Raw genomic sequence first — 42,064 nt, 5'->3', positions numbered from 1 at the left:
AGGCCGTGGCAGTGCTGGACGCGTTCCACGTTGTCCGACTGGGCGCGAAAGCGCTGGACGAGTGTCGGCAGCGCGTGCAGCAGGAAACTCTGGGCAATCGGGGCAGGAAGGACGATCCGCTCTACCGGATCCGGGCGCTGCTGCGGCACGGCCAAGAGCTGCTCAGTGACCGGCAGAAGGCGAAGCTCACCGCATGCCTGGCCGTGGGCGACCCGCACGCCGAAGTCGAAGTCGCCTGGCTCTGCTACCAGCAGCTGCGCTCGGCCTACCATCAAGAGCGTCTCGCTGACGGGCGCGTCGTCGCGGCGCGCGTGTTGGAGAGCTTTCACACCTGCCCGATTCCCGAGATCGCCCGACTCGGCCGAACGCTGCGGGCGTGGCGACAGCAGTTCTTGGCCTACTTCGACACCGGCGGGGTGAGCAACGGCGGCACCGAGGCGATCAACCTGATCATCGAAAAGACCCGAAGGTTGGCGCACGGGTTCCGCAACTTCGACAACTACCGGCTGCGGATCCTGCTCGCCGCCGGCGGCCACAAGCCCTGGCGAACAGCCCCTACCCCCGCTTCATGACGAAGAGCCCGTTAATTCGGTCGCCAAGACCCGTAGTTTGCACGGAGTGCGGTGGCTGCAAATGGCAAAGACCTCCGAGTGCGTGGGCTGCTTCCTCGCTCACGACCACCCGGAGGTCAATGCAGTTTCAAGCGTCACTTGCCCCGTGCCAATCAAGTCCTATGGTCTATCCATGCGAATAAAGAATGGAGAGGCCTTTGGCGCTCTAGTTGCGCGATACTGCTATAGGCCGTAGCAGCTGGTCGTCTTGCTCAGGACGTTCGCATCAAGGCTGGCTGCCGCCCCGAAGTAGCCACTGTTCATGCCGGAATAGCTGCGGTGGTTGCCACTAGACGACCAGGTGGTACCCCAACTGTAGGCAGCCCCGTTGGCTGTCCCAGTGTAATTATGTTGAATTCCCCCTGAGCCGGTGCTCCAGGATTGGCCAGTAACGTACCTGTTGGCGCAGTTCGTGTTGAGCGCATTGGCGGCGATGGGCGCGCTCAGAAGACTAAGTGCGATCCCGGATGCAGCTGCAATCGCCAGGAAGCGCTTTTTGAAAGACATAATTGCTCCTTTTGTAGAGAGGTGCCCCACTGATTGAGGTCTTCGTGCACTAGAACGTATAGTGGGTTCATGCAAGACTTTTCAAGAACGATCGCAATGAGAAGACGAGTGGTCGCAACATTGGCGGCGGGCGCGGTGCTATGCGTTAGCTCGTGCACTAGCCAAGTGCCCGGGCCGGACCTCCCGGAGATCTCGACTGAGCGTGCTGAAGAGCTCATAGAAGCATCGCGGGATGGGCAATGGCGGCTCGTCACAAGCAGATTTCCCGACGCCAAGAGGCCGGATGTTGCGGTGGTCCGGCAAGTGGATCAGTCTGAGTGGGCGAATGCGGTGGTCGCTTGTATGCACGACGCTGGCTATACGGGGACCTCGGTTCTTGAGGACGGAGGAATCGATTGGGGCTTGATTCCGCAAGGACAGGGTGAATCTCAGGCTGTTGCCCTATACGAATGTATCGCGAGTTATCCTCTTGAGCCACGCTTCCTGGAATCGTGGAATGAATCTCAACTTAGGTACTTGTATGCCTACGTGTCAGGCGAGTTGCGGCGATGCCTTGAGGCGGAGGGCATTAGCGTAGCGCCGGCACCATCTGAACAGGCCTTCGTCGACTCTGGGGGCACTTGGTCGCCCTACATCGACGTGGAGGTCCCGCGGGATCGGTGGTACGAATTGAACGATCTGTGTCCGCAATTTCCTGACGGACTCTACGGTTGACGACCCCTAGACGGAATTGGTACATCGTCCCTTCGCCGCCCTCGTGCGTCGTAGGTGAAGATGATGCAAGTGGAGATCCGTTACGGCACTCGCAGTTCTCGGATTGGGTCGCGGCGTGCGGCGACGATGGCGGGGAGGAGTGCGGCGATGACGGCGACGGTGACGGCGAGTATTGCGACCGCGCCGGCGAAGTCGGTGCCGGGTAGTGGGTCGCCGGTGGCGGCGAGGGTTGCGAGGGCGGCGCCGGTGCCGAGGGCGGCGCCGACGATCGCGACCATTGTCATTTGCAGCAGTACGAGGGTGACGATGAGGGTGCGGGATGCGCCGAGCGCGCGGCGGCGTCCGTAGTCTTTGCGGCGCAACATGGTGAATCCGTAGAGGATCGCGGCAACGAGCAGGGCGCTGATGCCGAAGATGACGAGCACGAGTTCGCGGCCGAAGGTGCCGAGCTGGCCTTCGATGATGGCGCGCAGTTGTGCGATGCCTTCACTGGTCGCGAGCGACACGGTGGTGGGGTCGTCGACGGCGAGTACCGATCCCGTGGCGGAGGCGACCGCGCCGACGAGGTCGGGGGTGTCGGCGATGACGACGAGCACGCTGACGGGGCCGACGCGGTCGTCGGGTTGCGGGGCGACGACGAGGGGTTCGAGGAAGGCGAGGTAGTCGGGCACGGCAAGCTCGGCGACGACGCTGTAGTCGCGTCCGTCGTTGGTGGCGACGCCGCCGGTTCCGTCAAGCAACCCCAGTTCGTCGAGGGCGGTGGGTGACGCCCACGCGGGTGAGATGTGTTCGGGGGCGTGGCGTGCATCCACGAGGCCGTCGCCCCACAGGGTGCGCACCGGAACGGGCGCGCCGCCGGCGAAGGCGGTCGCGCGCGTGTCGGTGGCGGGCCCGAAGGCGAGGGCGGCCTCGATGCCGTCGACGTTGGCGAGCCGGTCGAGGACGGTCGAGTCGAGGCCCGAGGCGGTTTCGGCACGCACGACGATCGAGCGGGTTCCGGTGGAGTCGATGGTGGACAGCACGGCGTCTTCGGCGCCGACGGTGCGGCCGGTGGTGAGCAGCACGCTTGCGCACATGGCCGCGACGATGACGACCGACACGAGCGAGGCGACCGGTTGCGCCCAGGCGCTGGCCGCCGCTTCACGCAGGATCGCGCCGACGACGCGCAACCGCGCCCTCACAGTTCGACCGTCCGGTCGCACTGGGCGACGATGCTCGGGTCGTGGGTGACGATCACGACGGCGGCACCGGCGGCGGCGTGCTCACGGAAGGCGCCCATGACCACCCGTGACGAGTCGGGGTCGAGGTTTCCGGTCGGTTCGTCGGCCAGCAGAATCTGCGGCGCGTGCAGCAGCGCCCGGCACAGGGCGATGCGTTGCGCCTGCCCGCCCGACACTTGGCCGGGCTTCGCGGCGGCGCGCAGCTGCACGCCGAAGCGTTCCATGAGGGCGGATGCGCGCATCCGGGCTTCGCGCGGATCGTCGCCTCGATACAGCGCCGTCTCGCACACGTTGTCGAGCACGGTGCGCGTCGCATCCAGTGCTGCGTCTTGGAAGACGAAGCCGAACCGGCCAGCGCGCAGGCGTGCCCGCTCACGGTCGGGCAGGGCCTGCGCGGGCACGCCGTCGACAAGGATGTGGCCGGCGGAGGGCTTCAGCATGAGCCCGAGCAGGTAGAGCAGTGTCGACTTTCCGCGACCGGACGGCCCCGTGATGGCGACCACCTCGCCGGCATCGAAGCGCTGAGACCAGCCATCGAGCAGGGGTGCCGCACGGTCGTAGCCGAAGGTGACGTCGTCGGCGGCGAGCAGCGTGCCGTGCGCGTCGTGTCTCGCCGGTCGGGGCAGCGTGCCGACGTCACTCACGCCGAACCCCTACTCACTGCCGGCCGGAACGCGCACGCGCAGGCCGACACCGACGGCCGGGTCGCTCGACTCGATGACGGCGACCCCGCGGGCACTCGCCCGCACCTCGACCGGGTAGGTGCCGCCGGCCTCGTCGACGACGACGGTGCCCGCGTTCGCCGTCGCGCGCAACGCCGCGGTCGGCACGGTGAGCCCGGCAACCGACTCGACGGTGATGATCTGCGAGCGCAGCAGGCTCTGCTCGGTGACCGGCAGCTCGCCGCACGCGTCGGCGCAGATCGACGCGCCGTCGTCACCTTCGAGCGACACGACGATGCCGCCGAACTCGTCGGCGGCCTGACTGGTGGCGAACGCCGTCCACTCGGCACCGGACGGGCTGGAGATCAGCACGCGGGTTCCCGCGGGCATCTGCGCGGCCTGCGTGTCGGTCACCGGGATGCTGAACTGCGGCGCCAACGGAAGCACCGACACGAGGCGCTCACCCCCCGACAGGGTCGACCCTGGCTGCAGCGCGTCGGCGTCGAACGTGACTCGTGTCGGAAGGGCGGGAACGACGATCACGTCGCCGGCTTCCACAGTTCCCGTCGCGGTGAGACCGAGACTGCGCTGCCACTGGCGGACCGCCTCCGCCGTTGCCGCTCCGTAGCGGCCGTCGGGTTCACCGGTGAGGAACCCGGCACCCTGCAGGAACTGTTGCAGCTGCTCAACGTCAGACCCCACCGCTGAGGGGCCGAGCGCGCGGAACGACGGTGTCGACCCTTCGATGATCACCACCGGTCGCAGCCCGACCTCGAACAACACCGCGCCTGCGTCGACCTCGTCACCCTGCGCGACCGCCACCGAGGTGATCACGCCGCTTGCCTGATTCACCCCGAGCGGTTCCGACGTCCACTGCGCAACCGAGTTCAGCGCGAGGCTCGACCCCACCTCACCCTCGACAATCTCAACCGTCGTGAAGGGGCGAGCGTCGAGAACCTCCTCGGGCGGGGAAAAGGCAGTGGCCACGGCCCACCCCACACCGGCACCCAGCGCAAGCACAAGCACGGCGCCGAAAGCGATGCCGCTGATACGGGCACCCCGCGACCGTCGCGGCGACGGCGGAGATTCGGGGCGGGGCGACGGCTCTGGCATTCGCTCAGGTTAGCCGAGGAAGGACCACCGCGGTGGTGGGCACGCTTGCAGTACTGACTCCATCTCGGCTGGCGGAAGCCCGGCGATCACCGTCCCGAAGGGTTGGTACGGGGGGTCGGTCCTGCTGCTCCACGAGTCGATGTACTGCTGCACCGATGGTGGCTCTTCGGGGCTGTAGCCAAGCTCGAGTAGACATTCGTACTGGGCGACCTCGAGGGTGTAAAGCTCGGCGAGTTGATCGTCGTCGTAGTCTTCAACGCCCCACCCGGTCTCCTCGCTGCACTGATCCGCGGCGGCGTGCCATTGCTCGCCGAGTTCGGGGCTCATCTCAGGGCTCGAAATGCCCCCAAAATTGTCGACTTCCGCTTCGAATCCGAGTTCCTCCATGCACCGAACCGTTTCGACTCGAAGGTCGGTGCGCGTAACCGGCGTGACTTCTGGGGCCGGGGTGGCGGCGCATCCCGCCATCAGCGCAAGCGATGCTGCCGCGCCGGCGACGCAAAACATCCGGAACCACGGAACGCTGCGGTGACCTAAATGCACGTTGCCGTCGGAGTCGAGTAGAAAAAGCCACTGCTTCCGTTCGTGACCAACCAGTTGGCGCGTTGGTAGGGAGAGTTTCGCGTTGCCAATCCACCAGGGAACCGGAACATCGAGCTCTGCGCGGTGTCGTAGTTCGTCCAGGTCCCATTCCCCGGGGCGCTCGAATTGATGGTGAGCGACGGAGTCCGTGTTCCTGTGCACAAGCGAGTGCCCGAGGCAGTGGCGGCGGCCGCCGGTATTGCCATCGTCACGACAAGCGCTGCAGCAAATACGATAGACACGCTAGCGTGAGTTTTCTTTATTCTAAACATGATGCCTCCTTGCATCCTCCGGTTGACCGAAAGGTATACCCGACACCGACGCACGGTCAATGATCGGCCTCGCCCTAGCGTCTGTCCCAGGTCCGTGAGTGATGTCCTCGTCGTCCCGGACCAGCCAGCGGAGACGCTGTCGTCGGCGCAGTAGATAACTCCCTGCCTGTCAGCCGGTGTAGGTCCATCGCGGTGGAGGACAGAGCTTGATCATCGCCACGTATGCACCTTGGCCCATCCCTTGGGTCACGGTCGCGAAGGCCTGGTATGGAGGCTCCGTGCGGCTGCTCCATGAATATATGACGGCGCCAAAAGCGATGCCGCTGATACGGGCACCCCGCGACCGTCGCGGTGACGGCGGAGACTCGGGACGGGGCGACGGCCCTGGCATTCGCTCAGGTTAGCCGAAGGTGCGCGCGTTGAAACGACACGCACGGCGAGGTTTTGCGACGAGGGCCAGGATCGGTGATTGACGCCAACGCCCGTTCATAGGGGACACGCGAAAACCGCTTCCGCCACGTCGCCGTCCGCAATCAACTCGTACGGGTCCCACGGCTGAGAGTGAGGGTCCTCCATCAGCGTCGTGATGTAAGCGCTTCGCGAAGGCGCGGACGGCGTCTCATAGCCAAGATCGGTCAGACAGCTGACCACGCGACTCGTGTTCTCGAAGTTAAACGCCGCAAGTTCGTCCGTCATGGTCACGTCGTTGTATCCAAGTTCAATAGCGCACACTTCATAGGCGACCTGATATGCGGCCTCCTGACCAACCGGGATCCCAGCTTCGACGCCCCACCCGCCGCCATCGGAGACTTGCACGTCCCAACCCGATTCCTCCAGACACCGCGCGATCTCCGTCGCGGCCTTGAACATGCGTTCGTTGCCTTCGATATTCGTGACATCGGCGTCGGTGCTGTTCGCGATTGGAGGGTCGTCAGAATCGAGCTGATTGCACGCACTGAGCACAAGAATTCCGGCGAGGAGTGTGATGCAGGTAAGGGGGACGCGCCCTCCGAAGCGATGGGCTTGAAAGAGCTTTCTCATCTACAGGACCTTTGTTGACAGCTTTCGCGCCCGAATCACTCGGACACATTGATCGAAGACTCCGTCGCCCGCGTCACGCTCGTCGCGCGCACTCAGTGGTCTCACGATTCGCTATATCGGACACAAAGTCAAGACAGGCTCGTCTACAGTGCCTTTATGCGGCTTGCTAGAGCGATCGGTCACATAGCGGTTGCCGCTGTGGTGTGCGCGTTTATCACTGCCTGCGAGTCGGTGGTGATGAATGAGCGGGATCCGGATGAAGCCAGCCCCGCCGAGGTTGTCGACGAGCGGTCAAGGATCGCCGATGAGATTAACCCGGACCTCATCCGATACGTCGAGCCGGACGGATGGGGTTTAGCACAAGTGCAGTGTCTCGATGACGCTGGTTTTCCGGGCGCGCATGCATCTTCTGATGGCGGAGTGTCGTACCCCGAGATGCCAGCCGAGCAGGCTTCAGCGTTTTCTTCCGCGCAAGACCTGTGCACGAGGCAATACCCGGTCGATCCACGGTTTCGAGCCCCGTTCACCCAGTCCCAGTTGACCGCCTTACACGCTTACTACGAAGAGGTCTTAGTCCCTTGTCTCGAGCGAGAGGGGCACTTGATCGGCAACGTGCCCTCACTGCAGCCGTTCGTCGAGAACTACTTCACTTCGGGATGGTCTCCGTATTCCTTCGTTGCGGTTACGGATGACGGCGTCTGGATGCAGTTGCAGGAAACTTGCCCTCAGTGGCCGGGCGACCTTTTCAATCCGACCTCGACCGATTGAGCGCTTCCCACCACGCGAACAGCGGTATCTATCTTGAAGGCCATCGCGGCATGCGATCACGACCAACGCGGTCTTTTGCCTGTCAGCCGGTGTAGGTCCAGCGCGGTGGAGGGCAGAGCTTGATCATGCTCATGTATGCACCTTGGCCCATCCCTCGGGCCACGGTCGCGAAGGCCTGATATGGAGGCTCCGTGCGGCTGCTCCATGAATCTATGTAGGCCTGCACCGATGGGGGCGGTTCGGGCGTGAATCCCTCGGCGACCAGGCACTCGTAGTGCTCGACCTCCAACTCATAGAGCGTCGCGAGCTGCTCGTCGTCATAGTTCTCGATACCCCAGCCCGTCTCTTCACGACAGGCGTTGACCGCCTCGGCCCAGCCTTCCCCGCTCTGGCCTGGAGGAAGTTCGGGCCCGTTGAGCCCTCCCATTCCATCAGGAAACACCTCGTAGCCCCTTTCTTCCATGCGGTGAGCCCGGAGATCGACTCGACGGTGATGATCTGCGAGCGCAGCAGGCTCTGCTCGGTGACCGGCAGCTCGCCGCACGCGTCGGCGCAGACCGACGCGCCGTCGGCACCTTCGAGCGACACGACGATGCTGCCGAACTCGTCGGCTGCCTGACTGGTTGCGAACGCCGTCCACTCAGCGCCGGACGGGCTCGAAATCAGTACCCGGGTTCCGGCAGGAATTTGCGTGGCCTGCGTTTCCTTCACGGGGATGCTGAATTGCGGTGCGACAGGAAGCACCGATATCAGGCGCTCTCCTCCCGTCAGTGTCGAACCAGGTTGCACGACCTCGGCATCGAAGGTGATGCGTGTCGGCAGAGCTGGCACGACGATCACATCGCCCGTCTCGACGGTCCCTGTTGCAGTGAGGCCGAGGCTGCGTTGCCACTGGCGGACCGCCTCCGCTGTTGCCGGACCGAGCGGGCGGAATCACGGAGTGGGCTCTTCGATGATGACGACGGGCCGGAGCGCGACCTCAAACAACACCGCGCCGGCGTCGACCTCATCGCCCTGCGTGAGCGACACCGACGTGATGACCCCTGCCGCCTGATTCACGCCGAGCGGCTGAGACGTCCACTGGGCAACCGAGTTCAAGGCGAGCGACGACCCCACTTCGCCCTCGACGATCTCGACGGTCGTGAAGGGACGAGCGTCGAGAACCTCCTCGGGCGGGGAAAATGCCGTGGCAACTGCCCAGCCAACGCCAGCACCGAGTGCCAACACGAGAACTACGCCGAGGGCGATGCCGCTGACGCGGGCGCCCCGCGAGCGTCGCGGTGAAGGTGAAGCTTTGGCGGGGGGTGACGGCTCTGGCATTCGCTCAGGTTAGCCGGTGTGGAGCGACTGGCGGACGAGTATCCAGAACCTGTCGAAGTCGCCACTGCAGCCCGCCTCGCGAGGACGGGCCTGGCGTCGGAATTCTCGCTCGGGGTCGGGGCTCGGCATGCCGCGCCCGTAGGGGCAAATCAAGGCCGCAAGAGACGCGGCAAAAGTAGCGACAAGCCAAGTGGAGTGCCCGTAGGAGCGAGCCGGCTCCTAGGCGAAATTTGGAGATCAACTCGGCTAGTAGTTCCTCGAGGCGGACGGCGCCACGCTCGTGCAAGGTCGCCGGTTGCTCGCACGATAGCTCGGCGGACCCGAACCGTTACCAACTTCATACTTGAGAAAACTTATTGACAGACGGTTCTGCTTCTCGTACCGTGAGCCCATGAGCAAGGGCGCCTCGAAAACCAGCACTAGTCCTGTCAAGACGCGTTTTGCGGTCATGGCCCTCATTGCGCCTCTTGTGTTGCTCACCCTCGGGTGTTCTGAGATGGACGCCACAGAGCCAGCGCCGGTCGCTACCTCTGAGCGACACGGTGCCGAACTTCGGGCTGCCTGCCTGACCGAGCGCGGATGGGATGTCGTCGTTGCGCCGGACAACGCTGTCGCGGCGGAAATCCCTGCAGATCAAATGGATGTCTATGTTCGAGACTCTGAGGAATGCGGCGAGGGCTTGGCCCCGGACCGCCAGTCATTCACGACAGAACAATGGGGCGAATGGTACGCGCTGGCTATCGAAGCCGCGGACTGTCTTGCTGATGAAGGCTTCGCTGTAGACGACCGTCCGTCTCTGCAGGCCTTCACTGATGCGAATGGCGACTGGAGTCCCCATATCGCTCTCTTTGAGGCCGGGCTCATTAGCAGCAGCCAGATCGAAAACCTCCGCGAGACCTGCCCGCAACCCATCTACTACGGATAGCGAAACTACAAAGTCATCAATAAGGCGACAGCCAATCAATCTGAAAGGGAAACGAACGTGAATAAGAAACCGATGCGCAACGCCGCCTGGTCGTTGGGGTCAGCCTGTGCGCTGATTGCCGCAACAGCAACGCCTGCCAGCGCGGCGACGTTACAGCTTGGAAGCATCACATGCGGACAGGCATGGGGGCCCTACGCCCACATCGCTTCTAACTCGAGCGGATCTCAAATAATCCACACCCATCGCAAAAATGCATTGACATTTCAGACATTCACCTACCAAAACATCACGAGGCAAATGCGCTACACCCCTGCAAAATACACTTTCGAGAACAGTTCGACAATCTACGTCTCAAGCGATTCGAACGTCCGTAGCTATTCACTGTCTTGCGATACGTGACCGCGATTCGGCCACTTCCGCGCGTTATGTTTCGGGCCCGGGACGTGAAGCTCACAATGCTTGACGATTGAGAACGTGCGCTGATTCAATCTTGTGAGACAGAGTTGGCGCGCGAGGTCGGCGACCTAACCAGAGCCTCGGCGACCCGGAGCATCCCCGATAGACTCAGGAGTCATCCCCGTCTATTGAAAGGGACCAGCCATGCCTGCCGCTGTCATCATCGGCGCCCAGTGGGGCGATGAAGGAAAGGGCAAGGCCACCGACCTGCTCGCCGGGCGCATCGACTATGTCGTCAAGTTCAACGGCGGCAACAACGCCGGCCACACCGTCGTCATCGGCGACGAGAAGTACGCGCTGCACCTGCTGCCGAGCGGCATCCTCACCGACGGGGTCACCCCGGTCATCGCGAACGGCGTCGTCATCGACATCGAGGTGCTCTTCGGCGAGCTCGAGGCGCTGAGCGCCCGCGGCGTCGACGTCAGCAAGCTCCTCATCAGCGCGAACGCGCACGTCATTACGCACTACCACCGCACCCTCGACAAGGTGACCGAGCGCTTCCTCGGCAAGCGCCAAATCGGCACGACGGGGCGGGGCATCGGCCCGACGTACGCCGACAAGATCAACCGGGTGGGCATCCGCATTCAGGACCTGTTCGACGAGAACATCCTTCGTCAGAAGGTCGAGGCGGCCCTCGACCAGAAGAACCACCTGCTCGTGAAGGTGTTCAACCGCCGCGCGATCACCGTCGACGAGATCGTCGACGACCTGCTGTCGTACGCCGAACGCCTGCGCCCCATGGTCGCCGACACGGCGCTCGTACTGCACGAGGCGCTCGAGCGCGGCGAGACGGTTCTGTTCGAGGGTGGTCAGGCCACCATGCTGGATGTTGACCACGGCACGTATCCGTTCGTCACCTCCTCGAACGCCACCTCGGGCGGCGCCGCCACCGGCGCCGGCATCGGCCCGAACCGCATCGACCGCGTCATCGGCATCGTCAAGGCGTACACGACCCGCGTCGGCGCCGGCCCCTTCCCGACCGAGCTGTTCGACGAGTCGGGCGAGTTCCTGCGGAAGACCGGCTTCGAGTTCGGCACGACGACCGGCCGCCCGCGCCGCTGCGGCTGGTACGACGCCCCCATCGCCCGCTACACGGCCCGCATCAACGGCGTCACCGACTTCGTCATGACGAAGCTCGACGTGCTGACCGGTCTCGAGCGCATCCCCGTCTGCGTCGCCTACGACGTCGACGGCGAGCGCTTCGACGAGCTGCCGGTGTCGCAGAGCGACTTCCACCACGCGACGCCGATCTACGAAGAGTTCCCCGGCTGGTCGGAAGACATCACCGGCGCGCGGACGTTCCAGGACCTGCCCGAGAACGCGCAGAAGTATGTGCTCGCCATCGAGGCGATGAGCGGCGCGCGCATCTCCGCCATCGGCGTCGGCCCGGGCCGCGACGCCATCGTCGTGCGGCACGACCTGCTCGACTAACGTGAGGGTTCGGCGGTTCGCGCGCGGTAGTGCACCCGAGCCCGGCGCATCCACCGGTTGAGCGGCAGCTCCTTCGGGTAGTGCTTCGCCAGCGAATACACGCCGCGCCACACGCGGTAGGCCATCGAACGCTTGGAGTCCATCGGGCGAGCCGAGACCGGGATCGTGAGTCGATCATCCCGAATGACGACCGCCTGCGGCGGAAGATGGATGCTCAGATCCATGTCATCGTGCACCGTCGCGTCGTGGCGGCACACCTCGCCGCTGATGCGCTCCCACGCCCAGCGTCGGATCGCCATCGCCGAACCGAACACCGGCTCGTGGGCGAGGGCGAGCTTCACGAGCGCGAAGTAGGGGTCGAGGTAGGCGCGGCTCGCGTGCGGGCGCTGGTCGCCGTCCTCCGTCTCGAGCACGCCAGAGCCCGTGACCGCGACCGCTTCGGGATGCTCGGCGAACACCCCGACGACGTTCTCGATCCAGCGCTCGTGCGGCACGCTGTCGGCGTCGAGTCGTGCAATGAAGCGGCCCGAGGCGGCGTCGTAGCCGGTCGCGCTCGAGATCGGGATGCCCACCTCGGTCTGCGTGATCACGCGCGCGCCCGCCTGATGGGCGACCACGGCGGTCGAATCGGAGCTGTCGTTGTCGACGACGATCACCTCGCGCGGGCTGACCGTCTGCGCGGCGAGCGCATCCAGACAGCGGGAGAGGAACTCGGCGTCGTCGCGCACCGGAATCACGATGGACAGATCGGCGATCGGGCGGTCGGAGCCGCCGCGCGCCACCTCGGTCGGACCCGTGTCGGCCGCGGACGGCAGGGCGGAATCGGAATACATGGTCACCGAGCAGAGTGCACCCGAGGGGGTCGTGTCAACCCCCCTCGCCCGGCCCGTGCCGGGGCATAGGGTCGCCCCCATGACCATCACCGCGGGCGCACGCCCCCAGCACGACCAGGGCGCGCCGGCCGCGCCCGACACCCACGACGACGCCGGCCTGAGCGCCGCGGAAACACCTGCCAATGCTGTCGTAACGCGCCAGCCCATGCGCCTCCCCCTGCCGCGCGGCCCCGTCAGCGCCGCCCTCTTCGCCGTGATCGGCTCACCCGTCGGCGCCCCGCCGATCGTCTCCGACCTTCCCGAGCAGATCGACCGCGCCGTCGGCGCCAGCGGCGACATCCTCGTCGACGGTGACCTGCAGTTGAGCCTCTTCGTGCTCTACGAGCTGCACTACGGCGGTATCGCCGGCGTCGACGAGCGGTGGGAGTGGGACCCCGCGCTGCTCGCCTGCCGGGCCAGCATCGAGGTCGGCTTCGAGGCGGCGCTGCGCGAGCGCGTTTACGTGCCGACCCTGCCCTCCGGGCGTGACGCCGAGACCATCGCCCAAACGCTGTTCGCCCTCACCGCCGAAGGCGACGAACCGGGGCTCAGCCACTACGTGCGCACGGAGGCGACCCACGAGCAGGTGCGCGAACTGCTCATCGCCCGCTCCATCTACACGCTGAAGGAGGCCGACCCGCACAGCTGGGCGATCCCGCGGTTGAGCGGACGCGCCAAGTCGGCGCTCGTCGAAGTGCAGTCCGACGAGTACGGCGCGGGCCGCGCCGACCGCATGCACGCCGTGCTGTACGCGCGGGCCATGCGCGGTGCCGGGCTGGAGACGCAGTACGGGCACTACCTCGACCAGGTGGATGCGCGCATCCTCACCTCCGTCAACACGATGAGCCTGTTCGGCCTGCACCGGCGCCTGCGCGGTGCGATCGCCGGCCACCTCGCCGCGTTCGAGATGACCTCGTCGCTGCCGAACCAGCGCATCGCCGCCGGGCTGCGACGGCTCGGCTACGGCGATGACGTCGTCGACTACTTCGACGAGCACGTCGAAGCCGACGCGGTGCACGAGCAGATCGCCGGGCGCGACCTCGCCGGCGGCCTCGTGGAGGCCGAGCCCGAGCTCGCGGCCGACGTGCTGTTCGGCGCCGCCGCGTGCCTCGCCGTCGACGGCTGGGCATCCGAGCACATGCTCGCGGCGTGGCAGGAAGGGCGCAGCGGTCTGCGGCCGGCGCCGCGCATCCACCGCGCGACGATCAGCGTGCCGAAGCGGCGCATCCCGTCGACGCGGCGGAAGACGAGCCGGGGTGAGTGAGCGCCGGCGCATCGAACGAGCCGAGTACCTGCTGCCCCTGCGGCGGTGGCAGCGGGGCGGGCTCGGCGATCTGCCCGCGTACCTCGCGACGATCGCCCAGTGGATGCCCGTGACCGTCATCGACGGATCTCCCGACCCCATCGCCCGCCAGCACGCCGCGCAGCTGCCGGACGGCGTCCGCCACATCGTGCTGCGCGACCAGCCGGGCGCCAACGGCAAAGCCAACGGCGTGCACGCGGGGATGGTGCTCGCCGAGCGCGACTGGGTCGTCGTCGCCGACGACGACGTGCGCTGGAGCTACGAGAGCCTCCGCCGCGCCGTCGCCGCCGCGCGCGACGCGCACCTCGTCGCGCCGCAGAACGTGCTCACCCCGCAGCCGTGGCACGCCCAATGGGACACCGCGCGCAGCCTCATCAACCGCGCCTGCGGCGTCGACGCGGCGGGCACCGCCGTGCTCGACCGGCGCCGGTACCTCGCCATGGGCGGCTACGACCGCGACTGCCTGTTCGAGAACATGGAACTCGCCCGCACCGTCGAGGCGAGCGGCGGACGGGTTGTGCACCTCACCGACCTGATTGTCGAGCGCCGGCCGCCGACCGTGCGGCACTTCTGGTCGCAGCGGGTGCGGCAGGCCTACGACTCGTGGGCGCAACCGGCGCGCTTCGCCGCTGAACTCGCGCTACTGCCCGGCGCCCTCGCCGCCGTGCGCAGCGGCCGGCCCTGGATGCTCGTGGCCGCCGGCGCCGCGTTCGTCGCGCTCGCCGAGACGGGTCGCCGCCGCGGCGGGGCCGCCCGCGCCTTCCCCGCCAGCGCGGCGCTGTGGGCTCCCGTGTGGGTGGCCGAACGCTCCCTCACCTCGTGGATCGCCCTCGGCCTGCGCCTGCGCGGCGGAGTTGTCTACAACGGCCGACGCATCGCGCGCGCCGCGCACTCGACCGCGGCGCTGCGGCGCCGACGCCGTGACGCGGAGCTCGCCGCATGAGCGACGAACCCGTCGAGGTCTTCGCCTGCCCCAACGGTCCCTTCCTCGTGCGGGGCGACATCACCATCGACGTCGGCGACGCGGAAAACCCCGGCGGGGGTGCGCAGCGTGACCAGCGACGCGTCGTGGCGCTGTGTCGGTGTGGGGCGTCGAGCATCCGCCCGTACTGCGACGGGACACACAAGGTGATCGGCTTCCGGACAGTGCCGCCCGCGCGGTAGAGACGATTAGGCTCGGCGTATGGACGACGCCGCCCGCACAGAGCTCGCCTCGCTGCGCAAAAGCATCGACAACATCGACGCTGCCCTCGTGCACCTGCTCGCCGAACGGTTCAAGTGCACGCAGTCGGTCGGGCGCCTCAAGGCGGCGACCGGCATGGCTCCGAGCGACCCGGAACGCGAGCGCGTGCAGATCGCCCGGCTGCGGGCGCTCGCCGAGGAGGCCGAACTCGACCCGGCCTTCGCCGAGAAGTTCCTGACGTTCATCGTCGCCGAGGTGATCCACCACCACGAGCAGATCGCCGGGCAGACGCCGCACGCCGAGTAGGCGCGTACCCGTTCTCAATAACTGTGGGTCGTCGGTCGCTGAGTCGAGAGCGGTGCCGGCGCGCTGCGGGGGCGCGCGTGACGTTTCTCAGGAGTAGAGGGTGCGACGTGGCCCGGCTGCCGCGAACTTTGGGCGCCGCAGGGCCTCAACTCCTGAGAAATGTCACGGGCCCCGTCACGGCTCCGGGCGCCGTCCCAGTCACAGCCCCGGTCACTGCCGGGTCACGGCTCCAGTGCGAGCCACCGCCGCGGGCGCGGGTTTCGGACGTCGCGCCCGCGCGCGTACCCGAGCGGTGCGGGGAGGGCGGCCGACGGCGGTAAGGTCGGCTCGTGAGCGACGAACGAGCGGCCGGCGAAGGCGACCGCGACGAGGCCGAGCGGCTTCCGGCACCGGCGACTGCGGCCGGCGCGCTGGGGTCGGCCGAGCCCGCCGAGTCGGCGCAGCCGGCGGGCGAGGGGCGAGCATCCGGGGAGCTGCGCATCGCGCTGCAGTTCACGGCCGCGGGCGTGGTGTGGGGCGCCAGCTTCCTGTTCATCGCGGTCGGACTCGAGGGGCTGAGCCCCGCCCAGATCGCGACCGGCCGCACCGTGTTCGGTGCGCTCACCTTGGGGATCATCGTGCTGATCACGCGCGAGAAGCTGCCCCGCGAGTGGCGCATCTGGGCCCACATGACGGTCGTCGCGCTGACACTGTGCGTGTTCCCGTACCTGCTGTTCGCGTGGGCGCAGCAGTCGGTGTCGAGCGGGCTCGCGAGCGTGTATAACGCGACGACCCCGCTCATGACCGCGCTGATGGCGGGTCTCGTGATTCGGGTGGAGCGGCTCACCCGCGAGCAGCTGCTCGGCCTCGTCGTCGGCCTCGCCGGCGTGCTCGTCATCATCGCGCCGTGGGCGGGCATCGACCTGCGCGGCGGCCTCGTGCCGCAGCTGGCCCTGCTCGGCGCGACCGCCTGCTACGGCTTCAGCCTGGCCTACCTGCGCCGGTTCTTGCAGGGCACGGGGCTGAGCGGCGTCATGCTCGCGCTGCTCAACGTCGGCATTGCCGCTGTCATCATGCTCGCGCTTACTCCGATCATCGGCACCGACCCGATCACCCTCGACATCTGGATCGTCGGCAGCATTGTGCTGCTCGGCGTCTTCGGCACCGGCCTCGCCTACGCCTGGAACCAGAACGTCGTGCGCGCGTGGGGCGCCACCCGCGCGGCGACGGTCACCTACATGTCGCCCGTCGTCGGTGTCGCACTCGGCATTCTCGTGCTAGGCGAGGTGCTCGTCTGGAACGAGCCAGTCGGCGCGGCGCTGATCTTCTTCGGCATTCTGCTGGCGCAGCGCCGGCTGCGACTGCCGCGTCGACGCCGCTGAATTGAGGATGCGCGGGGCGCGTACCCGACGGCGGCGTGACGTATTGCAGGAAACCAGACAGGCCTGCCCCGGAAAAACAGGGTTGGTGGCGGACGCGAAACCCTCGTTTCCTGCACTACGTCACGGCGCACCCGTGTGAAGTGCGGCGGGCGCGCGCCTACTGCGGTTTCGGGCGGCGGCGCTCGGGCAGGTGCAGCCGCGCGAGGATGCGGTCGACGTCGACGGGCGGGCTGCCCCCGCCGTAGCGCGAGACCAGCACCGTGACGAGTACCGCGAGCGGGATCGTCCAGGCGGCAGGGGCAGCGAGGGCGGCCTGCAGCCAGGCGGCCCAGTCGGCGGCGAGCGGGGCCGCGTCGACGAGCGCGCCGCCCGCCCCGGGCACCCGCAGCACCCCGAGCCCCACCGCGACGGCGCACGCGATCGCGCCCGTCAGCATCCCGGCGAGGGCTCCGCGGGCGGTGAGCCCCCGCCACCAGACGCCGAGCACGAGCAGCGGGCTGAGCGTCGAGGCGGTGAACGCGAACACGAGCCCGACGCTGCCGGCGAGCCCGGCCGGCTCGATCATCAGCACGACCAGCAACGGCACAAGCGTCGAGGCGAGCGCCGCCACCCGGAACCCGCGCACGGTGCCGCCGGCGACCTCCTGACTGATGACGCCGGCGAGCGAGACCACGAGCCCTGACGAGGTCGACAGAAAAGCGCCGAACGCTCCGGCGACGATGAGCGCGCCCAGCAGGTCACCGGCGAGTCCGTCGACGAGCCGCCCGGGCAGCAGCAGCGCGACGGAATCGGCGGTGCCGGGGGTCGCGAGATCCGGGGCGAAGGCGCGCCCCAGCATCCCGATCGTGGTCGGAAACACGTAGAACGTGACCAGCAGCACGACCGTGATGAGGGTGGTGCGGCGGGCGGCGACGCCGTCGGGGTTCGTCGTGAACCGCACGAGCACGTGGGGCAGGCCGAGGGTTCCGAGCAGCAGTGCGATCGCGAGCGAGGCGGTCGCGTACGGGTTCACTGCGGCGGGGCCAAGCGCGGCGGGGAAGGCGGTCGCGGCGGCGGCTCCGAGGTCGCGGCCGCCCACGACGACGAGCATCACGATCGCGGGCAGCGCGACCGCCGTCAGCTTCAGCCAGAACTGGAACGCCTGCACGAAGGTGATCGAGCGCATGCCTCCGGCGGCGACGATCACGCCGACGATGACGGCCACCGCGACAGACCCGGCCCACGGCGGCAGGCCTGTCGCGATCGACACCGTGAGGGCCGCGCCCTGCAGCTGCGGCACGATGTAGAACCAGCCGATCACGATGACGAGCACGCTCGTCGCGCGGCGCACCGACCGCGAACGCAGGCGCGCCCCCGTGAAGTCGGGCACTGTGTACGCGCCCGAGCGGCGCAGCGGGGCGGCGACGAACAGCAGCAGCATCAGGTAGCCGGCCGCGTATCCGATCGGAAACCACAACCCGCCCGCGCCCTGCAGCAGAATCAGCCCGGCGACCCCGAGCACGCTCGCCGCCGACAGGTACTCGCCGCCGATCGCCGAGGCGTTCAGCCACGGGGGCACCGTGCGCGAGGCGACGTAGAAGTCGCGCGTCGTGCGCGACAGCCGCACCGCGAGCGCCCCAACGAGCACGGTCGTGAGGGTCACGATGATGATCCCGGCGTATCCGAAGGATGCGGGGGTCGCGTCGCTCACGGACGTCGCCGCCGCGGCGCCCAGCGCGCCCAGCGCGCCCAGCGCGCTCGCGTCGCTCACGCGTCGTCCTCGTCGCGTTCGGCGAGGGCGCGGTACTGGTCTTCGGCGCGATTCGCGGCCGTCACGGCGAGCGCGGCGATCGCGACGAGCGGCGGATACGCCCCGAACGCGAGTACGAGCCAGCCCACCGGAACCCCGGCAATCGTCTCGTCGTTGAGCGCGGGCAGGGCGGCGACGAACGCGACGGCCGCGAGCGCGGCGGCGAAGCCGAGGGCGCAGACGATCGCGACGCGTAGCTGGCTGCGAATCAGGCTCGCGACCAGGACGCGCTCAGCGCTCGCGGGTGTGCCGCCGGTGAGGGGCCCGGCCGCGCTGGGTGCGAGCGGCTCTCCGGCGCGGGGGGCCGTGACGCGCACGCGCGCCGGCCGCGGCGGTGTCGCCGGGTTCGCCGACGCGGGCGTCGCACCGGGAGCGCCGGGCGCAGGCGCGGCGCCGGAAGCACGGTCGTCGCTCACCCGCGCCGCACCCTCATGTCGTCGAGCCGCTCGCGCAGCCCCGGCAGCGCCCGCCGACTCACCGGCAGCGCGGTGGCGCCCACCGTCACGGTCGACCCGGCCCCCGCCAACTGCAGCCGCGTGACGTGCGCGAGCGCGACGAGGTACGAGCGGTGCACGCGCACGAATCCGGCGCTCGCCCAGCGCTCCTCGAGCTCGCCGAGCGGCACCCGCACGAGAAAGCCGCCCTCGGCGGTGTGCAGTCGCACGTAGTCGCCCTGCGCCTCCGCGTACTGAATCGCGTCGCGGCGCACCATGCGCGTCGTCGTTCCGAGCGTCACGGCGATGACATCGTCGGCCGGATGCGCGGCGCCGGCTCCGAGATCGGCGCTCGCCGCCGTCGGGGTCGCGCCCCGCGCATCCGTCGCGTGCGCCTCGCCCGCGCCGGGATCGGTGCGCGACCCGGCACGCGAATCGGCGACCGCGTCGACGAGGCGCCCGATCGCGCGGGCGAGGCGCTCGGTGCGAACCGGCTTCAGCACGTAGTCGACGGCCTCGAGGTCGAAGGCGTCGACGGCGCTCTCGTCATCGGCGGTGACGAAGACGACGGGCGGGCGCCGCTCGAAGCGGGTGAGGGCGCGGGCGAGGTCGAGGCCTGACAGCCCGGGCATGTGAATGTCGAGCACGGCGGCGTCGATGCCGTCGTCATCGCTCAGAATGCGCAACGCCTGCGAGCCCGTCGTCGCCGGCACGAGCTCGGCGACGCGGGGGTCGGCGCCGAGTAGCGCGAGCAGCTCGTCGAGGGCCGGGCGCTCGTCGTCGGCGACGAGCAGGCGGAGGGGGCGCGGGGGGTGAGCGGCGCCGGTTGTCCCGGTCGAACCAGCCCCGCCAGTGCCCGGAGCATCGCCGCTCATCGCCGCACCCCCTGCACGTCGTTCTCGGGCTGCGAACGCGGCACCCGCATGACGATCAGTGTGCCCGCGCCCACCTGCGTCTCGACGACGAGGCCGCAGTCGTCGCCGTAGACCTGGCGCAGCCGCGCATCCACGTTGCGCAGCCCCACGTGGTCGACGGTGGGGCGGCCGGCGAGCGCGGCCCTGAGCGACTCGGGGTCGGTGCCGACCCCGTCGTCGTCGATGCGCACCACCGTGAAGGCGCCCTCGGCGTCGGCCGTGATGGTGATCGTGCCGCCGCCCTCCTGCGGCTCGAGGCCGTGCCGCACCGCGTTCTCGACGAGCGGCTGCAGGCTCAGAAACGGGATCACCGTCGGCAGCACCTCGGGCGCGATGCGCAGCTGCACGGCGAGGCGCTCGCCGAAGCGGGCCCGCTCGAGCTGCAGGTACGAGTCGATCGACTGCAGCTCGTCGGCGAGCGTCGTGAAGTCGCCCGCCCGGCGGAACGAGTACCGCGTGAAGTCGGCGAACTCGAGCACCAGCTCGCGGGCGCGCGCCGGTTCGGTCGTGATCGTCGAGGCGATCGCCGTCAACGCGTTGTAGATGAAGTGGGGGCTGATCTGTGCTCGTAATGCGCGCACCTCGGCCTCGGCGAGGGCGGCGCGGCTGGCGTCCAATTCGGCGAGCTCAAGCTGTGCGGCCACCCAACTGGCGGCCTCCTCGGCCGCCCGCACGAGCGGCGGGCGCACGGGGCTCGCGAAGGCCACGAGCGACCCGGCGACGGAACCCGGCCCCTCGCGACCGGGGAGGCGGATGGGGGCGGCCACCGCATCCCGCCGGTCGATCGAGGCGTCGGCGGTCAGCAGCTGCGTCGCGCCGGCGTCGGCGGCGGCGCGGGCGAGGCGCTCGGCCGCGGCCTGAAGGGGCGCCGGGCCGTCGAGCGCGACCACGCCGTGCGGGTCGGCGAGCGCGAGGGCGTCAGCGTCGAGCAGCTGCCGTAGCGCCTTCGCCGCCCGTGTGGGGTCTCCGGCCGCGAGGCCACCGCGCAGGTGCCCGGCCGCGCGCGATGCGAGGTGCAGGGTCTCGTAGGTGGCCCGCTCGGCCGGCGTAGCGAGTGCCCGGCCGCCGCGAATCGCGCGCCAACCCGCGGCGAGCAGCACGACGCCGAGCGCCCCGAGCAGCGCGCCGCCGAGGAAGGCGATCAACGCTGACGGGCTCATGAACTACGACGATAGGCGACGACGAACGGTCGCGGTCGCCGTTTATCGCACGGTCGCTACCGCTCGTCGACAGGATGCGCGCGGTCGCTTCCGACAGACCGGTCCACTGCCCGACAGTGAATGATCACGAGACGGTGACGACGAGGTCGCCGTCGTGGCAGATGGGAGACTCCATGGGCAGTGCCGCCCCGGACGACCGACCCGACGTCGCCTCCGACGCCGAACCCGACATTGAGGCGCTGCGCGCCGTGCAGAACTCGCCGCGCTTTCGCGCGCTGAAGCGCCGGCACCGGCTGTTCGTGCTGCCCGCGACGGGGCTCTGCCTCGCCTGGTACCTGGCCTACGTGCTGACGGCGGGCTATGCGCCGCAGGTGTTCGCGACGCCGGTGGCCGGCTCGATGAACCTCGGCATGGTGTGGGGCCTCGCGCAGGTCGCCACGACCTTCGCCGTCACGATGCTCTACGTCTGGTACGCCAACAAGTACCTCGACCCGGCGGCGGCCGAGATCCGCGCCGAGCTCGAGCCCGTGCTCGCCGGGGCTGGCGCCGCAACCGGCGCTGGCGCTGGCGGAGCGAACGGAACACGCGCATGAGCGCCGCGATCCTCGTTCAGGCGAGCACCGCATCCAGCTCGCCTGGTGACCCGCTGCTCAACATCGCCATCTTCGGGGCGTTCGTCGCGGTGACGATGGTCATCGTCTTCCGCGCGAGCCGCAACAACAAGACGGCGAGCGACTACTACGCGGCCGGCCGCTCGTTCACGGGCGGCCAGAACGGCTCGGCGATTGCGGGCGACTACCTGTCGGCCGCGTCGTTCCTCGGCATCGTCGGCGCGATCGCGATCAACGGCTACGACGGGTTCCTCTACTCGATCGGATTCCTCGTCGCGTGGGTTGTGGCCCTGCTCGTCGTCGCAGAACTCTTGCGCAACACCGGCAAGTTCACGATGGGCGACGTGTTGGCCTTCCGCCTGCGGCAACGCCCCGTGCGCATCGCCGCCGCCATCTCGACGCTCGTCGTCAGCTTCTTCTACCTGCTCGCGCAGATGGCCGGAGCTGGCGGCCTCGTGTCGCTGCTGCTCGGCATCGAAGAGCGGGTCGGCCAGTCGGTCGTCATCGCCGTCGTCGGCGCGCTGATGATCCTGTACGTGCTTGTCGGCGGCATGAAGGGCACCACCTGGGTGCAGATCATCAAGGCCGTCATGCTCATCGCCGGTGCCGGAGTCATGACCGTCTGGGTGCTCGCCATCAACGAGTTCAGCTTCACCGGCCTGCTGGATGCGGCGGTCGCCACGACCGGCAACCCCGCGATTCTCGAGCCCGGCCTGCAGTACGGGCTGAACGACGTGACGCGCCTCGACTTCCTGTCGCTGGGGCTCGCGCTCGTGCTCGGCACGGCCGCCCTGCCGCACGTGCTCATGCGCTTCTACACGGTTCCGACCGCGAAGGAGGCCCGCAAGAGCGTCGTCTGGGCGATCTGGCTGATCGGCATCTTCTACGTCTTCACCCTCGTGCTCGGCTACGGCGCCGCCGCCCTCATCGGGCCGGAAGCGATTGCCGCCGCTCCGGGTGGCGCGAACTCGGCCGCCCCGCTGCTCGCTTTCGAGCTCGGCGGGCCGGTGCTGCTCGGCATCATCGCGGCGGTCGCGTTCGCGACGATCCTCGCGGTCGTCGCCGGCCTCACGATCACCGCGGCCGCGTCGTTCTCCCACGACGTGTACGCCTCGGTCATCAAGAAGGGCAAGGCGTCGCCGCAGCAGGAGGTGAAGGTCGCCCGCATCACGGTGGTCGTCATCGGCCTCGTCGCAATAGTCGGCGGCATCGGCGCGAACGGTCAGAACGTCGCGTTCCTCGTGGCGCTCGCCTTCGCGGTGGCCGCCTCGGCGAACCTGCCGACGATCGTCTACTCGCTGTTCTGGAAGGGCTTCACCACCCGCGGCGCCCTCTGGAGCATGTACGGCGGGCTCACCACCGCGATCGTCCTGATCGCCCTGTCGCCCGTCGTGTCGGGTGGCGAGCGGTCGATGATCCCGGGCGCCGACTTCGCGATCTTCCCGCTGTCGAACCCCGGCATCGTGTCGATCCCGCTGGCGTTCCTGCTCGGCTGGCTCGGCAGCGTGCTCGAGCGTCGCCGCGAGTCGAGCGACAAGCAGACCGAGATGGAGGTGCGCTCCCTCACCGGAGTCGGCGCCGAGAAGGCGACGGACCACTAGCGCCGTCACCTCTCTCCACACTTCCGGGGTGGGCGGGCATGCCTGGGCCTGCCCTCCCCGGAAAACAGTTCGGGCCCCGCGCGGTGGTAGCGGGGCCCGTTCTCTGTGTTCGGGGTGTGTCGGCGCTTCGGCCGCTGTCGCTGCCGTTGCCGCTGCCGCTGTCACTGCCGCTGTCGCTGCCGCTGCCTCGGCCTCGCCGCCCACGGAGCCCTTCTGCGGCGGGCTGCGGTACGTAGTGCAGGAAAACAGGCGGGTGGGGCCTGCGATTCTGCGGAGATTCCGGGCTACGCAGTTCTGGATTCCTGCAATACGTCACGTGTTCGTGCGGCAGTGGTGCTGGTGTCCGCCACACCGACAGCGCGAGCCGGGCTGCGGCGCGCCGCAGCCAACTCGCCGGTCTGCGCCGCGGACTGTCGGTCTGGCAGACATTGACGGTGCCGGGCGGACGTGGCGCGTGTGGCGGTTGGCGCATGTGCGGGGCGCGTCAGGCAGGACGCCGCGGCCCGCGCTCCGCGGCACCCCGCGCCCCCTACGACGGCACGCGGCGGTGGAACACCTCGATGACGATGTTGCCGACGATCGACGCGCCGATGGCGACGGCGATGAGGCGAGCGTCCGGCATCTCGAACTGCAGGAACTCGACGAACCACGGCACGAAGAGAACGACGGCGAGGCCGGCGTACGAGCCCGCGATGATGAGCGACGTGAGCCAGGTGAAGGGGCGGGCGAGCGTCACGAGCACCCACAGCGCGGTGAGCGTGAGCGTGATGGTCGCCGCCGTCTGAATCTGCGCGAGCGAGTAGTCGCCCGTGAACCGCGCCCAGGCGACGACCGAGATCAGCACGACGCCGACGGTGAGGCCCTTCGGCACGCAGAACCTCGCCGCCCTCGTGAGGAATCCCGGCCGGTACACGCGGGTGTTGGTCAGCAGGGCGAACACGATCGCGGGCAGGCCGATCGTCAGCCCGTCGGTGATCGAGAACTGTCGGGGCAGCAGCGGGAACTCCCACAGCAGCACGCCGAACACGATTGCGAACATGACCGCGTAGGTGGTCTTCGACAGGAACAGCTTCGCCAGCCGCTCGACGTTCGCGATCACCTGGCGGCCCTCCGCCAGGATCTTCGGCAGGCGCGAGAACTGCCCGTCGAGCAGCACGAGGCGGGCGACGGCGCGGGTCGCCGGCGCGCCGGATCCCATCGCGATGCCCATGTCGGCGTACTTGAGTGCGAGGGCGTCGTTGACGCCGTCCCCCGTCATGGCGACGGTGCGCCCGAGGCGCTGCAACGACAGCACCATCTGCTTCTTCTGCTCGGGAACCACCCGCCCGAACACGCGGGTGTCGGCCATGATGGCATCGAGGGCGTCAGGGTCGTCGGGAAGTTTGCGCGCATCCATCGCTTCGCCGTCGAACGCGACGCCCGCCTCCCGCGCGACGGCGGCGACGGTGCGCGGGTCGTCGCCCGAGATGACGCAGAGGTCGACGCCCTGCTCGGCGAAGAAGCGCAGGGTGTCGGGGGCGTCGGCGCGCACCTTCTCGCGGAACGACACGATCGCGACCGGCGTGAGCCCGGCCGGCAGCTCCGGCTGCACGCCGTCGTCGACGGGGGCGAGGGGATGCTCGGTGCGCGCCAGAATCAGCACCCGCCGCCCCGCTTCGGCGAGCGCCGTCGTGCGCCCGAGCGTCTCGGCGCTGAGCGGCTCGCGCACCGAGTCGGCGAGCACGATGTCGGGGGCGCCGACCACCCACGTGCCGGCGGCGCGCGGGTCGTCGAGCTGCAGGGCGCTCCACTTTCGCTGCGACGAGAAGTCGATCGTCGCGACGGGGGCGGGGGCGTCGTCGCCGGGGTACGGCTCGCGGAGGGCGGCGGCCGTGGCGTTCGCCTGCGGGTCGGCGCCGACCGCGGCGAGCACGAGGCGCCAGTCGGAACCCGTGGTGGCGAGCGCGGGGTCGGCGGCGGCGAGCGCGCGGCCCACCGGCTCGACGGCGTCGAGCACGAGCTGCCCCTCGGTGAGGGTGCCGGTCTTGTCGAGGCACAGGATGTCGACGCGGGCGAGCCCTTCGACCGCCGCGAGCTCCTGCACGAGCACTTGGCGTTGCGACAGCTTCACGGCGCCGACGGCGAGCGAGACGCTCGTCATGAACACGAGGCCCTGCGGGATCATCGCGATGAGTCCGGCGATCGCGCCGACGCTGGCCTCGCGCCACGCGCCCGTCGCGATGGCGCTCTCCCACCCGCCGAGCGCCTGCATCTGCCCGTTGATGGCGATGAGGCCGACGGGGATGAGCAGCCAGCTGATCCACTTAATGACCCGGGCGAGCGCCTGCCGCAGCTCAGAGTTGACGAGGCTGAACTGCTTCGCCTCGGCCGTGATCTTCGCCGCGTACGAGTCGGCGCCGACGCGGATCACCCGGGCGAGCCCCCGCCCGCCGACGATGGTCGAGCCGCTCAGCAGTTCGCGGTCGACGGGGGCGTTGATCGCGTCGGCCTCGCCGGTGAGCAGCGACTCGTCGACCTCGAGCCCCTGCGCCTCGATGACGACGGCGTCGGCGGCGACCTGGTCGCCCGCGCCGAGCACGAGCACGTCGTCCATGACGATCCGGGCGAGCGGCACCTGGGTGGGCGTTCCGTCGCGCAGGACGCGCGCATCCGGTGCATTGAGAACGGCGAGGCGGCTCAGGGTGAGTTTCGCGCGGAACTCCTGGCCGACCCCGATGAGCACGTTGGCGATGACGAAGACGCCGAACAGGGCGTCCTGCCAGTAACCGAGGACGAGCAGCAGGATGAAGCAGCCGCCCACCACCCCGTTGAAGAGGGTGAAGAGGTTGGCCTGCAGGATGCGCCAGAACGACCGACCGGTGCTCGACGGCATCGCGTTGCCGAGGCCCGCGGCGAAGCGCTCACGCGCCTCGGATTCGGTCAGGCCGACGAGGGTGGTCGAGCAGGGAGGCGCACTCACAGCCGTGACTCTATCGGCGCAGCACGTCGCCCAGCATGAACCGCAGGCGATGCCAAAGAATGCGGGGGTTAACCCCCGACGACGGCGCCGAACCGGGCCGGCAGCGTGTCGCGGTGGGCGTGGTGCAGCTCGCCGTGGCTGAGGGTGAAGCCGTCGTCACTGTGCGAGATGGGCAAAGTGCACTTTTTTTGGCACCGCGAAGTGTGCAGCTATCACAACCCTCCCTTTTGCCCCGCAGTTACGGTTTCCCCCACACGCAAAGGAGCGAGCATGGGTACACATCGAGTGTCAATGGATATCGGCGGAACATTCACCGACGTAGTGGCGTACAACACTTCCACCGGCGAGATACAGGCGACGAAGGCATCGACCACACCGGGTGAATTGAGTGTGGGAGTTCTCCAGGGCCTTGAGGCGCTCGTACCCGAGCTTGACGAGATCGAGTTTCTCGTCCACGGCACGACGCAAGGGCTCAATGCATTTCTCGAGCGACGCGGGGTGCGAGTTCTGCTGCTCGCGACCGCAGGCGCCGAGGACACTTACCTCATCGCTCGCGGGCCGAGACTGGATCTCTACGACGCGCAGTACCGCAAACCACAGCCCCTACTCGAGCGCAAAGACATCATCGGCATCAACGGCCGACTGGGTAGCCAGGGCGAAGAAGTGCGACCGCTTGATGAGGTCGCCATTCGTCAGGCAGCTCGCCGGGCAGAGTCAGAAGGGTATGGGGCCGTCGCGGTGGCCTTCTTGTTCTCATACAAGAACCCGGATCACGAGCTTCGAGCCGCGCAGATACTCCGCGAAGAGTTAGGGGACGACTTCACCATCTCCTTATCGCACCAGTCGGCGAAGGAATGGCGCGAGTACGAGCGCACCTCGTCCGCCGTGGTCGAGGCGTACACGGGACCGGTCGTTCGCAACTACTTGTTGGCTCTCGAGGAGCAGCTGGAGCAGCGGGGTGTTCAGGCACCCCTGCACATCATGCAGTCGTCTGGAGGAGTGCTGACCGCTCGCTCTGCTCGTGAGCGTCCATTGCAGACCCTTCTCTCGGGGCCAGTCGGTGGTGCGATGGGTGACGTCGAACTTGCGCGCGTCTCTGACCGCAAGAGCCTGATCGGCGTCGACATGGGCGGAACCTCGTTCGACGTTTCGCTCGTGGTCGACGGCCAGCCCGACGTGTCGACCGAGGCAGAGCTAGAAGGCCTGCCGATGCTCATGAGCGTCGTCAACATTCACACCGTGGGCGCTGGTGGCGGTTCGGTGGCGTGGTTGGAGGCTGGCGGACTTCGCGTCGGGCCTCGATCAGCGGGCGCGAAGCCGGGGCCTGCGTGCTACGGGCGAGGCGGAAGCGAACCGACCGTCACCGACGCGAACCTTGTGCTCGGTCGAGTCGACGCTGCCTGGTTCGCCGGTGGCGCGATGACATTGGACCGTGAGGCCGCGGTGGCGGCGCTCAAGAGCGTTGGAGAGCCACTGGGTCTCGATGAGATCGCCATCGCCGAAGGCATCTGTAATGTCGCCAATGCCCAAATGGCGCAGGCCATTCGTACGATCACGATCTCGCGCGGCATCGAGCCTCGCGACTTCAGCCTCGTCGCCTTCGGAGGCGCGGGCCCGATGCACGCGGTATTCCTGGCACAGGAGCTGGGGATTCCCGAGACGGTGGTCCCGCGATTCCCCGGCGCTTTCTCAGCCTGGGGGATGCTCCAGACTGACATTCGACGCGACTTCGCCGAGCCCTACTTCTCCGTCGATGCTGATCTTGACCTCGACGATCTTGTTCGAGTCTTGACGGAAATGCGCTCGGTCGCTCTCGACTCACTCTCGTCGGAGGGGATCCCGGAAGAGCACCGGTCGGCCAGCTCGTCCATCGACGTTCGGTATCAAGGTCAAGAGTTCACGCTGCATGTTCCTCTCGAGTCGGTTGCCGAAGTTCAGCAACCGAACTTCCTCGAGGATTTTGCGCGTCGTTTCGCCGACATGTACCAAGACCGGTATGGGCACTCCACCTTCGGAGCTTCGATCGAGATCACGACACTTCGCACGCGGGCTGTGGGCAGCCTGGGGCAACTCAAGACCCATCAGCTCGCGGAGGCGACAAGCGCCGAGTTCGAGCATGACGTTGAGCCGGTGGTCTTCGACGGCGAGTCCCGGCCGACCATCGTTGTGCGCAGGTCGAACCTCGCGCGCGGCCATGACTTCGAGGGCCCGGCCGTCATCGTCGAGGAGACGGCGACAACGGTCGTTCCCCCGGGGTATCGAGTCACCATCGACGAACTCGGCTCGCTCATCATCCGCCAGCACGAGAAGGAGCAATGATCATGACCACTCCCACGATGGAAGCACTCGATCCGGTCACGGTCGAGATCATCAGGAACGCGCTGACGAGTGCAGCGGATGACATGAATGCGACGCTTATTCGATCGGCGTATTCGCCCATCATCTATGAGGGTGGCGACTGCGTCGTAGCCATTCTCGACACCCAACACCGCGTGCTTGGACAATCGGCAGGGCTACCCCTGTTCCTCGGCAACTTGGAGTACTGCTCCATTGCGGTCGAGCAGCAGTTCGGCGTCGAGGTGTGGAAAGAGGGTGACATCTGGGTTCTGAATGACTCTTACCTGGGCGGAACCCACCTCAATGACGTCACGATCTTTGCGCCAATCTTTACGGGAGGCACGCTGGTCGGTTTTGCCGCGACGCGCGCCCACTGGATGGACATGGGCTCGAAAGACGTCGGAGGATCGATGGATTCTGTCGACATCTTCCAAGAAGGCTTCAGGATGGGCCCGGTGAAGCTCATCGAGGGCGGCGCCGAAACTTCGGTCATCGATCTCATCAAGACGAACGTTCGATTCCCGTACCAAACGATCGGCGACATGAATGCAATGATCGCCGCGCTCCGAATGGGCATGAACCGCATGACCGAGCTCGTCGGCCGTTACGGAATCGACGTGCTCCAGGCTGCGAGCGAGGAGATCTTCCGTCAGACGGAGGTGCTGGAGCGCGAGGCTGTCGCGGCGATCCCCGACGGGATCTACGAGGCCGAGGGCGTTCTCGACAACGACGGGATCGACCTGGATCGCCCGGTGCCGATCAAACTGCGCATCACAGTGGTCGGCGACAGCATCGACTTCGACGTCACCGAGTCAGCAGATCAGACACGCGGGCCGGTCAACTGTGGCGTCGCCCAGGCCATCTCAGGGCTGCGCGTCGGCTACAAGTTGTTGATCAGCCCCCACGCGAACTCCAACGGCGGCTCCTTCCGCCCCATGACCACGCAGGTGCGCAGCGGTTCCGTGCTCGGAGCCGTGGCACCCGCCGCCTGCCAGTGGTACTTCTCGCACCTGGGCTTGCTGATCGACCTGGTTTCTCGGGCGCTGGCCCCCGCACTGCCCGACCGGGTGGCCGCGGCGAGTCACGGTGACTCGATGATCATCACCGTCGCAGGCTTCGACCCCCGCGTCGGGCGCAACTTCGTCTCGATCGAGGCGACCCTCGGTGGCTGGGGTGCCTGGGAGGGCTCGGACGGCGAATCCGCCCTGATCAACAATGTCAACGGGTCTCTGCGGGACCTACCGATTGAGATGATGGAGACGCGGTTCCCTCTCAGGATCACCGACTATTCGATTCGGCCTGACTCGGGTGGCCCTGGTCGGTGGCGCGGTGGCAACGGCGTCGTGCGCGAGTACGAATTCTTGTCAGACTGCGTCGTCGGACTCTGGTTCGAGCGATCGATCACTCCCGCATGGGGTCTTTTCGGAGGGTCCGACTCCACCGGCCCCGAGGTGATCATCAACCCGGGTCGCGCTGATGAAGTGCGCACGCTCAAGGCCAACGCTCGACCGATGAAGGCGGGCGATGTCGTGCGTCTCGCTGTCGGTGGCGGCGGCGGGTACGGCGACCCCCAGCAGCGAGACCCTCAGGCAGTAGTCCACGACATCGCCAACGGATACATCACTCCCGAGTTCGCTGCACTGCACTACCCGCACCCTCCCATCACCCAAGAGAAGGACTAGATCATGAAGACACGATTCGCATCACTAGCAGCCGGGGCCCTCGGGGCTGCACTGTTCCTTACCGGGTGTTCCGGGGCCGGAGAGCCGGCTGCCCCAGAGCCGGCGGCCCCCGAGTCGCCGAGTTCCGAGCAGGAGGCGCTCTCGGTCGGCTTCTTCGGGTTTGCCGCCATCAACGGGTTCGCACAGGGCACGTTCGTCGGCGTCGAGCAGGCTGCCGCCGAGAACAACGCGACGGCAACCTTCGTCGACGGAGCGTTCGACGGCCAGGCGCAGGTTCAGCAGGTTCGTGACGCGATCACGTCGCGCCAGTTTGATGTGATCGTCATCCAAGCCAATGACAATGTGGCGCTGCAGGCCCCACTTCAAGAAGCGGCAGACGCTGGCATCACAGTCGTGGTGGAGTTCTCAGTGGTTGGTCCCGACTTCACGACAATCGAGCCGCAGGTCGACGGCGCCATCAGCGTCGTGGAGCTGCCGACTGACAACGGCGTCGCGCTGGCTGAGCTGGGAATCGAAGCGTGCGCGACGGTCGAGGCGAAGCCGTGCCAGGTCGCCTATCTCGAGGGCTTCCGCTCGCTTCCGCTCGACAACGCTCGCACCGAAGCGGTCAAGGCAACGCTCGCCACCGATGACACGATCGAGCTTGTCGCCAGTGTGGAAGGCGGTTACGCGGCCGATAGCGGTCGTGCGGCCTTCCAGAACGTGCTGCAAGCGAACCCTGACGTTGATGTGGTGATCGGTGCCTCTGCGGCCATCGTCGGAGCTGCGGACGTGGCTGGAGATTCGGACGTGCTCTTCATCGGCAACGGCGCGTCGCAGGCAAATGTCGAGTCGGTTCGCAACGGTGACTGGTTCGCGGTCTTCGTGCAGGATGTCGTGGCGAACGGCAAGAAAGCGACCGAACTCGGTCTGGCGCTCGCTCGTGGTGAAGAGGTTGAGATGGCCATCGACGGGATGACGCTCGCCCCGAATAACGGCAGGGGAACCAAGGCTGCACTCGATGAGGTCGACTTCGTGGCCGGTTACACCGACTAGGTACGCTCAGGGAGCCGCCCGCAAGGGCGGCTCCCTCTGGTCGTCGAGGAGATTCCTATGTCGCACACAGAGCTCATCGCTCAACACGGCTCACCATCGGCACCGCAGATCGAGGTACGCGGGGTCTCGAAGGTTTACGGGCCGACTACTGTGCTGGACGACGTAAATCTCACGATTTCCCCCGGAGAGATTCACGCCATTCTCGGCGAGAACGGTGCTGGCAAGAGCACTCTGCTGAAGGTCATCGGTGGCGCCATTACGGCGACCTCGGGCTCGCTTCTTCTCGACGGCGAGCCGGTAACTCTGGGCTCGCCGCGCGACGCCATCCGCCACGGCATCACCCTCATCAGTCAAGAGTTAGCGGTGATTCCTCAGCGCTCGGTGATGGAGAACGTGATGCTCGGGCGCTGGTCACATCGGGCGGGGTTCGCGCATCTGGCCGCCGATCGGGTTCGATTTGACGACTTGCTCGACCGCACGGGGTTCACGCTCGATCCGGATGCCACCGTCGGCGAACTCCCTCTCGGGATTCAGCAGCAGGTGGAGATTCTCAAGGCACTCGCTCGGGGCGCCCGGGTGCTGTGCATGGATGAGCCGACGGCCGCGCTGAACGACGTCGAGAAGGAACTGTTGCTGCGGGTCGTCAGAGAAATCGCCGACCGCGGCACGACGATCATCATCGTCTCGCACTTCCTCGAAGAGGTGCTCGGTTTGGCTGACCGGGTGACGGTGCTTCGCGACGGAAAGCTCATCGAGACGAACGAGGCTTCTGCGTATACGCCCGCCTCAATCGTCTCCCTCATGGTCGGACGCGAGGTCGACCCCATCGATCAGCCTCCCGCAGAGGTGTCGCCACTCGCGCAGACCGTAGTCGACGTGGAGAGGCTCGAAACGCGCCATGTCCACGACATCTCATTCGCGCTTCGCGAGGGCGAGATCGTGGGTCTTGCCGGTCTTGTGGGGAGCGGCCGAAGCGATGTGTTGCTCGGCCTCCTCGGCGCCGAACCGCGTCGTGCGGGCACGATTCGCATTCGGGGTGCTGAGGTGAAAGAGAATTCCGTGTCGTCAGCGATCGCGAGCGGGATGGCTCTGGTTCCCGAGTCACGCAAGGATCAAGCGTTGTTGCTCGGTCGCTCCGTGACCGAGAACGTTGCTCTGGGCACGTTGGCCCAGAGGTCTTTTGGCGGCTGGGTGCGACGGCGGGTGGAGAGGGCTGAGGTCAGCAGGGTTTCTGCTGACGTCGACCTTCGGGGTGTCGGCCCCGACACCCTCACCGTCGACCTTTCCGGCGGAAACCAGCAGAAGGCTCTCTTCGCTCGGTGGCTGCTCCACCCGCCGGCGCTCCTCATGGTGGACGAGCCGACCAGGGGTGTCGACGTCGCTGCCAAGGCGCGCATCCACAGCCTTATTCGAGACTTGGCCGCGCGTGGTACTGCGGTTCTCGTGGTCAGCTCTGAACTCGATGAGGTGATCCGCCTCTCGCATCGAGTGCTCGTGATGCGGCATGGCCGCATCGTCGACGAGTTCGACCGCTCGGCACGACCCTCTGACATTCTCACCTCCGCCTTCACGAAATGAGCCTCGGATGACCACTCTGATCACTCCCACTAACGAAAGCTCAAGTGGGCCATGGGGCGTGAAGCGACTCCAGGCGAAGTTCCGCGACTTTGGCATTGTTTTCGGCTTGCTCGCGATCGTTCTGGGGCTCTCGGTGAGCACTACCACCTTCCTCACCCCGGGAAACCTGATCAATCTCGTCGACCAAGCGACCGTGGTCGGACTCCTCGCCGTCGGCGCCACGTTGTGCATTATCAGCGGGGTGTTCGACTTGTCAGCGACCGCGACGTTAGCTGTCTCGGCGATCACCGGTATCTGGATCTCGCAGACATTCGGTTTCGCGGCCGGGTTCATCGGTGCGATCGTGGCCGGAGTTCTTCTGGGCACGATTACAGGACTCATCATCGTCTCCACGAAGATCAACTCGTTCATTGGTACCTTGGCGATCAGCATCATCTATCGCGGGCTCGCCATCGTGCTGACGGCCGGTGCCATCGTGTCGCCCCCCGCCGAGATCGCCGAATCCTTTCGCTTTTTCGCTGAGCGTGGGCCGTTCGGCCTGACCTGGGCATCGATCTTGTTCGGCGTCACCGTCGTCGTACTCGGGCTGATGCTGTCCCAAACCACCTATGGGCGCCGAATCTATGCTGTGGGCGGCAACGCCGAGGCGGCGAGACTGAGCGGAATCCGTACCGGTGCCGTCCGGGTCGGAGTGTTCGCGATCAGCGGAGCGTGCTCGGCGCTCGCCGGGCTTGTGCTGATCTCGCGAGCTGGCTCGGCGCAACCCGGGATGGCTACTGGCCTGGAACTCACGGCGATCGCGGCGGTCGTCATCGGCGGTACCAGCATCATGGGCGGCCAGGGCGCGGTGTGGCGGGCCTTCGTCGGGGTGATGATCCTGACGGTTATCGCGAACGGGTTTAATTTGCTCCAGTGGGACACGACCTATCAGCAGGTTGTCACGGGGGCTTTGATTCTGATTGCTATCGCGGCCGATAGCCTCTTCTTCAAGAAGCGAAACTCTTGAGCTAGGCGCTCGCACTATGTCGCGATCATCGATGACCCTGCAGGCCGTGGTCTGACGTGCGCGCGGGAATCCGACTCGAGAAAGACCGGAGCTCCGTGGTTGCGGTCGACGCCGACGGAGAGATTGTCGGAGAGTATTCGCATTCCATCGGTCAGGAAGATCCCTTTCCCGAATTGTTCGACTGGATCGCGCATCGCTCGAACGTTGGGGTCCGCTCGGTCACCGTCGATGTCGGAGGGTTGCTTTCGATGGAGCGGGAGCGGCAGGTCGTCGCCGTCAGAATTAGACCTCGTCCGGCCGCCGATCCGCTCCATGAACTGCCGGTGCCTCCTGATCTGCGCGATAGTCGACTTACGGTGATCGATGTGACGGGCGGACACGACATGCGTGGCCGACGCCTCATGGACCTCGAAGTGGCGTCACTGACCGCAGCGCTGCGCGGCATTTCATCGGATACCGAGCTCGTGGCCTCGGTGACGGCAGTCGGGTCCGTGGCGAATCCGGAGCACGAGCAGCAGGCCGCTGACGCCCTACTGTCTGCGTTTCCCTTCGCTCGGGTGACGCTCTCGAATGAATTCTTCTCCAACTCATTTCGTGATCGCGACTACACCGCCGCCATGAATGCCTGTCTCATGTCTTCGGGAGATCAGTTGGCGGCACAGATTGAGCAGGCTGCGAGGGTCCAGCTTCCGGGAGTGCCTGTCTATTTCGCTGTCAGCGACGGCGGGCGCGTTCCTATTCGTCGCCTGGGGGCAACTCCCGTCAACGCTCTGCACGCTGGTGCGGCACTCGGCTTGATGGGCGCGCGACACCTTGCCGCCGTTGATGAGGGCGAGATTGTCATCACGGATGACGCGGGCGCTCAGGTCGGTCGTGTTCACGCGGGCGTCCCGGCGACTCACACGGTCATTCGACGTGGCCGTGAGCCCGCTCTCGCCTGCAACGCGGCGCGCATCGACCCGTACTCGCCTTCGCTCCTCGGGGAACCAGAGCGACCCGCGGCGGTCGTCGATGCTCGGTCGCATGACGCCGTGTCGATGCGGGGCGATCTCGAATCGACAGTGCGTGCACGCGTCGACCTGACCGCGCTCGGAGCAGCCGTCGCTCCGCTCAGCGCGTGGGCCGACTTCCTGGGGCATGCGTCGTCCTCAGACGAACTTGACAGCTGGTTGCGAGCAACACAGGAAGATCTCCGGTCACAGGTGGTCCACTGGGGCGCGGCCCCGGAGTCGACACGGGTTGTTGAGTCAACTGCATACACCTTGGCCTACGGCAGTCGGCACGTCGTTCGTATTCGGGTTCGGGTGATCGGGGATTGGGTGGAAACCACTGCTCGAGCGGGGGCGACGATATGAGGGTGCTGTCACCAGAAGATGTCGACCGCGTAGCGTTGGGCGCGCAGTTTCTCGCGTGCTCGATCGATCCGACCACGATGTTGATGTACAGCGACATGACCCGCATGGCGATGACGTCTCACACGCTGACACTCGCGTCTCTGGACGACCTCGCACCCGACGACCTCGTCGTCGCCGTCGGACTCGTCTCGCAGGGTTTGCTGATGGCTGAGATGCCGCCGTGTGGCGATGAAATGCTGGGTTGTCTTGCGGCGGTCGAGCGCGCGGTCGGTCGTCGAGCCGCCGCGATCTTTCCCCTTGCCGCCGCGAACCTAAACGCGATCGTCCCCATGCTGACGGCATTGCAGGCCGGCCTTCCGGTTGTGGATGCTGATCCCATGGGGCGTGTCTTCCCGTTGATCAGCCAGACAACCCTGAACGCCGCGGGAGTGAATATCGGACCGGTGGCGTTGATGGGCGCCAACGGAGAGCGAATCCTCATTGAGGTGGGTAACGCGCGCCGCGCGGAAGCTCTCGTGCGGGCAGCGACGGAGGAGCTAGGCGGGTGGGCGGCCTCAGCCATGTACCCGTGTACGGTTTCTCAGCTGCGCGACCACGGTGTCATAGAGTCGGTCTCTCGCATGATCACTCTTGGCCACATCCTCGAGAGTGTTGAACCGCTTGCCACGAAATATCGAAAGCTTTCCGATGCGTTGGGCACGTCACGTGTCGCGCGTGCACAAGTGGCGTACGTGGAGAGTTCCTTTGGACCGTCTGACGTGGCTCTTCCCGCCCAGCCGTCAAGCTTGACTCTCTCTGACGACGGCAACGGTCGGATCGTTCGCATCGAGATCCAAAACGAAATTCTCATGGTGCTTGTTGATGGTGCCGTCGCTGCCGCCGTGCCCGACATTGTTACCCTGATCGACCCGGAAAAGGCGTCGGTCGTCAGCCTTGACGACGTTCGTGTAGGCGATGTTCTGGACGTCTTGAAAACACCCGCTGATCCGAAATGGTACGAGCCGGAGGGCCTCGCGCTCGTCGGGCCGGCCGCTTTCGGGCTCAGTCTTGCGGAGACGCAGCCGTGACGGCGCCGCGCAGTCCGAGAAAGCTCGATGTCACCGCGGCCATCGAGCGGGGAGCGCTATCGCGAACCGTCGCCATTCACCGTTCAGCAGAGAATCCGACGATCGACTCCATAGCTCTGATCTCGAGGCCAGATCAAGCGCGCAGAGTTTCTCCGCGAACGGCCGTCATCGTTGCTTCTGGTGCGGAAACGAGTGGCTGGCTGGTCTCGTCTGTCTTGCGCCTCGCGTGGGAGCGGCGAGCAAGTCTTGTGGTCGCCGCCGGACAACACTCGGAGTCGGTTGTGCTTCTTGCGCGACGACTCGACATCACGCTCCTGAGCACAGTGGACGACCCCACCAAGTTGGCACTCGCACTCGCTGCTGACATCGGTGCCGCCAACGCCGCGATCGAGTCGCAACTCATTGCTCTGTTGCGAACCGTCGGTGAGCAAACCAAGGTTGATGAGATTCTCCGCGTCGCGGCCGCGGAGTTGCGGCTTCATCTTGAGCTGCGATTCGGAGACATCAGTGTCGCGGCTGTCGGTGAGCGCGAAACCGACAGTCTCACCATGGTCGGGCCGTTCACCATCAGTGATTCCGCAACCGGAGCAGTCACTCTCTGGGCGGCAGCAGGGAAGAACGAAGACTTCGTCACCACGGCACTGACCCTCATCGTGCCCTTGATTCGAGCAGCATGGTTCGAGTCTGGTGCGTTGGAAATGGTGGATGGGCTTTCGGCCGTTGCCGCCATCGACGAAGCGGCAATGCCCGACAATGCGGCGCTGCAGACGGTGATGCCTCGTCTCGGATGGCGGGATGGTGAAGCGCACGCAGTCGTGTTCCTTGCCCCGCCGGAGAGCCGCCGAACACGGACGCTGTCGAATGTCGTCCGGTTGCTGTGGCGGAGAGCTGCGATGAGCGGGTCACTTGTGGACACTGCCGATGGGTGGATCTCGGTCGTCCCCCTCGGCGAGGACGACGACACGGCACGCGTCTCCCGCGAACTGGGAGGGGCACTCGCGACCAGTCTGGGCGAGCTGGGAATCGGTATCGGCCTGTCGCGGGCGCATGACTCGCCCGGCAACCTGCAGGAGCAAGTTGTCGAGGCTCGAATAGCATCCCGAACCGCGTGGGCGGCTGGCGTCGGTAGCGTCGGGTCGTTCGAGGAGCTCACCTTGCAAGCAATTGACTACCTGTTCGACCCGAACGACGCGATCACCGTCGCCCGGCTCGTGGTGCCCGAGTTCTGCAACGCGAGTGATCGAGATCGCCTGGTGACGAGCGTGCGCGCCTTTCTGGATGAGGGTTCGGTTGTGGCCGCGGCCGCGCGCCTCTCGCTGCATCGCAACACCATGACCGCTCGGCTCGACCGGGCGCGTGCGCTCGGGCTTCCCGTCGGTGACCCCCACCAGTCGTTTTCTGTCGAGGCCATTATCCGTGCCTTTCTCCCCCGTGACCACGTCGGCGGCGATACCGCATCTCCGACACGCAAGACTTCGAAAGGGTTGTCATGACATCGCTCACTCTGGCCGAAGCGCACCAGCGCGCAATGGAGAACCCTGGCGTGATCCTCTTTACCGGCTCTGTCATCGCGGACGGGGCGTCCAGCATGGCGCGGATCTATTCCAGTGACGAGGCGGTATATCCCGTCGGCGGACGCAAGTCGATTGACGGCCAGGTGTCGCCGATGTGGTACGAACACGTCGTGCTCGGCGGATTGCCCTTCTTCGGGCCCGACCGGAAGTCGGTGCGCAACTTCTTCTTCGACTCAACCGTAATCGAGTCGTTGGGATGCGGAGCCATCATCAATGTGCCGGTCAGGGATGACGGAATCACCATCGGGTCTCTCAATTTCCTTGACCGTGAAGGTGCTTACACCGACGAATCGGTCGTCGCCGCCGTTGCCATCGCTGCCCAGCTCGTGCCCGCATTCAGGAGCGCTGCGCTGAGTTTGTGAGTCGTTGATTGGGCGCGATGCACACCGGCACTCGCGGCCCTGCTGGCACCGTGGTGTTATGCAATCACCGACGAATGCACTTGCCCCTTCGGATGCACCCGACGGCGAATCACTCGCCCTCACGCAGGTGCTCACGTCGCAAATCATCATCCTCGGATACGACTGAACGATGTCGACAACGATGGACGCGCCCTCCGTGGCGATGACAGAGTCGTCATCCGGTCAGGAGACCTGGAACGTCCGCGACTATCGACCTGACCACCTTGAGGGAGTGGTTCGGGTCTGGCGTGAATGGACCTCCGATCAGCGGAACCCTGTGTACACGCTGGCGGAGACGGTTTCGGCCTGTGACGACGGTCTCGGGGTCGTTGTGACGGATGGGGGCAGGGTCATCGGGGCGGCAGTCGCGCGGGTCGACGGCGATCGAGCATGGATCCTGTTGTTTGCGCAGGACCCCGCCGTGCGCGATCAGGGTCTCGGCAGCGCCCTGCTGACCGGGCTCGAAGCGCGTCTCGCAACGCGCAACGTGTTTCGTCTGTCGGCGTTGCTGCCCCAGTCGGAGAACAGACTCAAGGCCTTTCGCAACAGCGACTACACGGGCGAAATACCTCTCTGGTACTTCGATCGTCAGGTGCCGGTGCATCGCTCCAGTCTCGAGCCACTCACATCGCTTGGTGGCGCGCTCCTGCCGCGGGATCTGTGGAAGCGGCTCGCGGGAATGGCGGACGAGAAGGCGCTCATCGAAAGCCGGCTCATCGACCCGCTCGCACACGCTGACCTGGCCGAGGAGTACGGCGTGCACCCGCCGCGAGCGGTCGTCCTGTTCGGCCCCCCCGGTACGGGGAAGACGTCGTTTGCACGAGCGATCGCCAGCCGTCTGGGTTGGCCCTTCGTCGAACTGCATCCCTCACGCTTGGCGAGTGACGCCGCCGGACTCGCCGGGGCTCTGCGCGCCCGTTTTCTCGACATCGCAGAACTGGAGCATGCGGTCGTGTTCATCGATGAGGTGGACGAGGTCGCCGCACGACGCGATGCGGCACGCCCTACACAGTCACACAGCGTGACGAATGAGTTGCTCAAGTCGATACCGGCGTTTCGCGAGCGCGAGGGACGCCTGTTGATTTGCGCCACCAATTTCATTCGTCATCTTGACGACGCGCTACTACGGCACGGCCGCTTCGACTACGTCATTCCTATCGGTCTACCGGATCTTGAGGCGCGGAAAGCGATGTGGCGCCGTTATCTGCCGAAGGGTGCCGCTCACATCGACGTTGACACGCTGGCGCAGAGCAGCGAGCGATTCTCGCCCGCAGATATCGAGTTTGCTGCTCGAAAGGCCGCGCAACGAGCGTTCGATGCTGCCATGCAGTGCGACGACTCGACAGGGCGACGGGTGACGCCGCAGACGGCTGCCTATGTGGATGCGATCCGGCACACTCGGCCGACGGTGTCGGAGACGACGCTCACTGAATTTCAGGCGGACATTCGCTCCTACGCCCGAATCTGACACCACTCGATTTCCATCACTACGCCGACAGGGGCCAGCATGAACGACAATCAGACCGCACGAGAACCTCTTCCTCTGACGAGCCGTAATCGTTCCACCACTCCAACGTCAGATACATTTCGCGACTACATCAAGCAGGGTTGGGCCGAGGCATCGGTCGAACCTGGGGCGCAGCGAGACGCTGCCGCTTTCGCACAGAGGCGCCGCGCCAGGCTGTCTCCAGCCTTTGAGGGTGTGACCGTGATCGTGCCGGCGGGATCACAGTCGGTCCGCGCGAATGACCAGTACTACACGTACCGCCCGCACTCCGGTTTCGCGTATCTCACCGCATGGGGGTCAGACACCGTCGCTGGGTCGATTCTTGTGCTGGAACCAATCGTCGGGGGCCATCGCGCCATCCTGTACTTTCGACCATCCTCCGGGCACGACTCCGACGAGTTCTATGCGAACAATGAGGTCGGCGAACTCTGGACTGGTCGTCGACCCACTCTTCAGCAGGTCGCCGGTGACCTCGGAATGGACACCCGGCCTCTCGATGAATTCGACGGAGCCCTCGAGTCGTGGGAGGGCGACATCGCGGTGCTGAGGAACGCAGACCCGACGGTGACCGCTGTGGTCGATCGCCGGCGTGAGAGCGTGCGCACCGGGCGTGACGCGGAGCGCGGCACGGTTCCGCGAGACGATGATGAGCGCCTCGCTCAGGTGCTCAGCGAGCTGCGCCTCGTGAAAGACACCTTCGAAATTGCCGAGTTGCGTCGCGCTGTCGCCGCAACGCAGCGAGGCTTCGACGACGTCATCGGCCAGCTGCGTGACTGCATCGACCACGACCGGGGAGAGAGACTCGTGGAAGGCGCGTTCTATCGGCGGGCACGAGCGGAGGGCCACGGCGTCGGGTACGAAACGATCGTCGCCGGGGGGTCGCACGCGTGCACCCTGCACTGGACTCGCAATGATGGGCCCATTCGTCGGGGAGACCTCCTCCTCCTCGATGCGGGTGTTGAGGTCGACAGCCTGTACACCGCCGACATCACACGTACTGTTCCGATATCGGGCACCTTCACCGACATGCAGCGCCAGGTCTACGATGCCGTGTTGGAGGCTGCGGATGCCGCACGCGAGGCGGCGAAGCCGGGAGCCCGCTTCCGAGACATGCATGACGCCGCGATGCGGATGATCGCTCACCATGTCAGCGAGTGGGGGCTGATTCCGGTGAGCGCCGAAGACTCCCTCCATGAGGAGGCGCAGTACCATCGTCGATTCATGATCCACGGCACCGGCCACCACCTCGGACTTGATGTGCACGACTGCGCACTCGCCCGCCAACAGGTCTACCTCGACGGTGTACTCGAACCGGGCATGGTCTTCACCATCGAGCCGGGGCTCTACTTTCACGAGGACGACCTCAGCGTGCCCGAACGGTTTCGCGGAATCGGAGTGCGCATCGAGGACGACGTGCTTCTCACGGAGCACGGTTGCGAACTGCTGTCTGCCGATTTCCCTCGCACCGCGAGCGAAATCGAGAAGTGGATGGAGCGGGCCTAGCCCCCGACGACGGCTCCGAACCGTGCCGGCAGCGTGTCGCGGTGGGCGTGGTGCAGTTCGGCGTGGCTGAGGGTGAAGCGGTCCTGCAGCTCTAGCCCGTCGACCTCGGCATCAGTGACCCCGATGCGGGTCACGGGCACGAGCCGCCCCTCGCACAGGCCACGGAATTTGACGTCGTCTTCGCGCGCAACGGAGACGAGCATCCTCGCGCCCGATTCGGCGAAGAGAGCGGCGGTGACGTCGAGTCCGTCGCGTTCCATGAACTCGGTGAGCCAGACGCGGGCGCCGACGCCAAAGCGGAGGACTCCCTCGGCGAGCGCGACCATGAGCCCGCCGTCGCTGAGGTCGTGGGCGCTCGTGACGAGGCCCTCTTCCGCGGCGGCGGCCATGAGGCCCGCGAGGTTCTTCTCGGCGTCGAGGTCGACGAGCGGGGGCACGCCGCCGAGGTGGTCGTGAATGACGCCGGCCCACGCCGAACCGTCGAGCTCATCGCGGGTGACGCCGAGCAGGTAGAGGTTCTCGCCCTCGTCCTGCCAGCCCGAGGGCAGGCGCCGGTCGACGTGGTCGATGACGCCCATGACGGCGACGACCGGGGTGGGGTGAATCGGCACCTCGCCGGTCTGGTTGTAGAACGACACGTTGCCGCCCGTCACCGGAATGCCGAGCTCGAGGCAGCCATCGGCGAGACCCTCGACGGCGCGGGCGAACTGCCACATCACCTCGGGGTTCTCGGGGCTGCCGAAGTTCAGGCAGTCGCTCACGGCGCGGGGGCTCGCGCCGGTCGCCGCGACGTTGCGGTACGCCTCGGCGAGCGCGAGCTGCGCGCCCGCGTAGGGGTCGAGCTGGCAGTAGCGGCCGTTCGCGTCGGTGGCGAGGGCGACGCCGAGCCCGCTCTCTTCGTCGA

General features: G+C 66.8%; 37 protein-coding genes and 1 pseudogene (1 of these 38 running past the window's edge). 24 read left to right on the top strand and 14 right to left on the bottom strand.

The window, feature by feature from the left end; translation table 11 throughout:
• Positions 1-572, top strand: a 572-nt coding sequence (locus tag EV140_RS07260; protein WP_198674373.1) for a transposase, incomplete at its 5' end; no start/stop codon positions are given.
• Positions 573-1,912: 1,340 nt separating this feature from the next.
• On the opposite strand, the gene EV140_RS07255 is transcribed toward EV140_RS07260, so the two are convergent.
• From EV140_RS07255 to EV140_RS07235, 5 genes are all read right to left on the bottom strand, one after another.
• Positions 1,913-3,013 (bottom strand): FtsX-like permease family protein, encoded by a 1,101-nt coding sequence (locus tag EV140_RS07255; protein ID WP_241971345.1) that lies wholly within the window; start codon positions 3,011-3,013, stop codon positions 1,913-1,915.
• Positions 3,010-3,696, bottom strand: a complete 687-nt coding sequence (locus tag EV140_RS07250) for an ABC transporter ATP-binding protein (RefSeq protein WP_241971344.1) — start codon at positions 3,694-3,696, stop codon at positions 3,010-3,012. The genes EV140_RS07255 and EV140_RS07250 overlap by 4 nt, the downstream gene beginning before the upstream one ends.
• Positions 3,697-3,705: 9 nt before the next feature.
• A complete protein-coding gene (locus EV140_RS07245) occupies positions 3,706-4,701 on the bottom strand; it encodes a peptidoglycan-binding domain-containing protein (RefSeq protein WP_241971343.1) in 996 nt (331 codons plus the stop codon).
• 135 nt (positions 4,702-4,836) lie between these two features.
• Complete coding sequence (locus EV140_RS07240; RefSeq protein ID WP_130282464.1) at positions 4,837-5,214, bottom strand: hypothetical protein; 378 nt, start codon at positions 5,212-5,214, stop codon at positions 4,837-4,839.
• 953 nt (positions 5,215-6,167) lie between these two features.
• Positions 6,168-6,722, bottom strand: a complete 555-nt coding sequence (locus EV140_RS07235; protein WP_130282462.1) for a hypothetical protein — start codon at positions 6,720-6,722, stop codon at positions 6,168-6,170.
• 156 nt (positions 6,723-6,878) lie between these two features.
• Between EV140_RS07235 and EV140_RS07230 the strand changes: the two genes are divergently transcribed.
• Positions 6,879-7,490: a hypothetical protein gene (locus EV140_RS07230; RefSeq protein WP_130282460.1), complete on the top strand. Its 612-nt coding sequence runs from the start codon at positions 6,879-6,881 to the stop codon at positions 7,488-7,490.
• Between the two features lie 82 nt (positions 7,491-7,572).
• Here EV140_RS07230 and EV140_RS13250 read toward each other — a convergent pair whose 3' ends face one another.
• A complete protein-coding gene (locus tag EV140_RS13250; protein WP_157985628.1) occupies positions 7,573-7,932 on the bottom strand; it encodes a hypothetical protein in 360 nt (119 codons plus the stop codon).
• Positions 7,933-7,956: 24 nt separating this feature from the next.
• Here EV140_RS13250 and EV140_RS13245 point away from each other — a divergent pair, with 24 nt between their 5' ends.
• Positions 7,957-8,109 carry a hypothetical protein gene (locus EV140_RS13245; protein WP_157985627.1) on the top strand — a complete coding sequence of 51 codons (153 nt, stop codon included), beginning with the start codon at positions 7,957-7,959 and terminating at the stop codon, positions 8,107-8,109.
• Positions 8,110-8,423: 314 nt separating this feature from the next.
• On the opposite strand, the gene EV140_RS07220 is transcribed toward EV140_RS13245, so the two are convergent.
• On the bottom strand, positions 8,424-8,810 hold the full coding sequence (locus EV140_RS07220; protein ID WP_130282458.1) for a hypothetical protein: 387 nt from the start codon (positions 8,808-8,810) through the stop codon (positions 8,424-8,426).
• 391 nt (positions 8,811-9,201) lie between these two features.
• Between EV140_RS07220 and EV140_RS07215 the strand changes: the two genes are divergently transcribed.
• Both EV140_RS07215 and EV140_RS07210 read left to right on the top strand, forming a co-directional pair.
• A complete protein-coding gene (locus tag EV140_RS07215) occupies positions 9,202-9,735 on the top strand; it encodes a hypothetical protein (protein WP_130282456.1) in 534 nt (177 codons plus the stop codon).
• Positions 9,736-10,335: 600 nt separating this feature from the next.
• Positions 10,336-11,622: an adenylosuccinate synthase gene (locus EV140_RS07210; RefSeq protein WP_130282454.1), complete on the top strand. Its 1,287-nt coding sequence runs from the start codon at positions 10,336-10,338 to the stop codon at positions 11,620-11,622.
• Here the strand turns inward: EV140_RS07210 and EV140_RS07205 are convergent.
• The gene (locus EV140_RS07205) at positions 11,619-12,455 is read right to left on the bottom strand and encodes a glycosyltransferase family 2 protein (RefSeq protein WP_241971353.1); all 837 of its coding nucleotides are present in this window, start codon (positions 12,453-12,455) and stop codon (positions 11,619-11,621) included. The two genes, EV140_RS07210 and EV140_RS07205, sit on opposite strands and share 4 nt — an antisense overlap.
• A 79-nt stretch (positions 12,456-12,534) precedes the next feature.
• Between EV140_RS07205 and EV140_RS07200 the strand changes: the two genes are divergently transcribed.
• The 5 genes from EV140_RS07200 to EV140_RS07180 all read left to right on the top strand — a co-directional run bounded on the left by EV140_RS07200 (position 12,535) and on the right by EV140_RS07180 (position 16,647).
• Complete coding sequence (locus tag EV140_RS07200) at positions 12,535-13,758, top strand: iron-containing redox enzyme family protein (protein ID WP_338418543.1); 1,224 nt, start codon at positions 12,535-12,537, stop codon at positions 13,756-13,758.
• Entirely contained in the window at positions 13,751-14,740 is a 990-nt protein-coding gene (locus tag EV140_RS07195; protein ID WP_130282448.1) for a glycosyltransferase family 2 protein, read from the top strand. Before EV140_RS07200 ends, EV140_RS07195 begins: the two co-directional genes overlap by 8 nt.
• Positions 14,737-14,961 (top strand): CDGSH iron-sulfur domain-containing protein, encoded by a 225-nt coding sequence (locus EV140_RS07190; protein ID WP_130282446.1) that lies wholly within the window; start codon positions 14,737-14,739, stop codon positions 14,959-14,961. Before EV140_RS07195 ends, EV140_RS07190 begins: the two co-directional genes overlap by 4 nt.
• A gap of 19 nt (positions 14,962-14,980) precedes the next feature.
• Complete coding sequence (locus EV140_RS07185) at positions 14,981-15,286, top strand: chorismate mutase (protein ID WP_130282444.1); 306 nt, start codon at positions 14,981-14,983, stop codon at positions 15,284-15,286.
• A gap of 329 nt (positions 15,287-15,615) precedes the next feature.
• Positions 15,616-16,647 (top strand): DMT family transporter, encoded by a 1,032-nt coding sequence (locus EV140_RS07180; RefSeq protein WP_338418542.1) that lies wholly within the window; start codon positions 15,616-15,618, stop codon positions 16,645-16,647.
• A gap of 157 nt (positions 16,648-16,804) precedes the next feature.
• On the opposite strand, the gene EV140_RS07175 is transcribed toward EV140_RS07180, so the two are convergent.
• From EV140_RS07175 to EV140_RS07160, 4 genes are read right to left on the bottom strand one after another with little or no spacing between them, the layout of a single operon-like run.
• Positions 16,805-18,337 (bottom strand): sodium/solute symporter, encoded by a 1,533-nt coding sequence (locus EV140_RS07175; RefSeq protein ID WP_241971352.1) that lies wholly within the window; start codon positions 18,335-18,337, stop codon positions 16,805-16,807.
• 56 nt (positions 18,338-18,393) lie between these two features.
• Positions 18,394-18,852, bottom strand: coding sequence for a heavy metal transporter (locus EV140_RS07170; protein WP_130282442.1), 459 nt, complete (start codon positions 18,850-18,852; stop codon positions 18,394-18,396).
• A complete protein-coding gene (locus tag EV140_RS07165; RefSeq protein ID WP_130282440.1) occupies positions 18,849-19,745 on the bottom strand; it encodes a LytR/AlgR family response regulator transcription factor in 897 nt (298 codons plus the stop codon). The genes EV140_RS07170 and EV140_RS07165 overlap by 4 nt, the downstream gene beginning before the upstream one ends.
• Positions 19,742-20,944 (bottom strand): sensor histidine kinase, encoded by a 1,203-nt coding sequence (locus tag EV140_RS07160; RefSeq protein ID WP_130282438.1) that lies wholly within the window; start codon positions 20,942-20,944, stop codon positions 19,742-19,744. The genes EV140_RS07165 and EV140_RS07160 overlap by 4 nt, the downstream gene beginning before the upstream one ends.
• A 173-nt stretch (positions 20,945-21,117) precedes the next feature.
• Between EV140_RS07160 and EV140_RS07155 the strand changes: the two genes are divergently transcribed.
• Both EV140_RS07155 and EV140_RS07150 read left to right on the top strand, forming a co-directional pair.
• Complete coding sequence (locus tag EV140_RS07155; RefSeq protein ID WP_130282436.1) at positions 21,118-21,537, top strand: DUF485 domain-containing protein; 420 nt, start codon at positions 21,118-21,120, stop codon at positions 21,535-21,537.
• Complete coding sequence (locus EV140_RS07150; RefSeq protein ID WP_130282434.1) at positions 21,534-23,156, top strand: solute symporter family protein; 1,623 nt, start codon at positions 21,534-21,536, stop codon at positions 23,154-23,156. Before EV140_RS07155 ends, EV140_RS07150 begins: the two co-directional genes overlap by 4 nt.
• Before the next feature lie 529 nt (positions 23,157-23,685).
• Here the strand turns inward: EV140_RS07150 and EV140_RS07140 are convergent.
• Positions 23,686-26,115, bottom strand: a complete 2,430-nt coding sequence (locus tag EV140_RS07140) for an HAD-IC family P-type ATPase (protein ID WP_241971342.1) — start codon at positions 26,113-26,115, stop codon at positions 23,686-23,688.
• A gap of 270 nt (positions 26,116-26,385) precedes the next feature.
• Here EV140_RS07140 and EV140_RS07135 point away from each other — a divergent pair, with 270 nt between their 5' ends.
• The 12 genes and pseudogenes from EV140_RS07135 to EV140_RS07085 all read left to right on the top strand — a co-directional run bounded on the left by EV140_RS07135 (position 26,386) and on the right by EV140_RS07085 (position 41,160).
• Entirely contained in the window at positions 26,386-28,434 is a 2,049-nt protein-coding gene (locus tag EV140_RS07135; protein ID WP_130282430.1) for a hydantoinase/oxoprolinase family protein, read from the top strand.
• Between the two features lie 2 nt (positions 28,435-28,436).
• Positions 28,437-30,134 carry a hydantoinase B/oxoprolinase family protein gene (locus EV140_RS07130; RefSeq protein WP_130282428.1) on the top strand — a complete coding sequence of 566 codons (1,698 nt, stop codon included), beginning with the start codon at positions 28,437-28,439 and terminating at the stop codon, positions 30,132-30,134.
• A gap of 3 nt (positions 30,135-30,137) precedes the next feature.
• On the top strand, positions 30,138-31,169 hold the full coding sequence (locus tag EV140_RS07125; protein ID WP_130282425.1) for a sugar ABC transporter substrate-binding protein: 1,032 nt from the start codon (positions 30,138-30,140) through the stop codon (positions 31,167-31,169).
• Between the two features lie 57 nt (positions 31,170-31,226).
• The gene (locus EV140_RS07120) at positions 31,227-32,747 is read left to right on the top strand and encodes a sugar ABC transporter ATP-binding protein (RefSeq protein WP_130282423.1); all 1,521 of its coding nucleotides are present in this window, start codon (positions 31,227-31,229) and stop codon (positions 32,745-32,747) included.
• A gap of 7 nt (positions 32,748-32,754) precedes the next feature.
• On the top strand, positions 32,755-33,753 hold the full coding sequence (locus EV140_RS07115; protein WP_130282421.1) for an ABC transporter permease: 999 nt from the start codon (positions 32,755-32,757) through the stop codon (positions 33,751-33,753).
• Between the two features lie 95 nt (positions 33,754-33,848).
• Positions 33,849-35,108, top strand: coding sequence for a hydantoinase/oxoprolinase family protein (locus EV140_RS07110; RefSeq protein WP_130282419.1), 1,260 nt, complete (start codon positions 33,849-33,851; stop codon positions 35,106-35,108).
• A 2-nt stretch (positions 35,109-35,110) separates the two neighbouring features.
• Positions 35,111-36,175, top strand: a complete 1,065-nt coding sequence (locus EV140_RS07105) for a DUF917 domain-containing protein (protein ID WP_422386092.1) — start codon at positions 35,111-35,113, stop codon at positions 36,173-36,175.
• 548 nt (positions 36,176-36,723) lie between these two features.
• Complete coding sequence (locus tag EV140_RS13325) at positions 36,724-37,668, top strand: helix-turn-helix domain-containing protein (RefSeq protein ID WP_198674372.1); 945 nt, start codon at positions 36,724-36,726, stop codon at positions 37,666-37,668.
• On the top strand, positions 37,665-38,111 hold the full coding sequence (locus EV140_RS07095; RefSeq protein ID WP_130282413.1) for a GAF domain-containing protein: 447 nt from the start codon (positions 37,665-37,667) through the stop codon (positions 38,109-38,111). The genes EV140_RS13325 and EV140_RS07095 overlap by 4 nt, the downstream gene beginning before the upstream one ends.
• Positions 38,112-38,280: 169 nt before the next feature.
• Positions 38,281-38,637 (top strand): annotated as a pseudogene (locus EV140_RS13490) (GNAT family N-acetyltransferase); the annotation flags it as partial.
• Positions 38,638-39,618, top strand: a complete 981-nt coding sequence (locus EV140_RS07090; RefSeq protein ID WP_241971351.1) for an ATP-binding protein — start codon at positions 38,638-38,640, stop codon at positions 39,616-39,618.
• 39 nt (positions 39,619-39,657) lie between these two features.
• Positions 39,658-41,160: an aminopeptidase P family protein gene (locus tag EV140_RS07085; protein WP_130282411.1), complete on the top strand. Its 1,503-nt coding sequence runs from the start codon at positions 39,658-39,660 to the stop codon at positions 41,158-41,160.
• On the opposite strand, the gene purL is transcribed toward EV140_RS07085, so the two are convergent.
• Positions 41,157-42,064 carry the end of a phosphoribosylformylglycinamidine synthase subunit PurL gene (gene purL / locus EV140_RS07080; protein ID WP_198674371.1) on the bottom strand. The gene runs 1,411 nt beyond the window's last position, so only the last 908 of its 2,319 coding nucleotides appear in the window; its start codon lies beyond the right edge, outside the window — the gene reads right to left on this strand; it ends in the stop codon at positions 41,157-41,159. The genes EV140_RS07085 and purL overlap by 4 nt on opposite strands.

This window comes from Microcella alkaliphila, from assembly GCF_004216855.1.
GTDB lineage: Bacteria > Actinomycetota > Actinomycetes > Actinomycetales > Microbacteriaceae > Microcella > Microcella alkaliphila.
The sequence above is the reverse complement of the archived record's forward strand: the minus strand, read 5'-3'. Positions and strand labels throughout refer to the sequence as shown.

Excerpts from the sequence above, each read along its gene's own strand:
- EV140_RS07240 (WP_130282464.1), bottom strand. The coding sequence starts at position 5,214 with ATGGAGGAACTCGGATTCGAAGCGGAAGTCGACAATTTTGGGGGCATT.
- EV140_RS07235 (WP_130282462.1), bottom strand. The coding sequence starts at position 6,722 with ATGAGAAAGCTCTTTCAAGCCCATCGCTTCGGAGGGCGCGTCCCCCTT.
- EV140_RS07230 (WP_130282460.1), top strand. The coding sequence starts at position 6,879 with ATGCGGCTTGCTAGAGCGATCGGTCACATAGCGGTTGCCGCTGTGGTG.
- EV140_RS07220 (WP_130282458.1), bottom strand. The coding sequence starts at position 8,810 with ATGCCAGAGCCGTCACCCCCCGCCAAAGCTTCACCTTCACCGCGACGC.
- EV140_RS07215 (WP_130282456.1), top strand. The coding sequence starts at position 9,202 with ATGAGCAAGGGCGCCTCGAAAACCAGCACTAGTCCTGTCAAGACGCGT.
- EV140_RS07210 (WP_130282454.1), top strand. The coding sequence starts at position 10,336 with ATGCCTGCCGCTGTCATCATCGGCGCCCAGTGGGGCGATGAAGGAAAG.
- EV140_RS07205 (WP_241971353.1), bottom strand. The coding sequence starts at position 12,455 with ATGTATTCCGATTCCGCCCTGCCGTCCGCGGCCGACACGGGTCCGACC.
- EV140_RS07200 (WP_338418543.1), top strand. The coding sequence starts at position 12,535 with ATGACCATCACCGCGGGCGCACGCCCCCAGCACGACCAGGGCGCGCCG.
- EV140_RS07190 (WP_130282446.1), top strand. The coding sequence starts at position 14,737 with ATGAGCGACGAACCCGTCGAGGTCTTCGCCTGCCCCAACGGTCCCTTC.
- EV140_RS07185 (WP_130282444.1), top strand. The coding sequence starts at position 14,981 with ATGGACGACGCCGCCCGCACAGAGCTCGCCTCGCTGCGCAAAAGCATC.
- EV140_RS07165 (WP_130282440.1), bottom strand. The coding sequence starts at position 19,745 with ATGAGCGGCGATGCTCCGGGCACTGGCGGGGCTGGTTCGACCGGGACA.
- EV140_RS07160 (WP_130282438.1), bottom strand. The coding sequence starts at position 20,944 with ATGAGCCCGTCAGCGTTGATCGCCTTCCTCGGCGGCGCGCTGCTCGGG.
- EV140_RS07155 (WP_130282436.1), top strand. The coding sequence starts at position 21,118 with ATGGGCAGTGCCGCCCCGGACGACCGACCCGACGTCGCCTCCGACGCC.
- EV140_RS07150 (WP_130282434.1), top strand. The coding sequence starts at position 21,534 with ATGAGCGCCGCGATCCTCGTTCAGGCGAGCACCGCATCCAGCTCGCCT.
- EV140_RS07135 (WP_130282430.1), top strand. The coding sequence starts at position 26,386 with ATGGGTACACATCGAGTGTCAATGGATATCGGCGGAACATTCACCGAC.
- EV140_RS07130 (WP_130282428.1), top strand. The coding sequence starts at position 28,437 with ATGACCACTCCCACGATGGAAGCACTCGATCCGGTCACGGTCGAGATC.
- EV140_RS07125 (WP_130282425.1), top strand. The coding sequence starts at position 30,138 with ATGAAGACACGATTCGCATCACTAGCAGCCGGGGCCCTCGGGGCTGCA.
- EV140_RS07120 (WP_130282423.1), top strand. The coding sequence starts at position 31,227 with ATGTCGCACACAGAGCTCATCGCTCAACACGGCTCACCATCGGCACCG.
- EV140_RS07115 (WP_130282421.1), top strand. The coding sequence starts at position 32,755 with ATGACCACTCTGATCACTCCCACTAACGAAAGCTCAAGTGGGCCATGG.
- EV140_RS13325 (WP_198674372.1), top strand. The coding sequence starts at position 36,724 with ATGGTCGGGCCGTTCACCATCAGTGATTCCGCAACCGGAGCAGTCACT.
- EV140_RS07095 (WP_130282413.1), top strand. The coding sequence starts at position 37,665 with ATGACATCGCTCACTCTGGCCGAAGCGCACCAGCGCGCAATGGAGAAC.
- EV140_RS07085 (WP_130282411.1), top strand. The coding sequence starts at position 39,658 with ATGAACGACAATCAGACCGCACGAGAACCTCTTCCTCTGACGAGCCGT.